General features: G+C 61.7%; 52 protein-coding genes and 1 riboswitch (1 of these 53 running past the window's edge). Of the genes, 19 read left to right on the top strand and 33 right to left on the bottom strand.

Going from position 1 to position 55964, the window contains the following annotated elements:
- From cfa to QQJ96_RS18415, 9 genes are all read right to left on the bottom strand, one after another.
- Window positions 1-996 carry the 5' portion of a cyclopropane fatty acyl phospholipid synthase gene (gene cfa, locus QQJ96_RS18455; protein WP_284333500.1) on the bottom strand. Its footprint begins 123 nt before the window's first position, so 996 of the gene's 1119 nt are visible here — the first part of the coding sequence; its start codon is at window positions 994-996; the stop codon falls past the left edge of the window.
- On the bottom strand, window positions 993-1355 hold the full coding sequence (locus QQJ96_RS18450; protein WP_284333499.1) for a DUF190 domain-containing protein: 363 nt from the start codon (window positions 1353-1355) through the stop codon (window positions 993-995). Before QQJ96_RS18450 ends, cfa begins: the two co-directional genes overlap by 4 nt.
- A gap of 18 nt (window positions 1356-1373) precedes the next feature.
- The gene (gene crcB, locus QQJ96_RS18445; protein WP_284333498.1) at window positions 1374-1760 is read right to left on the bottom strand and encodes a fluoride efflux transporter CrcB; all 387 of its coding nucleotides are present in this window, start codon (window positions 1758-1760) and stop codon (window positions 1374-1376) included.
- 62 nt (window positions 1761-1822) lie between these two features.
- A riboswitch (Fluoride riboswitch) is annotated at window positions 1823-1914 on the bottom strand.
- A 53-nt stretch (window positions 1915-1967) separates the two neighbouring features.
- A complete protein-coding gene (locus QQJ96_RS18440; RefSeq protein WP_284333497.1) occupies window positions 1968-3059 on the bottom strand; it encodes a glycosyltransferase family 9 protein in 1092 nt (363 codons plus the stop codon).
- A 365-nt stretch (window positions 3060-3424) separates the two neighbouring features.
- Window positions 3425-3877 (bottom strand): hypothetical protein, encoded by a 453-nt coding sequence (locus QQJ96_RS18435; protein WP_284333496.1) that lies wholly within the window; start codon window positions 3875-3877, stop codon window positions 3425-3427.
- A gap of 383 nt (window positions 3878-4260) precedes the next feature.
- Window positions 4261-4536, bottom strand: a complete 276-nt coding sequence (gene minE, locus QQJ96_RS18430; RefSeq protein WP_284333495.1) for a cell division topological specificity factor MinE — start codon at window positions 4534-4536, stop codon at window positions 4261-4263.
- 5 nt (window positions 4537-4541) lie between these two features.
- On the bottom strand, window positions 4542-5357 hold the full coding sequence (gene minD / locus QQJ96_RS18425; protein WP_284333494.1) for a septum site-determining protein MinD: 816 nt from the start codon (window positions 5355-5357) through the stop codon (window positions 4542-4544).
- A gap of 74 nt (window positions 5358-5431) precedes the next feature.
- Complete coding sequence (gene minC / locus QQJ96_RS18420; RefSeq protein ID WP_284333493.1) at window positions 5432-6199, bottom strand: septum site-determining protein MinC; 768 nt, start codon at window positions 6197-6199, stop codon at window positions 5432-5434.
- The gene (locus QQJ96_RS18415) at window positions 6196-6819 is read right to left on the bottom strand and encodes a GNAT family N-acetyltransferase (RefSeq protein ID WP_284333492.1); all 624 of its coding nucleotides are present in this window, start codon (window positions 6817-6819) and stop codon (window positions 6196-6198) included. The genes minC and QQJ96_RS18415 overlap by 4 nt, the downstream gene beginning before the upstream one ends.
- Window positions 6820-7134: 315 nt before the next feature.
- On the opposite strand from QQJ96_RS18415, the gene QQJ96_RS18410 reads away from it, so the two are divergent.
- The 7 genes from QQJ96_RS18410 to QQJ96_RS18380 all read left to right on the top strand — a co-directional run bounded on the left by QQJ96_RS18410 (window position 7135) and on the right by QQJ96_RS18380 (window position 15476).
- Window positions 7135-8358, top strand: a complete 1224-nt coding sequence (locus QQJ96_RS18410; protein ID WP_284333491.1) for a sensor histidine kinase — start codon at window positions 7135-7137, stop codon at window positions 8356-8358.
- 55 nt (window positions 8359-8413) lie between these two features.
- Entirely contained in the window at window positions 8414-9055 is a 642-nt protein-coding gene (locus QQJ96_RS18405; protein ID WP_284333490.1) for a response regulator, read from the top strand.
- 222 nt (window positions 9056-9277) lie between these two features.
- Window positions 9278-10648, top strand: coding sequence for an SRPBCC family protein (locus tag QQJ96_RS18400; protein WP_284333489.1), 1371 nt, complete (start codon window positions 9278-9280; stop codon window positions 10646-10648).
- Between the two features lie 250 nt (window positions 10649-10898).
- On the top strand, window positions 10899-11837 hold the full coding sequence (locus QQJ96_RS18395) for an ABC transporter ATP-binding protein (RefSeq protein WP_284333488.1): 939 nt from the start codon (window positions 10899-10901) through the stop codon (window positions 11835-11837).
- The gene (locus QQJ96_RS18390; protein ID WP_284333487.1) at window positions 11834-12568 is read left to right on the top strand and encodes an ABC transporter permease subunit; all 735 of its coding nucleotides are present in this window, start codon (window positions 11834-11836) and stop codon (window positions 12566-12568) included. The genes QQJ96_RS18395 and QQJ96_RS18390 overlap by 4 nt, the downstream gene beginning before the upstream one ends.
- Window position 12569: 1 nt before the next feature.
- The gene (locus QQJ96_RS18385; RefSeq protein WP_284333486.1) at window positions 12570-14492 is read left to right on the top strand and encodes a GldG family protein; all 1923 of its coding nucleotides are present in this window, start codon (window positions 12570-12572) and stop codon (window positions 14490-14492) included.
- A 111-nt stretch (window positions 14493-14603) separates the two neighbouring features.
- Window positions 14604-15476 carry a cytochrome c oxidase assembly protein gene (locus tag QQJ96_RS18380; protein WP_284333485.1) on the top strand — a complete coding sequence of 291 codons (873 nt, stop codon included), beginning with the start codon at window positions 14604-14606 and terminating at the stop codon, window positions 15474-15476.
- Between the two features lies 1 nt (window position 15477).
- Here the strand turns inward: QQJ96_RS18380 and QQJ96_RS18375 are convergent, their stop codons facing one another.
- Genes QQJ96_RS18375 through QQJ96_RS18365 form a run of 3 tightly spaced genes read right to left on the bottom strand, consistent with a single transcriptional unit; the run spans window position 15478 to window position 17293 of the window.
- Entirely contained in the window at window positions 15478-16236 is a 759-nt protein-coding gene (locus QQJ96_RS18375; protein ID WP_284333484.1) for a metallophosphoesterase, read from the bottom strand.
- Between the two features lie 5 nt (window positions 16237-16241).
- Window positions 16242-16685: a copper chaperone PCu(A)C gene (locus QQJ96_RS18370; RefSeq protein ID WP_284333483.1), complete on the bottom strand. Its 444-nt coding sequence runs from the start codon at window positions 16683-16685 to the stop codon at window positions 16242-16244.
- Window positions 16682-17293, bottom strand: a complete 612-nt coding sequence (locus QQJ96_RS18365; RefSeq protein WP_284333482.1) for an SCO family protein — start codon at window positions 17291-17293, stop codon at window positions 16682-16684. Before QQJ96_RS18365 ends, QQJ96_RS18370 begins: the two co-directional genes overlap by 4 nt.
- Window positions 17294-17378: 85 nt before the next feature.
- Between QQJ96_RS18365 and QQJ96_RS18360 the strand changes: the two genes are divergently transcribed.
- Entirely contained in the window at window positions 17379-17753 is a 375-nt protein-coding gene (locus tag QQJ96_RS18360; protein WP_284333481.1) for a DUF423 domain-containing protein, read from the top strand.
- 4 nt (window positions 17754-17757) lie between these two features.
- On the opposite strand, the gene QQJ96_RS18355 is transcribed toward QQJ96_RS18360, so the two are convergent.
- The 3 genes from QQJ96_RS18355 to QQJ96_RS18345 form a co-directional block, all read right to left on the bottom strand.
- Window positions 17758-17949, bottom strand: a complete 192-nt coding sequence (locus QQJ96_RS18355) for a type II toxin-antitoxin system antitoxin (RefSeq protein ID WP_284333480.1) — start codon at window positions 17947-17949, stop codon at window positions 17758-17760.
- A gap of 6 nt (window positions 17950-17955) precedes the next feature.
- Entirely contained in the window at window positions 17956-18825 is an 870-nt protein-coding gene (locus tag QQJ96_RS18350; RefSeq protein WP_284333479.1) for an SPFH domain-containing protein, read from the bottom strand.
- Between the two features lie 290 nt (window positions 18826-19115).
- The gene (locus QQJ96_RS18345) at window positions 19116-20612 is read right to left on the bottom strand and encodes a transglutaminase-like domain-containing protein (RefSeq protein ID WP_284333478.1); all 1497 of its coding nucleotides are present in this window, start codon (window positions 20610-20612) and stop codon (window positions 19116-19118) included.
- Between the two features lie 115 nt (window positions 20613-20727).
- Here QQJ96_RS18345 and purT point away from each other — a divergent pair, with 115 nt between their 5' ends.
- Window positions 20728-21909, top strand: a complete 1182-nt coding sequence (purT, locus tag QQJ96_RS18340) for a formate-dependent phosphoribosylglycinamide formyltransferase (RefSeq protein WP_284333477.1) — start codon at window positions 20728-20730, stop codon at window positions 21907-21909.
- 63 nt (window positions 21910-21972) lie between these two features.
- Entirely contained in the window at window positions 21973-23487 is a 1515-nt protein-coding gene (locus QQJ96_RS18335) for an FMN-binding glutamate synthase family protein (RefSeq protein WP_284333577.1), read from the top strand.
- A 72-nt stretch (window positions 23488-23559) separates the two neighbouring features.
- On the opposite strand, the gene QQJ96_RS18330 is transcribed toward QQJ96_RS18335, so the two are convergent.
- From QQJ96_RS18330 to QQJ96_RS18315, 4 genes are all read right to left on the bottom strand, one after another.
- Window positions 23560-24270, bottom strand: coding sequence for an arginyltransferase (locus QQJ96_RS18330; RefSeq protein WP_284333476.1), 711 nt, complete (start codon window positions 24268-24270; stop codon window positions 23560-23562).
- A gap of 137 nt (window positions 24271-24407) precedes the next feature.
- Window positions 24408-24806 (bottom strand): hypothetical protein, encoded by a 399-nt coding sequence (locus QQJ96_RS18325; protein WP_284333475.1) that lies wholly within the window; start codon window positions 24804-24806, stop codon window positions 24408-24410.
- Between the two features lie 9 nt (window positions 24807-24815).
- Window positions 24816-25682, bottom strand: coding sequence for an acyl-CoA thioesterase (locus QQJ96_RS18320; protein ID WP_284333474.1), 867 nt, complete (start codon window positions 25680-25682; stop codon window positions 24816-24818).
- 57 nt (window positions 25683-25739) lie between these two features.
- The gene (locus tag QQJ96_RS18315) at window positions 25740-26300 is read right to left on the bottom strand and encodes an N-acetylmuramoyl-L-alanine amidase (protein WP_284333473.1); all 561 of its coding nucleotides are present in this window, start codon (window positions 26298-26300) and stop codon (window positions 25740-25742) included.
- Between the two features lie 170 nt (window positions 26301-26470).
- On the opposite strand from QQJ96_RS18315, the gene QQJ96_RS18310 reads away from it, so the two are divergent.
- From QQJ96_RS18310 to QQJ96_RS18300, 3 genes are all read left to right on the top strand, one after another.
- Window positions 26471-26986, top strand: a complete 516-nt coding sequence (locus QQJ96_RS18310) for an alpha/beta hydrolase (protein WP_284333472.1) — start codon at window positions 26471-26473, stop codon at window positions 26984-26986.
- Entirely contained in the window at window positions 26983-29169 is a 2187-nt protein-coding gene (gene rlmKL, locus QQJ96_RS18305; protein ID WP_284333471.1) for a bifunctional 23S rRNA (guanine(2069)-N(7))-methyltransferase RlmK/23S rRNA (guanine(2445)-N(2))-methyltransferase RlmL, read from the top strand. Before QQJ96_RS18310 ends, rlmKL begins: the two co-directional genes overlap by 4 nt.
- Window positions 29170-29301: 132 nt before the next feature.
- Window positions 29302-29736 (top strand): hypothetical protein, encoded by a 435-nt coding sequence (locus QQJ96_RS18300; protein ID WP_284333470.1) that lies wholly within the window; start codon window positions 29302-29304, stop codon window positions 29734-29736.
- 54 nt (window positions 29737-29790) lie between these two features.
- Here the strand turns inward: QQJ96_RS18300 and QQJ96_RS18295 are convergent, their stop codons facing one another.
- Window positions 29791-30231, bottom strand: a complete 441-nt coding sequence (locus tag QQJ96_RS18295; protein ID WP_284333469.1) for a DUF6491 family protein — start codon at window positions 30229-30231, stop codon at window positions 29791-29793.
- Between the two features lie 178 nt (window positions 30232-30409).
- Between QQJ96_RS18295 and egtB the strand changes: the two genes are divergently transcribed.
- Together egtB and egtD are read left to right on the top strand one after the other, a co-directional pair.
- Window positions 30410-31660: an ergothioneine biosynthesis protein EgtB gene (gene egtB / locus QQJ96_RS18290; RefSeq protein WP_284333468.1), complete on the top strand. Its 1251-nt coding sequence runs from the start codon at window positions 30410-30412 to the stop codon at window positions 31658-31660.
- Window positions 31657-32628, top strand: coding sequence for an L-histidine N(alpha)-methyltransferase (gene egtD, locus QQJ96_RS18285; RefSeq protein ID WP_284333467.1), 972 nt, complete (start codon window positions 31657-31659; stop codon window positions 32626-32628). The genes egtB and egtD overlap by 4 nt, the downstream gene beginning before the upstream one ends.
- Before the next feature lie 81 nt (window positions 32629-32709).
- Here the strand turns inward: egtD and mfd are convergent, their stop codons facing one another.
- From mfd to QQJ96_RS18255, 6 genes are all read right to left on the bottom strand, one after another.
- Entirely contained in the window at window positions 32710-36159 is a 3450-nt protein-coding gene (gene mfd, locus QQJ96_RS18280) for a transcription-repair coupling factor (protein ID WP_284333466.1), read from the bottom strand.
- 159 nt (window positions 36160-36318) lie between these two features.
- On the bottom strand, window positions 36319-36930 hold the full coding sequence (locus QQJ96_RS18275; protein WP_284333465.1) for a GNAT family N-acetyltransferase: 612 nt from the start codon (window positions 36928-36930) through the stop codon (window positions 36319-36321).
- A 140-nt stretch (window positions 36931-37070) separates the two neighbouring features.
- Entirely contained in the window at window positions 37071-37979 is a 909-nt protein-coding gene (locus QQJ96_RS18270) for a cation diffusion facilitator family transporter (protein WP_284333464.1), read from the bottom strand.
- A 4-nt stretch (window positions 37980-37983) separates the two neighbouring features.
- Window positions 37984-38490, bottom strand: a complete 507-nt coding sequence (locus QQJ96_RS18265; RefSeq protein WP_284333463.1) for a Slp family lipoprotein — start codon at window positions 38488-38490, stop codon at window positions 37984-37986.
- A gap of 34 nt (window positions 38491-38524) precedes the next feature.
- Window positions 38525-39454, bottom strand: coding sequence for a 23S rRNA (adenine(2030)-N(6))-methyltransferase RlmJ (locus QQJ96_RS18260; protein ID WP_284333462.1), 930 nt, complete (start codon window positions 39452-39454; stop codon window positions 38525-38527).
- 115 nt (window positions 39455-39569) lie between these two features.
- Window positions 39570-40211 (bottom strand): NAD(P)-dependent oxidoreductase, encoded by a 642-nt coding sequence (locus QQJ96_RS18255; protein ID WP_284333461.1) that lies wholly within the window; start codon window positions 40209-40211, stop codon window positions 39570-39572.
- Between the two features lie 113 nt (window positions 40212-40324).
- Here QQJ96_RS18255 and QQJ96_RS18250 point away from each other — a divergent pair, with 113 nt between their 5' ends.
- The gene (locus QQJ96_RS18250) at window positions 40325-41221 is read left to right on the top strand and encodes a LysR family transcriptional regulator (RefSeq protein WP_284333460.1); all 897 of its coding nucleotides are present in this window, start codon (window positions 40325-40327) and stop codon (window positions 41219-41221) included.
- A 17-nt stretch (window positions 41222-41238) separates the two neighbouring features.
- Here the strand turns inward: QQJ96_RS18250 and QQJ96_RS18245 are convergent, their stop codons facing one another.
- The 4 genes from QQJ96_RS18245 to QQJ96_RS18230 all read right to left on the bottom strand — a co-directional run bounded on the left by QQJ96_RS18245 (window position 41239) and on the right by QQJ96_RS18230 (window position 48126).
- Window positions 41239-42165 carry a DMT family transporter gene (locus QQJ96_RS18245; RefSeq protein ID WP_284333459.1) on the bottom strand — a complete coding sequence of 309 codons (927 nt, stop codon included), beginning with the start codon at window positions 42163-42165 and terminating at the stop codon, window positions 41239-41241.
- A gap of 114 nt (window positions 42166-42279) precedes the next feature.
- Window positions 42280-44397, bottom strand: coding sequence for an AsmA family protein (locus QQJ96_RS18240; RefSeq protein ID WP_284333458.1), 2118 nt, complete (start codon window positions 44395-44397; stop codon window positions 42280-42282).
- A 135-nt stretch (window positions 44398-44532) separates the two neighbouring features.
- Window positions 44533-45477 carry a peptidylprolyl isomerase gene (locus QQJ96_RS18235; RefSeq protein ID WP_284333457.1) on the bottom strand — a complete coding sequence of 315 codons (945 nt, stop codon included), beginning with the start codon at window positions 45475-45477 and terminating at the stop codon, window positions 44533-44535.
- 264 nt (window positions 45478-45741) lie between these two features.
- On the bottom strand, window positions 45742-48126 hold the full coding sequence (locus tag QQJ96_RS18230) for a TonB-dependent receptor family protein (protein WP_284333456.1): 2385 nt from the start codon (window positions 48124-48126) through the stop codon (window positions 45742-45744).
- A gap of 463 nt (window positions 48127-48589) precedes the next feature.
- Here QQJ96_RS18230 and QQJ96_RS18225 point away from each other — a divergent pair, with 463 nt between their 5' ends.
- The gene (locus tag QQJ96_RS18225) at window positions 48590-49042 is read left to right on the top strand and encodes a DUF3574 domain-containing protein (protein WP_284333455.1); all 453 of its coding nucleotides are present in this window, start codon (window positions 48590-48592) and stop codon (window positions 49040-49042) included.
- A gap of 114 nt (window positions 49043-49156) precedes the next feature.
- A complete protein-coding gene (locus QQJ96_RS18220; protein WP_284333454.1) occupies window positions 49157-50752 on the top strand; it encodes a hypothetical protein in 1596 nt (531 codons plus the stop codon).
- Window positions 50753-50881: 129 nt separating this feature from the next.
- Here QQJ96_RS18220 and QQJ96_RS18215 read toward each other — a convergent pair whose 3' ends face one another.
- A complete protein-coding gene (locus QQJ96_RS18215; protein ID WP_284333453.1) occupies window positions 50882-51082 on the bottom strand; it encodes a hypothetical protein in 201 nt (66 codons plus the stop codon).
- Window positions 51083-51349: 267 nt separating this feature from the next.
- Here QQJ96_RS18215 and QQJ96_RS18210 point away from each other — a divergent pair, with 267 nt between their 5' ends.
- Window positions 51350-51829 (top strand): hypothetical protein, encoded by a 480-nt coding sequence (locus tag QQJ96_RS18210; RefSeq protein WP_284333452.1) that lies wholly within the window; start codon window positions 51350-51352, stop codon window positions 51827-51829.
- Window positions 51830-51886: 57 nt separating this feature from the next.
- Here the strand turns inward: QQJ96_RS18210 and QQJ96_RS18205 are convergent, their stop codons facing one another.
- A complete protein-coding gene (locus tag QQJ96_RS18205) occupies window positions 51887-54262 on the bottom strand; it encodes a TonB-dependent receptor (RefSeq protein ID WP_284333451.1) in 2376 nt (791 codons plus the stop codon).
- A gap of 286 nt (window positions 54263-54548) precedes the next feature.
- Window positions 54549-55502, bottom strand: coding sequence for a hypothetical protein (locus tag QQJ96_RS18200; RefSeq protein ID WP_284333450.1), 954 nt, complete (start codon window positions 55500-55502; stop codon window positions 54549-54551).
- Between the last annotated feature and the right edge of the window lie 462 nt (window positions 55503-55964).

Here is a 55964-nt window from a genome sequence, read left to right as displayed (position 1 = left end):
AAAGCGTTCGTCGTACTTGCTGGAAAGCGCGGGCCAAGCGGCGTCGAAATTCTGGCGCCAAGCGCTAAGCGTAAGATCGTAATCGGTGCCGAAATTGTGCCAGTCCTCCACCACGAACAAGCCTTCCAGCGCCGCCGCCACCTGGCTGGCGGCGGGGATCATGGAATTGGGGAAAATGTATTTCTCGATCCACGGATCGGGCCGCCCCGGCGCCTGGTTGGTGCCGATGTTGTGCAGCAGGAACAGACCGTCGTCCTTCAGGCAGCGGCGCGCGACCTCGAAGAATTCGCGGTAGTTCTTGCCGCCTACATGCTCGAACATGCCGATCGACATGATCGCATCGAACGGTTCGTTGAGTTCGCGGTAATCCTGCAGGCGGATGTCTACGGCCAGGCCCTGGCAGAGCTCGCGCGCCAGCTCGGCTTGCTCATTGGACACGGTGATGCCCACACCTTCCACGCCGTAGTGTTCGGCGGCAAACTTCAGGGCCTCGCCCCAGCCGCAGCCGATGTCGAGTACGCGCATGCCGGGCTTGAGCTGCAATTTGCGGCAAACCAGGTCGAGCTTGGCTTCTTGCGCTTCGTCTAGGTTGGTGGCATGGGCCCAGTAACCGCATGAATACACCATGCGCTTGCCGAGCATGGCCTTGAACAGGTCGTTGCCGCGGTCGTAATGCAGCTTGCCGATTTCGAACGCGTGCTGGCCTCGTTGCAGATTGACGAAACGCGCCTTCAGGTGTGTGACCAGCGTGTCGAGCGTCTTGAGATGTTCGTCCAGATGGCTGCGCAGTATTCGCGTGAACATGCCGGGAAGATCCTCAGCATCCCACCAGCCATCCATATAGGCCTCACCGAGGCCCAACGAGCCGTGCGCGAACACGCGTGCGTAGAGCAGTTCGTCATGAACGCGGATATCCGTGGGCGCCGCGCCATTGATGTGTACGCCGGCCAGTTCCAGCAGTTCGGTTGCGCGCTGGCGCAGAGAATCCTGACTCATAACTCATCGTCCTTGCCTAGATTTCCAAAGTGTACCGGTGACCACGCGCACACCAGATCAACACCGGCTTCCCGCACCAGGCGCAGCAAGGTCTGGGCATTCGCTTCGCCGAGCAGGAATTCCACTTTGAGCGGCAGGTCGTCGGCAAGTTCAAAAAAGGCCTCGTGGTGCAGCACGCCGTGCCGGCCGAATCCGGCCGTGGCGCGGAACACCGAGCCGCCGCCCAGTTGGTGGCGCTTGGCCAGTTCAAGCAGCCATTCGGAGATCAGTAACCCATCGTGCCTGGCATGCACGTGGGTGTAAAAGCGCAGGAAGATGCCGTTGGCCGGGGAGTTACGAAATGAGACATCGATGCTCATGACGTTGCCTGCTCCGTATCAATGGCGCAGCAGCGCGCGCGTAAGGAAAATGCCCAGGATGGTCATGGCCAGGCTGCCGATCAGATGCACCGCGATATGTATGCAGAACCATAGCATCTGCCCGCGTAGCAGCAAGGTGTCCGCCTCTGCAGCAAAGGTGGAAAAGGTGGTGAGCCCGCCGAGAAAACCGGTCATCGCGAACAGCCTCACTTCTGGCGGGAGAGCCTGGAAGTGTTCGATGATGCCTAACATGCAGCCCATCATTAGGCCCCCACTGAGATTGGCCGCCAAGGTGCCCAGCGGTACAGTGGGGAAAATGGGATTGAACAGGACGCCGAGAATCCAGCGCATCCAGCATCCAAGGGCGCCGCCAATGCCGACGGCAAGAAAACCACTCCAAGTCATACTGTGTCGTCTCCCATGGGTAGAGGTCCGGCAACACAGGCACGCCTGCGCCGCCGGAAACCGGTGGTGCAGGCATCATCAACCTTGCGGTGGTTCGTTCCACGGGTAAGGCCCAACCCGTGGGAACGGGAGGCATGCCATCTCCCTATTGTTCGGCATGCTAGCCGATGCGGATGGTCATGGGTAGGCTGGGATGGTCATTCCAGCCTAGGCGTTCAATTCCGGCATGGCGGCAATGATGCGCGCCACTTCTTCGGGTTCCTTGCCCTGCGCTTGAATCACGTGCCGATTAGGTCCGTACGGTCCCCATTCGGCGGCGTTGGTGACCGTGAAGATGCCCATGGTGGGCACGTCCGAAGCGCATGCAAGATGCATCACGCCGCAGTCGGCACTGATATAGACGTCCAGGCCGGACAGCACGCAGGCCAGCTTACGCAGGTCGCTGGAAAAATAGGCAGGGTAGCGTGAGCCGAGCATCGACTCGCCCGAGTGCGGCAGGATTTCCACGAAGCGATGCCCGGGCTGCGCCGCTTCCAGCACCTGCATGAAGCGCGTCCACCAGGCTTCGCCCAACAGCTTGCTGCCGGTGGCGTTGCCGAAGATGCCGATGATGCCTCGTCCCGTCGATGTGATGCCGCCGGCGGCCAGCGAACGCATCAGGGCTTCCTTGCCTTGCGCGCGTTCGTCGGAGCTGAGGCGGATGTCGGGCACGGGATAGTCGCCCGCGACCTTGCCGCCCATGGCGTGACGCAGCAAATACACCGGGCGCTGCCCTTTGCTTTGCAGTTCATCCGGCAGCGGCACCGCGTGGGTGATCTCGCCGTGCTTCTTGGAACTGCTGAAACCTAGCGTATAGGTGGAATTGGACAGCAAGGTGAGCAGGCGGCCGGTGTAAGACAAGGGGTCTGCATCGATAGCCAGGTCGTAACGGAGCTTGCGCATGCGCCGCAAAGTGCCGAAGAACTGGAACGGATGGCCTACGCCGTGCGCGGGCAGCCTGAAAATCCGTTGCACGTTGAAGAAGTGGCCATAGACGCTTTTGGCGATCGCGCTGCGGGTAAGGATGTTGATTTCCGCCGCGGGATAGACCTTCTCCAGCTCCGACAGCAACGGCGTCAGCAACAGTGTGTTGCCGAGGCTGTGGCTGACGTGACAGACCAGGATGCGATAGATGCCCTTGGCTGGCAGCGGCTCCGATGTCGGCTGTCCGTGGCTGCCGAAGACCATGCGCATGAGCCGGCGCGCGACGCTACGGCGAAGGTCGTTGATGGGGCTGTAGTAGCGCGTTTTCTTCAGCACGGTGGATTTGGTGGCGATAAGGCGACGGCGACTATACCGGTTCGCCGGCTTGAAGGAGCCTCTGATCTATTCCTACGTGCCCGGCATGACGTCCAGAAGGCCCGCAGGGTGTGTCGCGCGGCACAGGGCAGACTGGCCGGCTGTTCAAGCCGCGGGGCACGGCCTGCGGGCCTTCTGGACGTCACCCCGTCATAAAATTCAAAAGGTTGGGGCCGCACTGTATGCGCGTCTGGCGGAGCGTAGGCTGGGATGATAATCCCAGCTTTTCATACTGCATCCCGGTGCTGGGATTGCCATCCCAGCCTACGCTCCGCCAGACGCGCATACAGTGCGGTGACGGGTACGTAGGAATAGATCAGAGGCTCCTACAGCAATCCGCGTGCGATCAGCCAGGTTCTTGCGTTTTCGGCATCCTGCTCGAACCAGGCGCGGGCCGAACCTAGCCGGAACGTGTAGCCCCAGGCATCCATGTCGGCCATGATGCGCTCGCGTCCCACGCCCGGCAGCAGGCCACCCAGCGCGATCTGCAGGTAGCAGACGGCATCCTCCTCCTCGATGGAGTCGGTGGCGTCGGTATGCACCGCGCCACGGCGCTCCGGCGGCAGCACGATCAGGTGGCCGGCTTCGTGCAACACCGAATGCACGGGCGTGTCGCCGCGAGCGTAAACGGTGTGGCCGATGATGCCGGCTTCGTCGTCACCCCAGAAGCTGCCGGGGATCGTCTCGCCCTCGGCCACGAGCGTGAGATTCAGGCCATGCTGGAAGAGCAGGGATTCGACGTCGCTGCGCTTGATGTCTGAAAGTCGAAGGACGGTCATTCGGTTATCGCGAGGATTGCTCCCTCCCCTGCACGCAGGGGAGGGAAACGATCGCGGTGCTTAAGGATGCTCTGATCTATTCCGCGTGCCCGGCATGACGTCCAGAAGGCCCGCAGGGTGTGTCGCGCGGCACAGGGCAGACTGGCCGTCTGTTCAAGCCGCGGGGCACGGCCTGCGGGCCTTCTGGACGTCACCCCGTCTTTAATTTCTAAATGTTGGGGCCGCATTGTATGCGCGCCTCGCAGCGACGTAAGCGTGTAGGCTGGGATGACAATCCCAGCATCGGGATGCCGTGTGGAAAGCTGGGATTAGCATCCCAGCCTACGCGCTGCGAGGCGCGCATACAGTGCGGTGACGGGTACGTGGAATAGATCAGAGCATCCTTAAGTGGCCGGATTCTGCGCCGCCTTGCCCTCGGGCAATGCCACGGAAAGCTCCAGCACCTCATGCCCGCTGTCGCGTTCGACGTTGATGCTGATCGCTTCCAGGTCGACGTTGACGTATTTCTTGATGACTTCCAGCAACTCGCTGCGCAGCACCGGCAGATAATCGGGTGCGCCGCGCGTGGAGCGTTCCTGCGCGACGATGATGCGCAGCCGCTCCTTCGCTACCGCCGCGGTCGGTTCGGGTTTGCGCTTCAGGAAATCGAGAATGCCCATGGCGGTCAGCCTCCGAACACGCGCTGGAAGAAGCCCTTCTTGGGTGCATCGAGAAAGCGCATCGGGCGGCTTTCGCCGAGCAGGCGGGCCACGGTGTCGCGGTAGGCCTGGCCGGCGTGCGAGTTTTCGTCCAGGATCACCGGCACGCCGGAGTTGGAGGCAGCCAGTACGTTTTCCGATTCGGGGATCACGCCGACCACGCTGATACCTAGAATTTCTTCCACGTCTTTTACGCTGAGCATTTCGCCCTGTTCGACACGCGAGGGGTTGTAGCGCGTCAATAGCAGGTGCTGGGTGACGGCGCCGTCACCCTTCTCGGCGCGGCGCGTCTTGCTGGCGAGCAGGCCCAGGATGCGATCCGAATCGCGCACCGAGGAGACCTCCGGATTCACCACCACCATCGCGTGATCGGCGAAATACATCGCCAGGTGCGCACCTTTCTCGATGCCGGCGGGCGAGTCGCAGACGATGTAGTCAAAGCCGTCCTTGCCGAGCTCGTCGAGTACCTTCTCCACGCCTTCCTGCGTGAGCGCATCCTTGTCGCGCGTCTGGCTGGCGGCCAGCACGTAGAGATTCTCGTGGCGCTTGTCCTTGATCAGCGACTGCTTGATGGTGGCTTCGCCCTGGATCACGTTGACGAAGTCGTAGACCACGCGACGCTCGCAACCCATGATCAAGTCGAGGTTGCGCAAGCCGACGTCGAAATCGATCACGGCCACTTTTTTGCCGCTCATCGCCAGGCCCGTGGCAAGCGACGCGCTGGTGGTGGTTTTGCCCACGCCGCCCTTGCCGGACGTCACAACGATAATCTCAGCACTCAAGGCTCATCTCCGAATATGTTTTTCTAATGTGCTTTGCTTTGCTCTGCCACGCGCTGAACGCATCAGAGCATGCTTTATTTCAGCGGTACAATCAGCAGCTTTTCGCCGTCGAGCCAGCATTGCACGGATTGGCCCTCCAGGTCTTTCGGTATCTGCTCGAACACGCGGTAGTGGCCGGCAATCGCCACCAGCTCCGCGCGGAAGTCCGAGATGAAAATACGCGCTTTTGCATCGCCTTGCGCGCCCGCCATCGCGCGGCCCTTCAGGCTGCCGTAAATGTGGATGCTGCCGTCGGAGATCACCTCTGCGCCGTTGGCGATGGTACCGACCACCACCAGGTCGCGATCGCGCGCATATACCTGCTGGCCCGAGCGCACGGTGCCATCGTGGCGTTGCGCGCCGACCGCGCCTTCCGGTTGCGACAGCACCGGTTCGCGTACGGGAAGCGGGGCAGGGGCCGCGACGGGAACAGGCGCCGCGACGTTGCCACCATCGGCCGGCTCGTAGGCGGCGCGGAATTTGGCGATCAGCGGCAGGCCCATGCGCTGAGCCAGTGCTTCAGTGGCCGCGGTACCGTAGGCAAGGCCTACCGGCAGCATGCCGGCGCTGCGCACCGCCTCAAGCAACGCGTCCACGGTGCCGTCGTCCGGCAGGTTGAGCAGATGGCTCAGGTCCAGTACCACGGCGGCGCGCGAAAACAGCTGCGGAGCCGAGCGCACGCGGCGTTCCAGCTCTTCGCACAGGGCTGCCGCGTCGGGCCTTCGCACTCGTACACAGGCAATGCCGACCTGTCCGAAGCGCAGGTCGCAGGCGTCAGAGGTTGTTTCCATTTTCGCATTCATGAACGCCGCTCTCCGGCGAGGCGGCGCGCTTGGGCGTCTTGGTTGGCCAAAGGAAGGCCACGGCCGGCCAACCAGGGAAGCTCGGGCAGGCCGCCGTGTTCGAGGTAGGTGTCCCGCACGTAGGTGTAGCTGGGCAGATCCTTGGCAAGCAGGCTCACCTGTGGGCCGCGTTCGCCCATGCGTTGCTGGCCCACTTCCTGGAAGCCGTAGGTGCCGTGGAACAGGACGACCACGTCGTCGGCCGGTTCCAGGAACACTTCACAGGTCAGCAGCGGCACCCGCACTTCGGCATAGCTGTTCACGTCGCAATAGAAGATGCGTCCCAGGCCATGGCGGCGGTACGCGTTGGCGATCACGATGCGATCGATATAGACGAAGGACGGATAGTGCTCGCCGAACCACAGGTAATTGGGACTGCTGTAGTCGCGGCCATCGCGAAGGGCGATCAGGAAGCCGGCGAGATGGCCATCGATCTCGGCCACCCGGAAGTAATCGGCCTGTTCGTAGAAGTAGCGCAGCCGTTCGGCATCCAGGGCGAGGATGGAGCGACCGGCAGTATTGTTGAGTGCCAGTACGGCATCCAGGTCGTGCTCGCGCACGTCGCGGATGGCAAGGGCCATTCGTTGCTCCGCAATCAAGGTGGTGGCTAGTTAAGACCGACTGACGGCCCAGCTTCCGCGCATTATGGCATGTGCCACTGGGCCGCACATCCCGTATTGCGGCATGTAAAGGGAAAGTAAAAAGCGGGGGCGGAAGGGAGGTGGCGAGCGGGGCCTGGGCAGGCTGGCACTTAAGTGCCCTGTTTCCCATGCGCCTCATCGGGAGCGTGCTGCGGCGCAGCCTTCACTTTACCGGTTTCGTTAGCCCCTGCCCCCTGCCGTTCATGACTTCCCGCGCATGACACCCCGCCCCCGTGCGGGCCTATGATGCGAGCCATGGCGATCACCAACTTCAACCACAAGCGACTGTTGCGCATTACCGGCTTGTTCGCGTACCTCTGCGATGGCCTGCCGCTGTTCACCCGCTGGGCCACCGAGCGCTTGGATTTGCTGCATCGCCCGAATTTCGCCTTGCTGCTATGCCTGCTTTTTTATCTGGTCTTCGGCGTTCTGTACCTGCTGGTCACCAACAACCTCGGCTCGCGCACGCATGTCGGCGCGCGCTTGTGCGGCCTGTTGCTGATGACCGCGGCGGCGGCGCTGGTGGGCTGGTACAGCCACAGCGGCCTGTCGGCCATCCTGCTGGTGGTGGTTTCGGTGATCCTGCCCTGGGTGGTGCCGTTCTGGATCGGCGGGGCATGGATGGTGTTGCAGGCCGTCTGCCTGACCGTCCTGTTCTCCACCTTCCCCGAGCTGAAGTACAGCATCACGCTCGCGTTTCTGCAGGCATGCATCTATACGGCGTTCTCGGGCCTGGTGTTCGTGGTCTCGACGGTGGCCAACCAGCAGGCCGAGGAACGCGAGGTGCAGCGGCGCCTGATTTCCGAGCTGCGCGCCACCCGTGCGTTGTTGGCCGAATCCACCCGCATCGCCGAGCGCATGCGTATTGCGCGCGAGCTGCATGACCTGATCGGCCATCACCTTACCGCGCTCAGCCTCAACCTGGAGGTGGCCAGCCATCTCAGCAACGAGTCGGCCGCCGTACACGTGCGCAAGGCGCAAAGCACGGCGCGCCTGCTGCTGACCGACGTGCGCGAGGCGGTAAGCGAATTGCGCCAGGACGACGCGATCGACCTGACTCAGGCCCTGCAAAGCCTGATCGACGGCGTGCCCAGCCTGCAGGTGCACCTGACGGTCCCACCGCGCTTCAGCGTGGAGGACCCGCGCCGGGCGCAGGTGCTGCTGCGCTGCGTGCAGGAGATCATCACCAATACCGCCAGGCATGCCGGCGCCCGCAACCTGTGGCTCGGCTTTACGTATGAAGATGAGACCCTGCTCAGCCTGTGCGCGCGGGACGATGGCCGCGGCACCAGCGACATCACGCCGGGCAACGGTCTGTCCGGCATGCGTGAGCGGCTGGCCGAATTTGGCGGTAACGTGACGATGGAGAGCGCGACAGGGCAGGGTTTTGCCCTCAGCATCCGTCTTCCATTGGGCGAACCCTCAGTGTTGGCGCATACGCCTTCCCGGTTCGAGCCCCCTGCATTGAGCCTTACCTGATGACTTGCCAGAATTTCATAAGCCCGACAAGCCATCTTAGCTGCGAGGATCCGCGATGATTTCCGTTTGTCTCGTCGACGACCAGAACCTGGTGCGTCAGGGTGTGCGTTCCCTGCTCGATCTGGCCGAAGACATTCGCGTGGTGGCCGAGTGCGCCGACGGCGTGCAGGCCGTGCAGGATATTCCGCGCATCAAGCCCGACGTGGTGTTGCTGGACCTGCGCATGCCTAACATGAGCGGTCTGGAAGTGTTGCAGGCGCTATCGGCACGCAACGACCTGCCGCCCACCATCATCCTTACCACCTTCGATGACGATCAGCTGGTGTTGCAGGGGCTGAAGGCCGGTGCGCGCGGCTACCTGTTGAAGGACGTATCGTTGGAACAGCTGGTGGAAGCGGTACGTACCGTGGCCAGCGGTGGTTCGCTGGTTGCGCCGATGGTCACCCAGCGCCTGCTGGCCGGCGTCGGCCGTATCCATAACCAGTTCACCAGCCTGGAGCAGCCCGATCCGCTGACCGAGCGCGAGACGGAGATCCTGCGCCTGCTGTCCGGCGGCTACAGCAACAAGGAGATCGCCAATTCGCTCAAGGTGGCCGAGGGCACCGTGAAGAACCACGTCTCCAACATCCTTTCCAAGCTTGGCGTACGCGATCGAACCCGCGCTGTGCTCAAGGCTTTGGAACTGGGTATCGTCTGATCCGCCGGGTACTTTAGACCGCTGGAAAATGCTGCTGCGCAACGCGGCTGCGGGTCCTGTGGGCCCGTAGCGTTCCTTCGCGTGAGCAAGTACCATCGGCAGCTTAGGCGCCGGCCGACCCCCGTCCTGACGCGGTTTCCCTCCCTGGAAGACCACCCGTGGCGGTCCGTTCCGACCTGCGCTTTCCATCGCAGCTAGAGAGACGTCTCGGAGAAACCTGGAATGACGCGTGTTCTGGAATTCATCGTTGCCTTCATCATCGTCGTCGTGGCCGGCGTCGTGGTGGGCATCATCATGCCCGGCAGTGGCCACGTTGAACGGTCGCTGGTGGTCAGCAAAGATCTGCGCCAGGTCTACGACATGGTGTCCAATTTCCGTACTTTCCCGGACTACGCCGTGCTGCGCGCCTACGATCCGCGGACCCAGTACAGCCTTTCCGGCAGCTCCTTCGGCCCGGGCTCGGAGATCAGCTGGAGCGGCCAGGATGAGAAAGTGGGCGACGGCAAGCTGACCATCGCCAGCACCAAACCTGACTTCAACAAGATCGACAGCACCGTCAACAGTGGTGAGCTGATCTGGAACGTGGACAACGCCTGGCGCGGTAGCGACAAGCATTTCACCGTGGACCTGCTGCGTCAGGGCAACACCGGCAAGCTGACCAAGATCACCTGGTCGTATGACGTGACTTACGGCTTCAACTTGCTGGACCGCTATTCCAACCTGTACATCCACGGCCAGCCGGACGCGTTCATCCAGTACAGCCTGAACAACCTGCAGAATGCCCTGGCCAGCGTGCCGAACGTCGACTACGGCGACCTGGTTCCCTACATGGTGCAGCCCAAGCCCACGCCGGTGCTGCTGGTGTCCACCCAGATCAACCTCAAGGGTGGCCTGATCGACGCCATGAACGAAGCGGTGCCGGCTGCCGAGAACCAGATCAAGGCCGCAGCGAAGAAGCTGGGCGTGAATGTTACCGGCCCGCGCATCGTCTACACCACCAACTTCGGCGACCAGACCTATTCGTTCGACGTTGCGATGCCGATCGACAATGCCACCCTCAACATCAACGGCCAGAGCTATCAGCTGGCGCCGGAAACGCCGCCGTCGCTGACGGACCAGGCCGCTTCGGCCAGCACCAGTGCAACCCCGGCCACCGCGCCTGCACTGAATCCCGGCGACAAGGATCGCAATGGCCGCCTGGTGATCGACAACAATGTGCGTGGCGAGCTGGCCTTCGGTGGTTCGGCGCTGATGGCGAAGTGGAACGGCACCATCGTCGGCGTGAAGAATACCCGCGAGCAGCTGGAGGCCTATGCGCAAACGCACGGCCTGAACGCCAACGAGATCCTTGCCCGCAGCTACGACATCGAAGTGCAGCCTGAGGTGAAGGACAATTCCGGCAATATCAGCACCTACGCTCAATATGAAGTGTACCTGCCGGTGTTCGATGCCAAGGGCATCACCGGTGGCGCGGTGCCGGCGCAGACGCCGGAGCAGCAGGCCGGCATGAAGCAGCCGGGTGTGCTGAGCAACAACCCGGCGCCGGCTTCCAGCGGCAGCGCGCCGGCTCCGGCGAGCAGCGCGGCGAAGTAAGCAGCCGCTCTGCAAACGGTCCGCGAAAGGCCCTCCCGCAAGGAGGGCCTTTTTGTTTCGGCCGCCCCGCTTTAGGGATGCCCTGATCTATTCCACGTGCCCGGCATGACGTCCAGAAGGCCCGCAGGGCGTGCCGTGCATACATTGCGGTGACGGGTACGTGGAATAGATCAGGGCATCCCTAGGCCAGTCGAAGAACTTTGTCGTGTGCTTGCGGTACATTGCGTTGCGGTTCTTTTCGCGAGCGGACATGATCGAGACCGACAAGCTCACCAAGCGCTATGGGCATTTGACTGCGGTGGATGCGCTCAGCATCTACGCCGAACCCGGTCAGGTGCTCGGTTTGCTAGGCCCCAATGGTGCAGGCAAGACCACGGCGATGCGCATGATCGCCGGCTTCCTTACGCCCAGTTCGGGCACTGCGCGCGTGTGTGGTCACGACGTGATCAAGCAGCCACTGAAGGCCAGGCGCGCCCTTGGCTACCTGCCGGAAGGCGCGCCCAGCTATGGCGAAATGACCGTGCGCGAGTTCCTGGTGTTCATCATGCGCATGCGTGGGCTGCGCTCCGACGTGGGCCGGCGCCGGTTCGATGAAGTGGTCAACTATCTACAGCTTGAGGACGCGCTGGGTGTAAGCGTGGATACCTTGTCCAAGGGCTTGCGCCGCCGTGTCGGGCTGGCGCAGGCGATCTTGCACGATCCGCCGGTGCTGATGCTGGACGAGCCTACCGACGGCCTCGATCCCAATCAGAAACATGCCGTGCGCCGCTTGATCGACGCGATGGCGCGCGAGCGCACGATCCTGATTTCCACCCATCTGCTGGAGGAAGTGCATGCGCTGTGCAATCGCGTGGTGATCATTGCAGGGGGCCAATTGCGTGCCGACGCCACGCCGGCGGAACTGGAAGCGCGGTCGCGCTACCACGGCGCGGTTTCCTTCAGTGCGCAAGGCAGTGGCGTATCGCAGGAAATGCTTGGACGCTTGCCGCAAGTGGCCGGTATCGAGGTGGATCCCTTGGATGGGCGGATCACAGTGTTCCCCAAGCCGGGTGAGCGGATCCTCGAGCCGGTCGAAACGCTGCTGCGCCAGCAGGGGCTGGAGATTTCCGAAATCCAGCTCGAACGCGGACGTCTGGATGAAGTGTTCCGCCAGATCACGCTGGGCAGCGAAAGCGAGGCGCAGGCATGAATCCCGCCATCGCAGTGATGCGCCGCGAACTGCGCAGCTATTTCGTCACGCCGGTTGCGTATGTGTTCCTGGTGATCTTCCTGGTGCTCTCGGGCATCCTCACCTTCTACGTCGGCGACTTCTACGACCGCAACATTGCCGACCTGCAGCCGTTCTTCGTGATGCACCCGTGGCTGTACCTGATCCTAGTGCCGGCGGTGTCGATGCGCCTGTGGGCAGAGGAGGCCAAGTCGGGCACGCTGGAGCTGCTGCTCACCTTGCCGATCAATCTGTGGCAAGCCATGCTGGGCAAGTTCCTCGCCGCGTGGCTGTTCGTCGGCCTTGCCTTGCTGCTGACCTTTCCCATCTGGATTACCGTCAATTACCTAGGCTCGCCGGACAACGGCATCATCATCGCCGGTTATGTCGGCAGCTGGCTGATGGCGGGGGCGTTCCTGGCCATCGGCGCCTGCCTGTCGACGGTGACCAGCAGCCAGGTGGTGGCCTTCATTCTTACCGCCGTGGTGTGCGTATTGCTGATCCTTGCCGGGCAATCGCAGGTGCTGGATTTCTTCCAGGGCACGTTGCCGCGCAAGCTGGTCAATGGCGTTGCGCACCTTTCGATGTTGCGCCATTACGAGGCAATAGCGCGTGGAGTGCTCGACATACGCGACCTGTTGTATTTCATACTTACCATCACGGCCTGGCTGGCCGCAGGCGTGCTGGTGCTCGACATGAAGCGGAGCCGTTGACATGTTCGGGCTTCCTTTGCGTCGACGCACTGTACTCATCAGCGGACTGATCGCGCTGATCATTGCGTATTGCTGCCTCACTCTGATCACCAGCCGCTGGCTGGCGCCGAAGCGATTCGATCTGACCCAGGATCGGCTGTATACGCTCTCGCCGGGGACGCGGCAGATTGTCGACAGTATGCAACGTCCACTGTGGCTCACCTTGTATTTCTCGCAACACGCGACGAAAGACCAACCACAGCTGCGCAGCTACGAACAGCGTGTCGCGGAGATGCTGCAGGAAATCGTGGCCCGTTCACACGGCCGTATCCGCTTGCAGCTCGCCGATCCGGTCCCTTATTCGGACGATGAGGCCAGCGCCGAGGGCAACGGCCTTACGCCGGTCAACGGCGGTAGCAACGGCGAGCGCATTTTCTTTGGCCTGGTCGGCACCACGCGTCCGCCCAGCAGCGGAGCGGCGGCCGATTATCTGGCCGATTACCCACAAGCGAAGCAGGGCAAGCAGGTCGAGCGCACGCTGTCGATTCCCTTCTTCGATTTGAATCGGGAAACCTTTCTTGAGTACGACGTCGCCAAGCTGCTGTATCAGTTGGGCGAGCCGGAAAAGCCGCGCATCGGGGTCATCAGCGGCTTGCCGGTGATGGGCGATGCCACGCAGGGCACGCAGCCGTGGGCGGTGATGCGCCAGCTGCAGCAGTTGTTCGACGTGCAGATGATCAATATCGACAAGCTCAAGCGCATCGACAAGAGCTTCCAGGTGCTGTTGCTGATCCAGCCCAAGAATCTGCCTGCCGAGGTGCAGTACGCGCTCGACCAGTACGTGCTTGGCGGCGGACACCTGGTGGTGTTCGTCGATCCCTTTTCCGAATCCGACCCCACGCCGCTGGTGACCGATGCGACCAGCGCCACCAACAATCACAGTTCCAACCTGCCGCGCCTGTTTGCCGATTGGGGCGTATCGTTCAACCCGGACCAGGTGGTGCTCGATCGGGCGCGTGCGCTACCCATCGAACTGGCCGGGGTGAACCTCGCGCATCCGGCCATGCTTGGCCTTGGCGCGTCGGAACTTAATCATGACGATGTCATCACCGCCAGCCTGCAACGCATAAATGTTTCGACCGCCGGGCATTTCGATCTGTTGCCGGATGCGAACACGCGCCTGATACCGCTGATGCAAAGCAGCTCCGATGCCGAGGTGGTGCCTACGCAGCGGGCGATCGAGGCCATCCGTAATCCATCCAGCCTGCTGGACGGCTATCAGCCACAGAACCAGAACTATGTGATTGCCGCGCGCCTGCGCGGGCCGTTCGTCAGCGCTTTCCCGGAACTGGCCAAGCGTCCGGGACACCTGTCCGCCTCGCCACCCAACGCGGAAGTGATCCTGGTGGCCGATACTGACCTCCTGACCGATCGCCTGTGGGTGGAAACGCAGAACTTCCTCGGCCAGCCGATGTTTAGCTACTTCACCAACAACGGTGACTTCATCAGCAACATGGTGGATAACCTCACCGGTTCTTCCGCGCTGCTGTCCATTCGCGGCCGCTCCACTTCACAGCGTCCGTTCACGCGCGTGCAGGCGCTGCGGCGTGCCGCCGACAGCAAGTTCCTGCAAAAGGAGAAGGAACTGCAAGGCGAGCTGGCCGATACCAAGCGTCGGCTGGAACAATTGCAGCCGGCTAAAGGCACCAGCGATACCTCCAACAGTGCCGAACAGAAACAGGAGATTGCGCAGTTCCTGCAGCGCCAGCTGGCGATCAGCAACGAGCTACGCGAAGTGCAGCATCAGCTCAACGCGGAAATCGACGCCTTGGGGACCCGGCTGAAAGTCATCAATATCGTGATGCTGCCAGCACTGATTACCCTGATAGGCTTGATGTATGGCTGGAAGCGCACGCGACGAAACCGGCGGCAACGCAGTGGATGATGGCGAAATGCCGCAGGCTTGCAGCAAGCGTCCCTCTGCGAGCTGGGAGGGGGGTAGGGTGAAAGGCAATCTTGCAATGAAGCCGCGCATGCAAAACCCATTGGGCTGCCGATGATCACGACCTTGCTCAAATGGATGATCCCGTGGGAGTTCTCTTGGATTTTCCTGGCGAGCTTCCTCGGTGCCTGCGTGCTGTACTGGCGGGGCAGTCGCAAGTTGCCGGTAAGCACGGGACGCAAGCTGGCGTTCTGGACCGGCATGACGATCGTCTATCTGAGCCTGCAAACCTACTTCGATTTCTATGCCGAGCATGAATTCTTCATGCATCGCATCCAGCAGTTGCTGCTGCACCATCTGGCGCCGCTGATGATCGTGGCGTCCTATCCTGGCTCGGTGTTGCGTGCCGGCGTGCCGCTGAATTGGCGGATTCGCGTATTGCGTCCGGCACTGCGAAGCTGGCCGTGGCGACTGGTCAGCACGGTACTGCTCAATCCTGCCGTCGCCACCATCCTGTTCGTGGCCTTCGTCCTGGTTTGGCTGATTCCATCCATGCAGACCCTGGCGATGCTCGATTGGCGCGTCTATCGCTTCATGAACTGGTCGATGATCGTCAGCGGCTTCGTGTACTGGTGGCTGGTGCTGGATCACCGGCCGCGGCCGCCGGGGCGCATGATTCCCGGCATGCGTGTATTGTCGCCCGGCATCACCATGGCGCCACAGATCCTGGCTGGCGCCATCATCACCTTCTCCAGAACCGATCTTTATCCCATCTTCGAAATCTGCGGACGCGCCTTCAACTTCAACGTGTTCACCGGGCAACTGATCGGCGGCATCATCATCTGGGTGCCGGCTGCGACGCTGGAAACCGTCGGTGGTTTGTTGGCGATGCGGCAATGGTTGCGTTTGTCACGCAGTGGACGCCTTCGGCGGCAAGCACGGGAGCAGGCGACCGCCCGAATCGTAGCGAGCGGCGTGGGCCGTTGATTCAATAGACCTGCACCAGTTGGCGCCGGGTGAAGTGCGCCTCCGAGGGGTAACCAAAGGCGTTGTTGACATAGTTGACGCCATCGATCCTCACCTGGCGATTGACGTGGCTGTGTCCGTAGACATGCACGCTGGAGCCAAGCTGTCTAAGCTGCGACTCCAGCACGGTGGTGCCAAGTACGGGATAGATCTTCCGGTGCTTGTCGGGGATGCGATCGGGCATCAGGTCGATGCGCGGCAGGAAATGCGAAAAGCTGATGATCTGGCGTGCGTCCAGCAATGCAGGCGAGGACAACGTTGGGTTTTGCCCGGTGAAGAACTTGGTCACGGCGGCTTCGTCGTAGCCCGGCCATTGGCAGTTGCGGTAGTCGGCCCATGCGGCTTTGAGGTAATCGTCTGCAGCGCCGAAGGAGTAGTCATACCAGCCTTGCAGCGGCACGATCGCGAGTTCGCCTTGGCGGAAGATATCCATGCGCAGCCCAAGCTCTTGCGCGACCGACCGCACTGTCTGAAGCTTTTCGAACGAATCTCGCATGCGATCGCGGTTGATCCATAGATCGTGATTGCCGGGCACGAATAGCACGGTGGAAAAGCGCCTGCTCAGTGCCTTGAACGCCTCTTCGAGGTGGGTGAGGCGATCGGAAACGTCGCCAGCAAGAATCAGCACGTCATCGTTGTACTCGTGTAACGGCAATTGCTGGAGCCATTCGCGATTGGCCGCATAGTCCAGGTGCAAGTCGGAAATCGCGAAAACGCGCATGAGGTTCAGTCGGGTGCGTTAGCCGGACGTACCGAAAAAGGCACGCGCAAATGGCTGCCGTCGGCGAAGTCCAGGGTGATGTCGATGGTTTCGCCGGGTTTGAAGGGGTGTGTCGCTTCCTGCAGCATCAGGTGATAGCCGGCCGGCGCCAGAGAAACCTCGCCATGGGCCGGAACTGTCAGGCGATCGAGCATGCGCATCGAGCTGCTGCCGGTCGTATCCGTTGCGCTCTGATGAAGCATCACCGACGCATAGAAGGCGCTGCGTGCGGAAACCAGCGTGGCTGCTGACGAGCCTTGATTGTCCAGCGTCACATAGCCTGCCGCCGGCAGGTTGGCCGGCAGCAGGCGAATCCACGCGTGGCTGGCCTTGATTTGATCCGCTTGCGTTGCTTGGACTTGCGGCGGAAGCAGCGGCATCAGCCATAGCAACAACATGCCAGGCTTCATGGTGTTCCTCCCGCACTAAGCAGCAAGTACAGATCATGCACCAGCTTGTCTTGGGCGTCGTCAGGCGTGGCGAGCAGACGAGCTTTGCCGCCGGCGTCGAAGATATAGATGCCCGAACTGTGACTGACCTCGTAACTGTCGCTCGCCTTGCCGGGCTCACGACTGAAGGCGGCGCGATAGCGCTTGGTGAGCGCTTCGATCTCGGCAGGCGAACCCGTCAGGCCGACGACGCGGGGATCGAACGCGGTGACATAGGTGTGCAGTGCTTCGGGGGTGTCGCGTTGCGGATCGACGCTCACGAACAGAATCTGCGTACCCTCCGCCAGTTTGCCCAGCTTTTGCATCACGACATGCAGGTGGGCAAGCGTGAGCGGGCAGACATCCGGGCAATGCGTGTAGCCGAAATAGAGCAGGGCCACCTTGCCACGGTAATCGGCCGCAGTGACGGCCTTGCCCTGGTCATTGGTGAGCTGGAAGGCGAGATCCGGCATGTGCCCGGAGATGTCGGTGAGTTGCCACGAGGCCGCCGTTTCATTTCGCTGACATGCGGCAAGCGGCATGCCTAGAACGAGCAGGCAGGCGAGGCGGGCGAGACGCGAGAACTTCATGCAAGAATTCCTTCGCTGAAACTCGCTCAGGATACGCCACGCGTGCCCGTTTCAGCACTTCCTTCGGTCACAGGAAAGCGCGTCGATGCGACAACTTGTCCAATCCCATGCAGGGCTGCTGGTAGGCGCCGCCGGAGCAAGCGCCGTTTTGCTTGGCGCTTTTGGGGCGCACGCGCTTCGGTCGGTGCTCAATCCAATGCAACTCGAACTCTGGCACACGGCGGTGCAGTACCACTTCTGGCATGCCTTGGGGCTAACGGGCGCAGTTCTTGCTCATGCAGGCAAGGCGCGGCGCGCGGCGATATCGGCCTTTGCGCTTGGTATCGTGTTGTTCAGTGGCAGCTTGTATGCGTTGGCGCTCGGCGCGCCGCATTGGGCTGGTATTGTGACGCCGTTTGGCGGCGTGGCGTTCATTGTTGGCTGGATAGCGCTGGGGGCGAGTCTGAAGACCAGGCTTTGAGGATTCAGCGGGTTTCGTCGTCCGCCAGCGGCTTTGCCTTGGCCGGTTTGAGCCGGCCGTTGGCGTGCAATGCACTACGCAAGACGTATTCGATCTGCGCATTGACGCTGCGCAATTCGTCATCGGCCCAGCGCTGCATGGCTTCCAGCACGACGGGACTGATGCGGAGCGGGTAGGCTTTTTTTTCCGCCGGCATGAGCGCTCAGTGATACAAGGTGCCGGTATTGACCACCGGCTGCGTTGCACGTTCTCCGCACAGCACCACCAGCAGGTTGCTGACCATGGCTGCCTTGCGCTCTTCGTCCAGGTCGACGACGCCCTGGCTGCGCAGATTTTCAAGCGCCATGCCTACGATGCCAACGGCGCCTTGTACGATACGCTCACGTGCCGCGACGATTGCGCTTGCCTGTTGCCGCTGCAGCATGGCTTGAGCGATTTCCTGCGCATAGGCGAGGTGGCTGATTCTGGCTTCCGTCACCTGCACGCCGGCGCGATCCAGCCGGGCCTGGATTTCGTCCCGCAGGTGGTTGTTGATGATGTCCCCGTGGCTGCGCAGCGACGGTTTGCCGTCATCATGGGCGTCATAGGGATAGCTTTGCGCCATCTGGCGTAAAGCCGACTCGCTCTGGATGTTTACGAAGTTTTCGTAGTTGTCCACGCAGAAAACGGCCTCCGCCGAGTCCACCACCTGCCACACGACGACGGCCGCGATTTCAATCGGATTGCCGTCGCTGTCGTTGACCTTGAGCTTGCCGCTCTCGAAGTTGCGCACGCGCAGCGATATACGCTGCCTGCTGTAGAACGGGTTGGTCCAGCGCAGGCCTTCATGGCGTACGGTGCCGGCGTATTTGCCGAACAGCTGCATGACCTGCCCTTCGTTGGGCGCGACCTGGAAGAAACCCTTGAGGGAAAAGAGCGTCAGCGCGTGTATGAATATACCCAGGCCGGCGACCCAGACAGGCACGCTGCCATTGGCCGCATTCGCGTAACACGCCACGCCGACCAGCGCGAGCGCCAGGCAGACGAAGACAAACGGAATGCCGGCGACCGAAAACCCTGTGCGTTCGTTCATGGACCGCTACTCCCAAGTTTTCAAAATTAGATATCAAAATGATATCTAATTCAAGCGGTCTGCCTGGGCCGGACGCATCGCTGGGAAAAGCATCGCAGTAGGTGGGCTTTATTCAACGGCTGCGCTGGCTGATGCCGGGCCGAGCCGGCGTCGCCAGAAGGTGGCCTGGGGCCAGCGCGTTTGCATGGCATAGAACTGAGCGAGATGGTGGAGGTAGCTGCGGTGGACTGGATGGCGCAAGGCACGGTGTATGCCAGGCTTTAGAGCATTGACCGGCTCCTTAGCCCTATCTACCACCCCACGGTAATACTGACCGGCGGAGAATTGAGCAGCTCGCTAAACGTCTGCACGGCATCGATCCGAATGCTGCCGAATTCATTGGCTGCCCGGTCGAAATGCCATGGGTTGCCGTCGCTGATGTCCAACGCGATGTGGCCGGTGTCGAAGCGCTCGATGGTGGGGTCGAAGCTACGCCAGCGTCCGTGCACCCAGGCGGTGACCCAGGCGTGGGGTACGAACACGCGTTGCTTGCTGTCGTAGCGTTTGGCGTAGAGCATGCCGACGACGACGCGCGCCGGAATATTTTCCGCGCGTGCCATGGCAGCGAGCAGCACGGCATATTCCGCACAGTCTCCACGACGATCCCGCGCGACTTCCAGTGCGGAGGCGTAACCGATGTCCAGCCCCCCTTGCGAGATGTAGCGGTTCACGAAGGCATTGAGATTGCCCATGATGTGCGATTTGTCATGCCCGCCTCCGGCCGCAAGCGATGCAAGTCGTTTTATTTCCGGGGCATCGGATTGAAGCCATGCATTCGGTTGCGTGTCCGCCGGAGTGGGTGGGCCCTGTGCGTCCAGTTCACCAACGTAAACATTGATTTGCCATTCGCCATGGCCTAGATCGACCACCGACTGCTCGTCAGTGTCGATAAATGGCCTGGTGATCGCCCTGTCAGCGACATGAACACGATAGCTGAGGAAGTCCGAAGACATTTCAGGCGTGATGAGCCGTGGGGAATCCACTAGCGCAGAATCCATCATGTTCAGGCTTTGCGTTGGCGCCTCGGCGCAGGCTTCGCTGCAGGCAACCATATCCAGTGGCTTGCCGAGCAGGGACACCGAGCCTTTGCGGATGTTGCCCCGAGCGTCCAGCCATAGATCGACGCTCTGAATGCCTTGAGGCCCCTTGAGCGTTTCCCGTTGGTGACTCAAGGTCTCCACGTGATCGACAAGTTGCACACGTTCGTTGCCGATCACGGTTACGCTCAGGTCCATCGCTAGTTGACTGGCCTGGTTGTACATCAACAGGCGGTAATCCGTGCCCGGATGGGCGATGGCTGCCCGCATGGCTTGACGCTGGCCTTCCACCAGAACGGCGCCCGCCGGCCAGGCGGTGACCGATTGGCGGGTCTGCCCGCCGGTAGTATTGGCCAGCTCCAGACGGCCATCGGGCAATCGCTTGCCTTCCACCCTGGTTTCGGTGGCGGACAGGGTGCTGCTCATGACAAACCCGATCGGTTCTCCCGCGGCGGTTTCCACGCTGCGGCTGACATTGATGTACGGAACCATCTTGTGATTGCGCTCGATCGACATAACCAGCGTCTGGGTGGTGGTGACGGTGTCGCCGGTCCGTTCGCGCTGAATCTCCTCGTGGCCGATCTTGCGGCCGTTGAGCAGCACGGTCATCCAGGTGGTATCGGGGGGCGCAGCATCCTCGGCGGCCTTTGCCAGGCTGGAGGCAAGGCACAACATCGGCACCAGCAAAAGCGGGGCGATCCGGCTGCGCATAAGTTCAGTCCGCGGGGAAACGGATTGAGATTAGTCAATGCTCTTTTGGGACTGCCGTCAATCTGCGGTGCGGCAAGCCGGGAGCCGTACAATAGGCCTTTATCTGGAGACCACAATGACGTCCATCGGCACGCCCCATTCCGACCATGCCTTGAAAGTGCTGCTGCTTGGCGCAGGCGAGCTAGGCAAGGAAGTGGCGATTGAATTGCAGCGCCTGGCCGTGGAAGTCATTGCAGTGGACCGCTATGCGCATGCGCCGGCGATGCAGGTAGCGCATCGCAGCCATGTCATCGACATGCTGGACGGCAGCGCCTTGCGCGCCGTCATCGCGCAGGAACAGCCGGACCTGGTGGTGCCGGAAATCGAGGCGATCCATACCCCTACTCTGATGGAACTGGAAAAGGAGGGTTTAACGGTCGTTCCGACCGCGCGTGCCGCGTGGCTGACTATGGACCGCGAAGGTATCCGCCGCCTGGCCGCCGAAGAGCTGGGTTTGCCGACCTCGCCCTATCGGTTCTGCGACAGCGAGGCCGAATACCGCGAGGCGGCGGCAGCAATCGGCTACCCATTCGTGGTCAAGCCGGTGATGAGTTCATCCGGCAAGGGCCAGAGCGTCGTGCACTCTGCGGCCGAGCTGCAGCAGGCCTGGGATTACGCCCAGGCAGGCGGCCGCGCCGGCAAGGGGCGGGTAATCGTGGAGGGCTTCGTTTCCTTCGATTACGAAATTACTTTGTTGACCGTGCGGCACAAGGACGGCACCAGTTTTTGCGCGCCCATTGGCCATCGCCAGGAAGATGGCGATTATCGCGAATCCTGGCAGCCGCAGCCGATGAGCCAGCTTGCCTTGGCCCAAGCGCAGCGCCAGGCGCAAGCCATTACCGGCGGGCTGGGTGGTTGGGGCGTGTTCGGCGTGGAATTCTTCGTGCAAGGCGACAGCGTGATCTTCTCCGAGGTCAGTCCCAGGCCGCACGACACCGGGCTGGTCACGCTGATCTCGCAGGACCTTTCGGAATTCGCGCTACATGCGCGGGCGATCCTGGGTTTGCCCATACCGGTCATTCGCCAGCAAGGGCCTTGCGCGTCGTGCGCGGTGCTGCACGAAGGCGAAGGTCGTGCGCCGCGCTATCACGGTATGGCCGAAGCCTTGGCCGAGTCCGACACGCAGCTGCGCATTTTCGGTAAGCCGGAAGTGAAAGGCCGTCGACGCATGGCGGTCACGCTGGCGCGCGATAACGATATCGAGGCGGCCAAGGCCAAGGCGATCCGGGCGGCCAAAGCCGTTCGCATCGAACTGTAGACTCGGCGCGACATCCTCCCTCCCGAAGCGTAGAGGAGGCAGCCCCGTAAATGGAGACAGATGATGGAACCGACAGGCTTTTCGCATTGGCTGGTAGTGCTGGTGGAAACCTTTGCAGTGCTGTTCGTGCTGCTGCTGGTGATCGCCATCCTGGTGGTGGCGGTAACCTGGGTGGTCGACCGCAGCCAGACGCACAACTCCGTGTTGCGCAATTTTCCAGTGATCGGGCACTTCCGCTATTGGTTCCTGCATCTGGGTGAATTTTTTCGCCAATACCTGTATTCCAGCGATCGCCAGGAAATGCCGTTCAACCGCGCCCAGCGCATGTGGGTGTATCGCGCGGCCAAGAATACGGAGAACACCAACGCGTTCGGCTCCACGCGCGACCTGCATCTGGAAGGTGTGCCGTTCTTTGTCAATGCCGCGTTTCCGGCCTTGGGCCAGACGCACGTCAAACCCCAGCCGGTGCGCATTGGACCGTATGCGCGCGAGCCATACGATCACGCGGCGTTCTTCAACATCTCCGCGATGAGCTTTGGTGCGCTGTCCGCACCCGCGGTGCGCGCACTCTCGATCGGGGCGGCCAAGGCAGGCATCTGGATGGACACGGGCGAGGGTGGCCTGGCGCCGTACCATCTGGAAGGCGGTTGCGATGTCGTGTTCGAAATCGGTACCGCCAAATACGGTGTGCGCACGCCGGACGGCAAGCTGGACGACGACAAGCTGCTGGCGATCTGCGCAAACCGGCAGGTGAAGATGGTCAGCATCAAGCTTGGGCAGGGCGCCAAGCCCGGCATGGGCGGCCTGCTGCCGGCGGCCAAGGTCACGCCGGAAATCGCGGCGATCCGCGGCATTCCGGTGGGCCAGGATTCGCAGAGCCCCAACCGCCATCTGGATATCGGCAACGTCCGCGAGTTGATGGATGCGATTGCGCATATCCGCGATCTCACCGGCAAGCCCACCGGCTTCAAGGCGGTGTTCGGCGGCATGGAGTGGATCGAGGAACTTTGTGTTGAAATCAAGCGGCGCGGCGTCGAAAGCGCACCGGATTTCATCATCATCGACGGCTCCGAAGGTGGCACCGGCGCTGCGCCGCAGACGCTGATGGAAGGCGTGGGCCTGCCCTTGCGCGAAGCGCTGCCGGCACTGGTGAACCTGCTGATGGAACGTGGCTTGCGCGAACGCATCAAGGTAATCTGCTCGGGCAAGTGCATCACCGCGTATGACGTGGCATGGGCGATGTCGATGGGCGCGGATTTCGTCAATTCGGCACGCGGCTTCATGTTGGCGCTGGGTTGCATCCAGTCGCTGCAGTGCAACCGCAATACCTGTCCAACCGGCATCACCACCCAGAACACGCGCCTGCAGCGCGGCCTGGTGGTGACGGACAAGAGCGAGCGCGTGGCGAACTACGCGCGCAACGTAATGTATGAAGTCGGCATCATTGCGCACAGCTGCGGTGTGGATGATCCGCGTGACCTGGACCGCACGCATTGCCGCGTGATGGGCGTCGATGGCGTTTCGGTGCCGTTGGTCAAGCTGTTTCCCTATCCGCAGGCGACAACGGAGAACGCGTAGGTTGGGGTGCAAACCCCAACATCGCTCAGCGTATAGATGACCATGTTGGGGTTTGCACCCCAACCTACGGGCTTAATCCCGCTCCAAATCCACCCAGCCTTCCGTCGTGCGTATCTGCAGCGGCTTGAAGCGCCGCTTGTAGTCCATTTTCGGATGAGCTTCGATCCAGAAGCCCAGGTACACCCACGGAATGCTGCGGCGCTTGGCCAACTCGATCTGTTGCAGGATGGCGAAGGTGCCCAGGCCGCGCTCGTGTTCGTCCGGATCGTAGAACGTATAGACGGCTGAAATGCCGGTGATGCAAACGTCCGTAACGGCTACCGCGAGCAATCGCTCGCCCTTGTGCAATTCCAGGAAGATCGTGGGGCTCCAGGGTGCCGTCAGAAAGCGCCGGAAGTCGCTGGCCTCCGCTTCGTCCATGCCGCCGCCAGGGTGCCTGGTGCGCAGATAGCGTGAATACAGCGCATGCCGTTCGCTGTTGTAGCCGGCCATGCATTCGCGCACGATCAGGTCTTCATTGTGCTTCAGGCAACGGCGCTGCGAGCGGTTCGGCTTGAACTTCGCCACGTCGATGCGGCAGGGCGTGCACGCGTGGCAGCTCGGGCAGTGCGGAAAGTACAGGTGCCCGCCCGCGCGGCGAAAGCCATGCTCCAGCGCCGCGCCGTACAGCCGGTCCAACTGCGGGGCGGCAGGATCGATCACCAGGTTCTGCGCCGTACGCCCCGGGTAGTAACCGCAGGCGTGCGGCAGCGTCTGGAACAGGCGGACATGATCGGAGCGCATGGCCTGATTCTATGACCGCTGCCGGCCGTCGTGGCAAGGTTTTTGATGGCGAACGGCTGATTTTAGCTGTGTGTATCCGTAGGCTGGGAAGGCAATCCCAGCGGAAACCGCCAAGTAGCTGGGATTGTCATCCCGGCCTACACAATATGCAGATAATGCAGGGCCAGCACCATGAAGACGCCCAGAATCGCCAGCAGCGCGATCCTTCGCACTCTTGCCACGGTGTGTTCACGGCGACTATACAGGGCGGCCACCGGATCGCGGGAAATCCTCAACTCCTCCGCGTAGCGCACCTGCGGTTCGATGCCCAGCTGGCGCAGCAGTTCGCGCGCCCTGGTGTAGTCGTCAGCCTTGCTAACCCACACCTGGGGCCAGGCGTCCCGGTTCTCATTGCGCTGGGAATAACTGAAACGCTGGTAGCTGGGGCGGTTCCAGTTGGAGCGGTTGGTGATGGTGGTTTCGACGCCGTTTTCGGTCATATAGGCCGACACGCGATCGATGTTTTCCTGCCGGGGAGAGGTGTAAAGCATGCGCATGGCTGGAGTTTACTCGCCTCGCAGCCGGATCAAGCCCTCTTGTGCCGTCGAGGCCACCAGGCGGCCGTCACGGCTGAAAATCTGCCCCCGGGCCAGCCCGCGTGCGCCCTGCGCCGTAGGGCTGTCGAACGAGTACAGCAACCATTCGTCCACCTTGAACGGGCGATGGAACCACAAGGCGTGGTCCAGGCTCGCCATCTGCAGGTTGGGCGTGAGATAGGAAATGCCGTGCGGCAAGGTGCTGGTGCCGATCAGGTGGAAATCCGACGCGTAGGCGAGCAAGGCCCGATGCAGGTCCGGCGACTCCTCCACCGGTGCGGTAAGCCGGAACCAGATGTGCTGGATGGGCGGCCGCTTGGCCGGGTGGAGCTCATCGCGCGGCCAGACCTGGCGGAATTCGAACGGGCCGTCGCTGCCCAGCCAACGCTGCAGTTTCACTGGCAGGCGGGCGAGTTCGTCCGGCGGTACCCGATGCATGGGCTCCACGTCCTCCGGCTCCGGCACCTCGGGCATGCTGGATTGGTGCTCCAGCCCCCGCTCAGGGACCTGGAAGGAAATCGCGCCGTTGAGAATGGGCTGGCCGTGCTGGATCGCCACCACACGGCGAGAAGAGAACGAGCCACCATCGCGCGCACGTTCCACGCTGTAGACGATCGGCGCATCGATATCGCCTGCGCGCAGAAAATAGGCGTGTAGCGAATGCGCCTCGCGCGAAGGATCCACTGTCTGCTGGGCAGCCGACAGCGCCTGGCCGAGCACCTGGCCGCCGAACACGAAGCGCGTGCCGATATCGCGGCTCTGGCCGCGGAAGAGGTTGTCTTCCAGGCGTTCGAGCTGCAGCAGCTCGGCCAGCTCCTTGACGTGTGTATCGCGCATCGCGGCAAATCCCCTAAGCAAATGACCGGCAATTATAGCGGGGCGGCTGCGGCAACCTCAGGGGTGGACGCCGATTCGCCGCAAATCGCTGGTCGCCAGGACTTCCTGCCACGGGAACAACGGGCCGGGATCGAGCTTGCGCGGCACCTCCCGGCCCGGATCGTCGCTGGCCGGTACGCGCGCCGTATCCAGGTCTTCGTGGCCAGCGATTTCCTGCAAGCTCAGATACTCCGTGCGCAAGTGCGCCAGCAGCTCGCGCAGCCCGCCAATTTGCGCCTCGGAGTAAGGCTCGGTCATGGTCTGGTTGCGCGAATCGAACCAGTTCGGGAAGCGTCCCCGGTTCACCAGTTCGATGCCAATGGATTGGGGGTTGTAGCCACGCACATGATGCGCCACCCGCGTGCCCGGTACATAGCGATAGACCGAACCGTCGCGATCGATGTAGTAATGGCCACTGTTGCCGGTGCCGGCTTCGTACAGCACCCGCTCCCCGTATTCGCGTGCCGTCGCGAGGTCAGGCAGCTCGGTGCAGTGGATGACTACCAACGTGACGGTGCTGGCTGGGCGCTCGGGTAGCTTGGCGACGTAAGGCAAGAGCTGGTCGTGAATGGTCAGCATCGGGGTGGCGGCAAGGGGGCGTGGGCTGGAATGATAATCCCAGCTTCGCACACGGCATCCCGATGCCGGGATTGGCATCCCAGCCTACTCACGGTACATGGAGGCTGGGGCCTCTTGCGGATCGGCAAACAGCTATCATGCACGTCCCGCTGAGCAAACACGGAGTCCCCATGCCCGGCCACATCATCCTCTCCCACGGCTCGGACTCAGGCCCCGATGCCACCAAGGTCAGTGTGTTGGCGAAGCTCGCCGAGTCGATGGGCTGGACCACGGAGCGTCCGGATTACCGCGAGGACGATAAGCCGGGCCACGCCGATTCGATCGAGCCGCGCATCGCCCGCTTGCACCAGTGCATTGCCGCTTGCGATGCGCCACCGGTGTTGGTGGGGTCCAGCATGGGCGCTTTCGTTTCCGGCTTGGCTTCGCTGGAAGTGCCCGTGGCCGGCCTGTTCCTGCTGGCCACGCCGGCGCTCATCCCCGGCAGTGACCTGGCCTTCGACGTGCGCCTGGACGTGCCGACGCTGTTGATCCACGGCTGGCGCGACGAAGTCTGCCCGCTCGACGAGATCTATGAATTCGCCGGCCGCCGCCAATTGCCGCTGTTGATCGTGGACGACGACCACCGGCTGACTGAGCATGTCGATTCGATCAGCCGCCAGTTCGGCCTTTTTCTGGAACAACTTTGAAGCAGTTCTTTGCAACCTGCCCCAAGGGGCTTGAATACCTGCTGCGCGATGAGCTGATGTCGCTGGGCGGCGTCGACGTGCATGAAGCGCTTGCTGGCGTGCGCTTTTCCGGCAGCCTGGAAACGGCTTATCGCGCCTGCCTGTGGTCGCGCTTGGCGAGCCGTATCCTGTTGCCGGTGGCGGAATTCGAAGCGGCATCCGACGAGGCTTTGTACGCAGGTGTGCAAACCATCGACTGGTCCGAACATCTCGCGCCGCACGCCACGCTGGCGGTGGATGCCAATACCGCGCAAAGCAAGCTCACGCATAGCCAATATCTGGCGCAGCGGGTGAAAGATGCCGTGGTCGACCAGTTCCGCCAGCGCGGTCAGGCGCGTCCGGACGTGGATACCGAAGAGCCGGATGTGCGTATCAACCTGCGTTTGCGGCGCGATCGCGCGACGGTGTCGATCGATCTTGCCGGCGCGCCCCTGCATCGCCGCGGTTGGCGTGAAACACAGGGCGAGGCTCCGCTCAAGGAAAACCTGGCCGCGGCGATGCTGTTGCGTGCGGGCTGGCCGGCCATCTACGAGCAAGGCGGCGCGTTGCTCGATCCCATGTGCGGCTCCGGCACGATCCTGATCGAAGGTGCCTTGATGGCGGCGGATGTCGCGCCGGGTTTGCGCCGTGACTACTACGGCTTTCTCGGTTGGAAGCAGCACGACATTGCACTGTGGCGCAACCTGCTCGAAGAAGCTGGCCGGCGTGCGGAAATCGGCTTGCCGATGCTACGCAGCGGTTTCTTCGGTTCCGACGCGGATTCGCGCATGGTGCAAATGGCCAAGCGCAATGCACAGGAAGCAGGCGTTGCCGGCTTCTTTACGCTGGATCGCCACGATGCGCAGCACGTGCGTCCGCCAGCCGGCTTTACGCAAGGCCTGGTCATCACCAACCCGCCGTATGGCGAGCGCCTGGGTGAGCGCGAAAGTCTGCCGAAGCTTTATCGTGGCCTGGGCGAGACCCTGCGCGATCATTTCACCGGATGGCGCGCAGCCGTGCTTGCCGGGGACGCGGAACTGGGGCGCGCCACTACTTTGCGCGCAGAGAAGAAATACGCGCTGTACAACGGCGCGCTGGAAACGGTGCTGCTGATCTTCGAACTGCATCCGCGTGACGAAACACCGCGCGAAAAGCCGCCGCTATCGCCTGGCGCGCAGATGCTGAAGAACCGGCTGGAAAAGAACGTCCGGCATTTGCACAAACGGCTGGAGCGCGAAGGTATCCATGCCTGGCGCGCTTACGACCAGGATCTGCCGGAATACGCCGCGGCGATCGACGTTTATGCAGACACATCCGGCAGCAGCCACCTGCATATCCAGGAATACCGCGCACCCGCGGACGTACCTGCCGAACTGGCGCGCACGCGCCTGCGGGAGATCGCGCGCGTGGCTGGTGAAGTGTTCAATGCGCCACGCGCACGCACTGCCATCAAGACACGCGAGCGCGGCAAGGGTGGTTCCAAATACGGCCAGTTCGATCAACGCGGGGAATTCATCGAAGTGGAGGAGGGCGGTTTGACCTTCCTGGTGAACCTCTACGATTACCTCGATACCGGCCTGTTCCTCGATCACCGACTGGTCCGCGCAAAAGTGCGCGAGCTGGCGGCAGGCAAGCGCTTTCTCAATTTGTTCGCCTATACCGCGACGGCCAGTGTCTACGCAGCGGCAGGCGGTGCGCGCGATACCACCAGCGTCGATTTGTCGGGCACGTATCTGGAATGGGCGTCGCGCAATCTTGCGCTGAACGGCTTTGCAGGTGAAGGGCATCGTCTTGTCCAGGCGGATGCAAGCAGTTTTCTCGAGCGCACGCGCGAGCGCTATGGCTTGATCTATGTCGATCCGCCGACCTTTTCCAACTCCAAGCGAGCGGAAGATTTCGACGTCCAGCGCGATCACGTCAAATTGCTTCTGGCCTGTGCGCAGCGACTCACGCACGACGGCGTAATCTTGTTTTCCAACAATTTTCGCCGCTTCTCGCTCGATCGCGAGGCGCTTGAACCACAGCTTGCCATCGAAGCCTGGGGGGCGGGCAGCATTCCGTTCGATTTCTCGCGGCGCGCAAACATTCACGATTGCTGGCTGCTGCGTCCACAGGCCGCTGAAGACGCGGCCAATCCGTGGGCAAATGCTCGTATCAAGAAGTGAAGCGCATGCTACGGCGGTGGTCAAGGAACAGCTAAATTCCTGGCAAAAATGCTTGTGTTAAGAAGTGTAAGCCTTCAGTACGGATTAAGTGCCTCAGGTCCACCATTCACCAAGTACTGACGGAGGCGTGTCATGCTTAAACGGAATGTCGGCAAGTTCGTTGCGGTCAGTCTGGCCCTGGCGGCAGCCGGGGCGGCGCTACCTCTCAGCGCATCGGCGCATCCCTGGGGCGGCTACGGTTGGCACGGTGGCTATCACGGCGGCTATGGTTACTACCATGGCGGTTACGGTTATTACCACGGCGGCTGCTATCACTGTGGTTACTGGAGTGGCGACCGCTGGATTGCCGGTGCCATCGTGGGTGGCGCGGTGGCCGGTCTTGTAGCGGGAGCTGTGGCGGGTCCACCGGTTTACTACGCTCCGCCGGCGTACTACGCGCCGCCGCCTACCGTGGTGTATACGCCCGGCACCGTGGTCTACCAAAGTGCTCCACCGCCGGTGGTGACAACCACCACTGTGATCACGAACGATCCCTACCAGACGCGCTATATCGGTCCGTCCAACTGATAGCCGGATCAATCCTGCAAAAAAAGCCCGGCGCATTGCCGGGCTTTTTTTGCTTCAAGGGCTCTTGGCCGGCTGCTGCGTTCTCACGCTATGGTATTTGGCGCGGTCGCGATAACCATCGTAGGTCGCTTCGTCGATCAGGCCGACCGATTCAATGGCGCAAGGGGGTTGTTCCCGGGAGCGGATTTTTTCTCCAACGCCGCCGCAGATGCGCACGGGCGTGATGGCCTTGTCCGCTTCGCTGGGTATCAACTGAAAACCTCGATTGCCGATGCCCAATTTGTCGCAGCTTCCCTTGATTTTCACCAGGTAACGCTGGTAGGGGCCGGTACGCAAGATCACATTCTGCGCATCTACTACATGCCATTCGTTGATCTGGTCGAGGCGGATGCAGTCCTTGTAAGGCAAGGTATTGGTGCTTGCCGATTGCGCCGAGGCGGATACAGCGGTCGCCACCAGCACAACGCCCAGCACGACAGATAGGACAGTCTTCATGGGGTCACCTCACGGCTATATCAAGCATGGATTGTCCCGGCCAACGCCGGCCATATTCCTGCCATGTGCGCATCACAGAATATGAACAATCGCTGCGGCATGGTGGCTGTATGATCGTCCGCTGTTCCGCGCTCCACAAGGTGTATCGCAGCACGTTCGCCCCTATCGAGCCTGCGTAATGAATGTCCCCACATTCACTGTAGATACCGAAGATGCCGTCGCGCGGTTCATGCGCATACGCCGGCACACGCTGGCGCTGTGCGTGGGATTGAGCGGCGAAGACCTGCAAGTGCAATCGATGCCGGACGCCAGTCCGGGCAAATGGCATCTGGCGCATACCACCTGGTTCTTCGAGCAATTCGTGCTGGGGCACGACCCGGCCTACCGATCGCCGAACCCCGAATGGCGTTACCTGTTCAATTCCTACTACGAGTCGGTCGGGCCGATGCACGCACGTCCGCAGCGCGGCTTGTTGTCGCGACCGGCGCTGGGCGAGATCCGCGACTACCGTGCGTGCGTCGATGAGGCAATGGGCGAGTTGCTGGCCGGTGACGTCAATACTGAACTGGCCGCTCGCATCGAGTTGGGTTTGCAACACGAACAGCAGCACCAGGAGCTGCTGCTTACCGACATCAAGCACATGTTCTCGTGCAACCCGTTGCAGCCGACGTATCGGGATGCAGCCGATCAAAGGGAAAGCCGAAGCTCCCCATTGCGTTTCCTGCCAGGGCGGCAGGGGCCGGTCGACATCGGCCACGAAGGCGACGGTTTCACCTACGACAACGAAACGCCTAGGCACGCCACCTGGCTTTCCGCACATGCATTGGCCAACCGCCTGGTGACCAACGCCGAATACCTGGCGTTCGTGCGTGATGGCGGCTATCAGGAAGCAGGGCTGTGGTTGTCCGATGGCTGGGCGACAGTGCAGCGCGAGGGCTGGCAACGGCCTTTGTACTGGCAGGACGACCTGGCCAGCGAATTTACGCTGGCCGGCGTTCGCCCGCTCGATGCTCATGCCCCGGTCTGCCATATCAGCTACTTCGAAGCGGATGCGTTCGCGCGCTGGGCCGGTGCGCGGCTGCCCACCGAGGCGGAGTGGGAAGATGCCGCGGCACGGCTGCCGGTCCACGGCAACTTCCAGGACGACGCCCATTTTCATCCGATCGCCAGTTCGCCGGGCGATGGTCTGCAGCAGATGTATGGCGACGTGTGGGAGTGGACTGCCTCACCCTATGTCAGCTATCCGGGTTTCAAACCCCTGCCGGGTGCGCTGGGTGAATACAACGGCAAATTCATGAATGGTCAGTGGGTGTTGCGCGGGGGCTCGTGCGCGACGCCGCGCGATCACATCCGCGCCAGCTATCGCAATTTTTTTCCGCCCCATGCCCGCTGGCAATTCGCGGGCATTCGACTGGGACAGGACCGATGAGTGTGCAAGCATATGCAGTACGTGACGAGCAACGTCCACCCGATAACCTGTTGTTGCAGGTGGTGCAGCGCGGTCTGCGCTCGCAACCCAAGCGCCTGCCTTCCTGGCTGTTTTACGACGAACGCGGCTCGGCCTTGTTCGAGCAGATTTGCGAGCAGCCGGAGTATTACCTCACCCGTGCCGAAATCGCGCTGCTGAATCAACATGCCGGCGAAATCGCCGAGCTGCTCGGGCCGGACGTACGCATGGTCGAATACGGCAGCGGTCATGCGATCAAGACGCGCTTGCTGCTGGAACACCTGGTCACCCCGGTGGCATGGGTGCCGATCGAGCTTTCCCCCGAACCTTTGCGGCACAGCATGGAACGCATGGCCGGGTATTTTCCGCAGCTGCCGATCCAGCCGTTGGCGGTGGATTTCACTAGGCCGTTGCGCCTGCCCGTGCCGCCGCGCGCACCGCGCCGCACCGTGGTCTACTTCCCTGGCTCCACCATCGGCAACTTCGAGGAGCGTGATGCGGCGCAGCTGCTGCGCAAAATGCGTAGCGAGATGGGCGACAACGGCGGCATCCTGGTCGGTGCGGATCTGAAGAAAGATCGCGCAACGATCGAGGCGGCCTACAACGATCGCGCCGGTGTCACGGCTCAATTCACGCTGAACATGTTGACGCGCTTGAATCGTGAGCTTGGCTGCAACTTCGATCTGGGCGCGTTCCGGCATCGTGCGCATTACAACGCGATGGCGGGACGAATCGAAACGCATATCCTCAGTGACCGCGAACAACGCGTGCGCGTAGGGCGCTTGCAAGTGCTGTTCCGCGAGGAAGAGGCGATGTTGGTGGAGTACAGCTGCAAGTATTCGCTGCAGGATTTCGCGGCGCTGGCTGCAACGGCAGGCTTGGCCGTGCGACAGGTGTGGTTTGACCCGGAGCGGAAATTCAGCCTGCAATACCTTACACGCGCCGCGTAACTGCTCTTTCCATGTAGGCTGGGATGAAATCCCGGCATCGCCATCTGCACGAAAGCTGGGATTGCATCCCAGCCTACGTCATTAGGCCGCTTTGCGCGCGCCCAGCCTTCCCAGCAGCTCCTGCGCCGCGCGAATGCGCTCGCTCGCCCCAGGCAGCTCCAGGTTGATCTTCAGCTTGTCCTGCCCATCCAGCTTGTATACGCGCGGCTGGCTCTGCACCAGGCGGATAATCGCCATCGGATCGACTTCGGGCTTGTCGCGGAAGCTGATGCGTCCACCGTTCGCGCCGAAGTCCAGTTTGCGGATGCCCAGCGGTGTGGCCATCAGTTTCAGGCCGGCCACGGCAAACAGGTGCTTGACCGGATCCGGTAGCAAGCCGAAGCGGTCGATCATTTCCACCTGCAGCTCACGCAGCGACTCTTCATCGCGTGCGCTGGCGATGCGCTTGTACAGTGTCAGGCGCGCGTGCACGTCTGGCAGGTAGTCGTCGGGAATCAGCGCGGGCAGGTGCAATTCCACTTCCGTTTCATGCTCGCTGCTCAAGTCGAAATCGGGCACCTTGCCCGATTTCAGCGCGCGCACGGCGCGCTCCAGCAACTCCGTATACAGGCCGAAGCCGATTTCCTGGATCTGGCCCGACTGTTCGTCGCCCAGCAGCTCGCCCGCACCACGGATTTCCAGGTCGTGCGTGGCGAGGGTAAAGCCGGCGCCAAGTTCTTCCAGCGAGGCTAGTGCTTCCAGGCGCTTTTCCGCATCGGCGGTGATGGAGCGGCGGTCCGGCACGATCAGGTAAGCATAGGCGCGATGATGCGAGCGCCCCACGCGGCCTCGCAGCTGATGCAACTGCGCAAGGCCGAACCGGTCCGCCCGATCGATGATGATGGTGTTGGCGGTGGGGATATCGATGCCGGTTTCGATGATGGTGGTGCACACCAGCACATTGAAGCGCTGGCGATGGAAGTCCGCCATCACCTGTTCCAGTTCGCGCTCCGGCATCTGGCCATGCGCAATGCCGATGCGCGCATCGGGAACCAGTTCCTGCACCTCGCGCGCGGTTCGTTCGATGCTGTCCACTTCGTTGTGCAGGAAATACACCTGGCCACCGCGCTGCAGTTCGCGCTGGAAGGCCTCGCGAATCAGAGCCGGTTCCCAGGTGGATACAAAGGTGCGCACGGCCATGCGGTGCGCGGGTGGCGTGGTGATCAGCGAGAGATCACGCAATCCGCTCATGGCCATGTTCAGCGTGCGCGGAATCGGTGTGGCGGTCATGGTGAGCAGGTCCACCTCCGCGCGCAGCTTTTTCAGCTGCTCTTTCTGGCGTACGCCAAAACGCTGTTCCTCGTCGACGATCACCAGGCCGAGCTGTTTGAACTTCACGTCCGACTGCAGCAGCTTGTGCGTGCCGATGATGACGTCGATCTGGCCTTCGGCCAGGCGCTTGAGCGCTTCGTTCACTTCCTTGGTGGAGCGGAAGCGTGACAGCACATCCACCTTCACCGGCCAATCCGCAAAACGATCGGCGAAGTTGCGGTAATGCTGCTGCGCCAGCAGGGTGGTGGGCACCAGCAGCGCTACCTGCCTGCCGGCGGTGGCGGCAGCGAACGCGGCACGCAGCGCCACCTCGGTTTTGCCGAAGCCCACGTCGCCACAGATTACGCGATCCATCGCGCGAGGCCGGGCGAGGTCGCCAAGCACGGCGTCGATTGCACTGAGCTGGTCGGGGGTTTCCTCGAACGGAAAGCTGCTGCCGAACTCCTCCGCCATCTGGCGATCGATCGGTAGCGATTCGCCGCCGCGTGCTTCGCGTTGGGCGTAGATGGCCAGTAGCTCGGCGGCCACGTCGCGCACTTTCTCCGCCGCTTTCTTGCGCGCTCGTTCCCAGGCGTCACCGCCCAGCGAATGCAGCGGCGCCAGCTCCGGTGCGGTGCCGGAATAGCGGCTGACCAGGCCCAGCTGTGCCACCGGCACATAGAGCTTGTCGCCCTTGGCATATTCGATGACCAGGAACTCACCCGTCATGCCGCCCAGTTCCATCGATACCAGGCCCTGGTAGCGGCCCACGCCGTGGTCGACGTGTACGATCGGCGCCCCGATGGAGAGCTCGGTCAGGTCGCGGATGATCGTTTCCGGATCGCGTGCCGCGCCACGTCGACGCTTGCGTTCGGTGCGCACGCGCTCGCCGAACAGTTCGCGTTCGGTAAGCACGGTGATTGCCGGCTGCTTCAGCGCAAAACCCTGTTCCAGCGGCGCAATGGTGATGGCGAGCTTGCTTGCATCGGTAAGGAACGTGGCCCAGCCGTCGACATGCGGCGGGCGCAGGCCGGCCGTGGCCAGCTGTTCGAGCAAGGCTTCGCGACGGCCGGCTGAGTCAGCCGCGATCAGCGTGCGCCCCGGATAGGCTTCGATGAAGTGCCGCAGCGAGGTCCCCGGTTCCTCGCCTTTGCGATTGAGCGGCACTTCCGGCGCCGGCTGAGTACCGGCATCGACTGCATGCTCATGGCCGCTATCGACCACTTCCACGCGCAGGCGCTTGTTGAGCTGCTCGCGCAGCTGTTCGGGCGAGAGATACAGCTCGGCCGGCGGCAGCACCGGACGTTCGATGTCGTGCGCGCGCTGGTCGTAGCGTTCGGCGGTTTGCGTGTGAAACTGTTCGGATGCTTCGTGCGTGCCTTCGCCGAGCACGAACAGCGCATTGTCGGCAAGATAATCGAACAGCGTGGCGGTGCTTTCGAAAAACAGCGGCAGGTAATACTCGATGCCGCCGGGAGTGACGCCTTCCTTCATGTCCTGATACAGCGGACAGCGGCGTACGTCGATGGGGAAGCGTTCGCGCAAACGGTTGCGGAAGGCCTTGGCGGCATCATCGGTGACGGGAAATTCGCGCGCTGGCAGCAATTCGACTTTTTCCACTTGCTGCTGCGAGCGCTGGGTTTCCGGATCGAAGCTGCGGATCGATTCCACTTCGTCGTCGAACAGCTCGATGCGATACGGCTCGCCTGCACCCATCGGGTAGATGTCGATCAGCGCGCCACGCACGGCGAAGTCCCCCGGCTCGGCCACCTGCGGCACGTGCCGGTAGCCGCAGGCTTCCAGCCGGCGCTGTTCGTTGGCCAGATCCAGCTTTTGCCCCTTGTGCAGCACCAAGCCGGAGCCGGTGACATGCGCACGTGGCGCGATCCGCTGCATCAGCGTTGCCGCCGGCACCACCAGCACGCCGCGCTTGACGCTGGGCAGCTGATACAGGGTGGCAATGCGCTGGGAGACGATGTCCGGATGCGGACTGAATACGTCGTAGGGCAGGGTTTCCCAATCGGGGAAATGCAGCACCGGCAAGCTGCTGGCAAAAATGCGCAGCTCGTCTTCCAAGGCATGGGCACGCTGGGTGTCGCGCGTTACCGCCACCACCAGGCCGTCGTGCGAGCGGGCAGTTTCGGCCACCAGCAGGGCGCGCGCGGAGCCGTGCGGAGGCGTCCAGAAACGGCGCTGCTTGGGGGTGGTGGGAAGGGGCGGGTGACTGATCGGAGTCGGCATGGGGATCTTGCGTGGGCGGGCGCGGGCGGGATGCCGGAGCCCATCGAGCGCGCAAGTTTAACGCGATGAGTCGTTTGGACCCATCCACGGGACTTCGGGTAGCGGATATTTATGCGTGAGCGGCGCTTCCTCAGCCTGCCTACGCGGCAAGCAACCCGCTCAAAGCTTGAGGCGAATCTGCGCAGTGCTGCCTTCGCCCGGCACCATGGTGGCGACGAAGCCCAGCTCCTTGCATAGCTGCAGCATCGGGCGGTTTTCCATCAGTACATAGCCCCAGATTTCGTCCAGGCCACGGCGGCGGGATTCGTCCACCAGTCGTTGCATCAGCAGCGCTCCAAGGCCGATGCGTGTCCATTCGCGTTCCACCAGCACCGAGAACTCGGCGCTATTGCTGGCGACGTCGATAAAGATACGACCCACACCTCGCAGTTCCGCCGGCTTCACCGTTTCGTCGATCAGCGCGTAGGCCGCTTCCAGTTCCGGATCGATGCGGCACAGCCGCTGCGCCATCGATGCAGGTAGTTCGGACATGGCGTGCATGAAGCGGCGGCGCACATCCTGGGGCGGCAGGCGCTTGAAGCAGCGTTGCACGGCGGCAACGTCGCCAGGCTCGATGCCGCGCAGGACCAATTCGCGTCCGTCGGCGGTATGCACCACTTCGCCCTGGAGTGCGCCTGGGCGTGGCGAGGGTGTGGGAGCGAACCGTTCGCGGGTGCTCGGCGGCAGCTGGGCGTGGCGGGGGTAGGTGCTGTAGTCGCGGGCTGTGTTCATGGCCATGGCCCATACTATAGCGTATTGTTTGCGCCGCAACATGAATGACCACTTGCGTTTTGTGGCTATTTATCGTTGTCAATGCGATGTTGATACGGTCCCTCGCGATGAAAATGATGCATCGCGACAAGTTGCCGCAGTCAGTCCGTCACATCCGGCTCGAAGAAGCTCCAGCGTACTTCCGCGAACCGGGCCTTCATCTCCCTCTCCACGGTGTTGATCGCCTCGATCAGGCTCAGGTCGTCGGGTGTGCGCTGCATCCGCGCTTTCACCGCCACCATTACATCCGGCCCCATCTGCAGCGTGATCAGGTTGAGCACCTCGGCGACCTCCGGGCGGTTGCGCAGAAACGCCAGCAACTCCTCGCGTCTTCGCGGTTCCACACCCTGGCCAATCAACAGGGCTTTCACCTCATTGGCCAGCGCCGTGGCCACCACCACCAGCAGCAGGCCGATGGCGACGGTGCCCAGGGCATCGAACAACCGATTGCCGGTCAGCATGGTGGCGCCTATGGCCAGGGCGGCCAGGCATAAGCCGAGCAGGGCGGCTAGATCCTCGCCGAAGATCACCAGCAGCTCGCTGGAACGTGTTTCGCGAAACCAGCGCCACAGGCTTTGCTCCCCGCGCGCGCGATTCACCTCATGCAGGCAGCCGCGCATGGAAATGCTTTCCATCAGGATGCCGAACAGCAGCACGCCCAGCGCCAGCCACGGCCAACGCAAGGGCTCAGGATGCGCAAGCTTGTGCACGCCTTCGTAGATCGAGAACAGACCGCCCACCGCGAACAGCAGCAGGGCCACCACGAACGACCAGAAGTACAGCGCGCGTCCCCAGCCCAATGGGTATTCGTCGGAGGGCGGCTTGCGCGCCTGCCGCATGCCGAGCAACAGCAGTAATTGGTTGCCGCAATCGGCCAGCGAGTGGATCGACTCGGCCATCATCGCGCCGGAACCGGTGATCACGGCCGCGGCCAGTTTGGACAAGAAGATCGCGAAATTGGCACCCAAGGCCAGCAGGATGGCCTTGAGCGAATTGGCGTGATCGCTCATGCGATCAATGGATTCCTACGCCTACGCCCACCCCGAAGCTGATGTTCGGATGCCCTTGGCGCAGTTCGTCCGACGTCCACAGGTGCGATTGCGCCACAGTCACCAGCGGATAGGTGTAGGGGGCCTGGTCGACCGAGCCTGCGCGCGTGCCGTTGAGCTGTCCGGTAACCGTCACCAGGCGGCCGTTCGGATAGTTGAAGGATTCCAGGTAGCCGGGAAAGACCGCGATGAAACGCCCCGCACCTTGCGCATTCGGCTTTGGCCGCTGCGAGGAATCCAGCGGGTAACCCAGCACCTCCATCTCGGTGTGGTCCGGGAAGTTGCGCACGGCAACGACGCTGCCACCCCAGATCACCGAACCGTTGCCGTACTGTTGCGGGTCATGCGCTACCTGGGCGGGCAGCGCAGCGATCGCACCAGGCGCGGTCTTGTAGATGGGCGCAGGTGCACATGCCACCAACAACAGCAGCGCTAGCGGCGCCAACGGGCGGAAAACAGTGCGGAAGTTCATCGCGATGTCCTTGCAGCACGAGGCGGATTGGAGCTTAGCGGGGACGCCTCGATGGCGATAGCGGTCTAACGTGAGGCACTTGTGACGCCGGTGTTTCCGTTTCCTGCACCAGCCAGTCCAAACGCCAGCTTGCCGCGCGCTCCTGCGATAGCAAACGTGCCATCGCCTGCAAGGGCTCCCGCAGTACCTGATCGAGATTCCACGGCGCATTGAGGATGGCCATGCCCGATCCGTTCAAACGCAGCGACGAATCGTCCGGGTGCACCAGCAGTTCCGCCTGCAAGGCACGACGTACACCACAACGCTGCAGCCAGCGCAGGAACGGCTGCACCTGGCTGCGCAGCTTGATCGGATACCAGATCGCATAGACACCGGTGGGCCAGCGCTGCAGCGCTGTTTTCAACGCCGCTTCGATCAGGCGGAATTCGTCGTCCTGCGCTTCGTAGGGCGGGTCGATCAAGACCAGGCCACGCTTTTCCTTTGGCGGCAGCAATGCCTTCAGCGCTTCGTAGCCGTCACGCTGATGTACGTGCACGCGGTGATCGTGGTGGAACAATTCGCGCAGGCGTGCCGCTTCTTCCGGATGCAGTTCGCAAAGTTGCGCGCTGTCGGTGGCACGCATCGCAAGCGAAGCTTGCAGCGGCGAACCGGGATAGAGCTTCAGGCCATGCTCGTTGCCGGGTAGCGCAATGATGGTGTCGAGCCAATTGCGCAGCAGCGGGGGGAGGCTGCCCTGTCCGTTCCGCTGCAGGTCGGGGAACAGCAGGCGCGCAATCCCCTCGCGGTATTCACCGGTCTTGCCGGCTTCCTCGCTGTCGAGTGCGTAGCAACCGCTTCCGGCGTGCGTGTCGATCAGCGCGAACGGCGTGTCCTTCGCCTTGAATGCTTCGATCAGCGCAAACAGGACGCTGTGCTTGAGGACGTCGGCGAAGTTGCCTGCGTGGTAGGCGTGTCGGTAGTTCATGGCGGTCGGCAGGTGCATAGGGGTAGGGGCGAGCCCCCGTATCGCCGCCTATGCTACCGCGTGACCTTGGCGTTCGCCCGGCATCAAGTCCAGGGCGTATCGTCAAGCCATGGTCTCAATAGGCCACGGCGATGCGCTTCTTCAAGCTGTCCTTGCGGTCAAGCTGGTCGAGCAGCGCGACGGCGTAATCGGCAATGGTAATACGGCTGACGCCCCGCTCATCCACCAGCAGCTGGTCGCCGCCAACGCGATACTTGCCGGTGCGCTCACCGTCTTCGATCAGTGCGGCCGGGCTGATGAAGGTCCAGTCGACATCGGCCTTGCTGGCGCGGAATACGTCCAGCGCGCGTCCCTGGGCCTGTGCTTCGGGCTTCCACGCGGCGGGGAAGTGCGGATCATCGATCACCTTCACGCCCGCGGCGGTTTCCAGGCTGCCCGCGCCGCCGACCCATAGCAGGCGCTTGAGGTCGCTGCCATTGAGCGCTTCAAGCAAGGTCTGCGCAGCATGGGGGAGGGTGTCGCTATTGCCGTTGCGGCGTGCGGACAGACTGGCGACCACCGCATCGGCGTGCTTGGCATAGGCCAGCCAGACGGCCGGCTGTTCGACCGTGCCCACTACTACATGCAGCTTGTCGTGCCGCTGCTTGAGACGGCTGGCATCGCGCACCACGGCGGTAACGTCGTGCCCTCGGGCAAGTGCCTCGTCGAGAATCGAGTGGCCGACATGGCCGGTGGCACCGAACAGAACCAGTTTCATGGGATATCTCCGTGTGGATAGCGATGGTGCGAAAGCATGCCCTTTTCGCAACGGGTCGATAAGCGGTCGAATGAGAAATTGACTGTCAAGCATGGATTGACAATGATCCGGCCATGGGAAATGACGTCAATCTCAACCGGCTGGCTGTTTTCGTGGCGCTGGTGCGCGCCGGCTCGTTCACCGCCGCGGCCGCCCAGCTGGGCATGACCAAGGCCATGGTCAGCCAGCATCTATTGCGCCTGGAGCGTGAACTGGGTGTCACGCTGATCGTGCGCAGCACGCGACGCATGGCTTTGACCGAAGCGGGAGCGGCCTTTCACACCGATTGCGTGTCATTGCTTGCGCAGGCCCAGGCCGCTCTCGAACGGGTAGGCGGCCAGCGCAGCAAACCAAGCGGGACCTTGCGTCTTACCACCTCGACCGACTACGGCATGGCGGTGATAGCTCCGGCGCTCGCCGAGTTTCGCCGCCTGCATCCCTCGTTGCAGGTCGATCTGGTCATCAACGACCAGATCAATGACCTGATTGCCGAGCGTTTCGACCTGGCGGTTCGCATTGGCTGGCTGCGCGACTCCAGCTTGCGTGCGACCAGGCTCGGAGGTTTCCGCCAGTGGGTAATGGCTGCGCCCGCCTATCTCGCCGAGCACGGCATGCCGCGCCGGCCGGAGGATCTGGCGATGCATGGCTGGATTGCGCTGTCAGCCATGGCTACACCCTTGCGTTGGACGTTCACGCACGGCAATGGCAGCCGCCGCATCGTGCGCATGCGCCAGATAATGCAGGCGAACAACGCCGCGGCGATTCGTGCGTTGGTGCTTGCGGGGGGCGGTGTATCGGTATTGCCGGATTATCTGGTGCAAGAGGATATCCAGGCGGGGCGCCTGCAGGTGCTGCTTGCGCAATACCGATTGCAGGAAGGCGGCATTCACGCGGTGTATCCCGATCCGCAGCCACCGGCGAAAGTACGGGCGTTCATCGATTTCATGCGGGAGCGGCTGGCGAAGCGGTAGCTTCGTGCGCGCACGATTCAATCGAGCTGGTGATTCTCTGTCGTTCCCAGCAACTCCGCCTGCACCGGTACCTGCTCCTTCCTGTGCAGCAGCGGATGGGCAAACACCACAGCAAGAATCACTACCACGCCAGCGTAGAACCAGCCATCCAGCTGCCGTTGCTCGCCCAGCAGCAACATCGCCAGCACGATGGCATAGACGGGCTCCAGATTGGTGATCATCTGCATGGCGAACGCGCTGACGTGGCGCAATGCGACCAGAACCAGCGAAAACGGCAGCAGGGTGCAGCCAAACGACAGGATCAGCAGCAGAATCGCGTCATGCAGATCAGGCAACTGGAAAGCTGGCGTCGTGTGTGGCAGCAGTAGTGTCAGCAAAGTCAGGAACAGCGCGCCCGTGCCCAGTTCGATGCAGGTCACCGTCAACGGATCGCCGTGTTCGACCATGCGCTTGTTGAGTGAACTGAACAGCGCCACGAACAGTGCGGACAGCACGCCTACCGCGATGCCGACGCGCATCTGCCCCGGTACGCCGCCAGCCACCATCGCTACACCGGGCACCACCGCAACGGCAATCAACAGCTCGCGCGCATCGAAGCGCCGTTTCGCCACCCAGGGTTCGATAAAGGCAAGAAAGGCAGGTCCCAGCGCTATGCAGGTCGCACCCACGGAAGCATTGGCGAGCTTGATCGCCGCATAGAACGTTAGCCAATGCAGCGCTACCAGCACACCGATGCCTGCGTAAGCCAGGCGCAGCTTCATCGGCATGGCACGCAAGCCGCGCCAGACGCGGGGCATCAGCAGCAAGCTGCCACCCACCAGCAGCATGCGCCAGCACACCAGCGCCATTGCAGGCAACGTGATCAGCTTGCCGAGAATGGCCGTAAAGCCCCACAGCAAGACGCAGAAATGGATTTGCAGGCGGGCCTGGGTGACGGGCTGCATGGATGACCGGGAGTATTAGGAGACGGGCTATTGTAGGCTGGGATGACAATCCCAGCTTTGCCATGCTCGCATATATGGCGATGCTGGGATTGCCTTCCCGGCCTACGCCGGCCGCTATTTCTTGGTTCCGCTCGGCAGCGAGCCGTTGTGCAATTGCGTCAGCACCTGTTGACACTGATTTGGCTGCTCTCCCCGGCTGGGCACGATCACCGCCAGCAAAGCGGCGGCGGGAGCCGCCAGTACGGCCAGTGCAACGGCACCACCACCGCGCAGAATTAGCGGGCCAGGCTTCACCCCGACGTCCGGGTCCTTGAAAGTGCCCTTTACGTAAAGCGGCGAGCGTAGTGAGAACAAGCGCATGCCCTTGGTGTGCGGCACCACGTCCAGATTCAGGCGCTCATCGCTGAAGCCGATGGTTCCGTTCACGTTGATCGTGGCATCGCTGGTATCCAGCACGAACAGGCGGCTGGTGAATACGCCTTGCTGGCCGGTCATGTCCACGGCGGCACAGTTGATCTGCACTGTCTTATCGCCAAACAGCTTCTCGATCACCACATTGGCGACGTTCAAGCCGGCCGCTTCCAGCAGGGTCTTGCTGACCGCGCCGTTGTTCATCAACAGCTTCACTTCGCCATCCGAATCGCCCAGCAGACCCGATACCGAGCTGCCACGGCCGGCCAGGTTCACCGCGCCATTGATTTCGCCGAAGCTGGTCTGCATGGTCTGCACGGTCGGGAACAACTGCTTCAATTGCAAATGGCGGGCGTGCATGTCCAGGCTTGTACGCATCGGTTGGCTAGTGGCATCCATGCTGAGCTTGCCCTCGATGCTGCCACCGGCCACGCTTGCACGCAGCGGATCGAATCTCAGCGCGCCGTTGTCGAGATAGATGTGTGTGCTCAGGGCATTGATGGGCAACGAGCCGGGTCGTTCGATGTGCGCTGCGTCGAAAGTAACGTCAGCATCCATGGTGAGCAGGCGGTTCGTATGGAACTGCTGGACAGGGAGCGCCTTGTTCTGCGGTTGCTGTGCGGTGCCTTCGTGCGTTTGCTTGGTTTCCTTGGTCTGCGCGCCTACCGCCGGCCCCAGATCGACGAAACGCAGCAACTGAGAGTGCACATCGCCGGTCAGCTTGAGGCGTGGTCCGTTGGTGGTTACCTCGACGTTGCCGCCCAGATCGCTCTCGCCCACGCGGCCGCGGAAATCGCGATAGCTGAAATGGCTGCCCTGTGCATGCAGTTCTGCCGACAGATGGCCTTCCGTGGCAAATGGCGGAGTATCCGGCAAGGTGATGCCAAGAATCGGATACAGCTTTGCCATGCTGGTGCCGGCGAACCATACGCGCATATTCAATGCGCCCAGGTGCATGGGGTCGGTCAGCGTGCCGACCAATGCGATCTTGCTGGCGTCGATATGCACGCGTGCCTGTACGGGAAATGGCTCGTCGGCGCGCTGTAGGGCCAGCACCGCACCGGTCTTGCCGCTGCCGTCCACCGGTTCGCCCCGGTAAGTGCCGCTGGCGGTCCAGGCAAATTGGTAGGCCGTACGCTTGGCGTTGGAGGAGCTGTCCGGGCCGGTCTTGGTTTCGTCCACCACGCGGCCCACATCGTGCCCCACGTCGGCGCGCGCGTCGCTGCTGGCTTGCGCCACGATCTGGTCGTAAGGAATCGCCTGCTGCAGGGGGGTGATGGTGACATGCAGGTCAAGGCGAGTCTTGGCATCGTCCACCGCGATATCGCCCCTGTCGAGGCCGATTGTGCCTAGTGTGAGCTTCCAACTGGAAGGCGGTTGGTTGCGCTGCAAGGCTAGCTGCCAGTTGGCTTCACCTTGACTGTTGCGCTCGAGGTCTGTGTGCAGGCCGGAGAGTCGCAGCGTGGGCACGTAGATATGGTGCAGCAGCAGGGGCAACGGCGAGATCCGGAACGTCAGCGCGTCCAGTTGCACAAGCTGCGCTTGCTTGGCCCAGGTTGGATTGTCGATGCGGATGTCGCGGGCGGTGAAAGTCGGCCACGGCATCAGGGAGCGCAAGCCCGGTTCGCTGGGTTCGCGCCGCCAAGCCGCGGTCAGGTCGCCACGAATCACGAAGGGGCGTCCGATGGCCGCACTGACCTTGTCGTCGATCGTGGGCTTGAGCCGGTTCCAGTTAAACAGCGCGACGAGCAGCACCAGTGCGATCACCAGTACGACCAGTATGCCCACGATCCAGGTCAGTATTTTCAGACTGAGCCGCATCACTCCCAAGCCTCTGCCGGTTACCGCGCAGGATACGTTTGGCGCACGTCTCAAATAGAACGAAGCAGGCGAAAATCGCGTGTACTCGGCGTAAACCTGCTTAGGACGGATTCATCTATAGTGCACGTAATCCCTTCAATGGCCGGCGGTTGCCGACGAAGCGGTGCGCACCGGCACGTCGATATTGCAAAGTCCTATCTTGCCGGCCGGCAACGTGTAGAAGGAGTCGCGACGATTGCGCTTGGCTTCGATCAGGGCGGCGAAGGTGCCGCTGTCGGTGCGCAATACTTCCAGTTTTTCACGCTGCGCGGGCGGCAGGTCGGCCGCCAGCTTCACCGACAGGATCGGCACGCGTTGCGAGGCTTGGGTGTAGAAACCTAACGGCCCGGTGCCGCGCGGCAACCCAGAAAGGTACTGCATGCCCTCGATGACACGGCCGGCGATCGCCAGATTCCGATCGATCTGGCGCGGTGCCTCGCCGATTGCTACATACAGGGAGCTGCCGTTGCCGCTATCCGGGTCGGCATCGCGCGCTACGCCGACCATTCCATAGCAGTGCACCAACCATTCGCGTCCGCTGGCCGGATCGCGTGCCGCGGGAAATCCTTCGCTGAAACCCACCTGCGGAGCGTAGACGTCGCCATCGGGCAATGGCGTCCATGCTTGCTTCGGGTCGATGCTGCGGGTGTACTCCGGCGGCAGCGTGTGCTTGGCGCTGCCCAACGGCTTGATCTTGGATTTATCGCCGTTGTCATCGTCATTAGGGTCGCCCCATTGCGTGACGAAGTTGTCCTGCACGCGGATGATCGCCAGCCCGTCGAAATACTTCTCGTGTACCAGCGTGCGGATATTGGCGGCATGCAGCGGCGTGAAATCAGGCGCCAGTTCGATCACCACCCGGCCCTGCGGCAACTGCATGTAGAGCAGGTTTTTGGGGTCGGGCGTGCGCCATTCTGCCGGCTTGGATTTGGCAATCAGTTCCTTCGCGGTGGGCGTGGCTTTGGGCGTATCCGCCAAGGCGGGTAACGCGAGCAGGCCCATTGCGATAAGCAGACCGGCTTGAAGACGGCGCAGGCGCATTTGATTTCCCCATGGTGTTGGCGGCCTGACGGTAGCAGAGGCGGCCGGTGATGCGTAGTCCCGTTCGCACTACGCGAGGATGGTTCGCATACGGGAGAATGGCAGTCTTGCCGGGCCGGGCCGGGGTGGGAGCCTCGAACCACGAAGTGGCGACACGTGTCCTTAAGGAGAATGTGCTTGAAACCGAGTTTTCAGCAACATCGCCTGAGGCTGGGATTTACATCCCAGCCTACGCGAGTCCTGAAAGGAGAAGAGGAGGATGGATCAGAACAACTCCGTACTAAGCGTGATGTACCACTGTCGCGGCGCTCCCACGTAATACGTAGGCGACGACACTCCCGCCGACAGCGTCGGACTGGACGGCAACATCAAATAGCGGCGGTTGAGCAGGTTGAGCGCGTTGATCGCGATCGTCGGCTTATGCAGCACGCTGAAGTCCGGCAGCTCGTAACTGGCGCTGCCGTTCAAGGTGAAGTTCGAAGACACCCGTTCGGTATTCAGGAAGTCACCGTATTCGCTGCCGGTGAATTTGCCATTGAGATTCAGTGTCAGGCCGTTCGCCGAATAGCGTGCCCCAAGGTAAGCCATGTTGCGTGGAGTGCCGGGGAACTGCTTGCCCTTGGTTGCGTAGAACGTGGCCGCGGTATCCGCCGTGGCCGGCAGATTGAGATCCTGCTCGACCTTTGCTTGCGTATAGGTGTAGGAGCTGTACAGCGTGAAGCCGTGTCCCAGGTCCAGATTGCCTTCCGCATTCAGGCCCGCCATGCGCACGCGACCGGCATTGATGTAGTAGTTGATGAAGGTGTTCGGGTCCAGGCCGACGGCCGTGCGGTTGCCCATATTGGCCAGATACGCATCGGTGTGTAGCGTGAGCGGCCCGTGCGTGAAGCGCCAACCGATTTCGTTCGACCACGCGCTTTCAGGCAAGGGTGCGGGCAAGCCGAGCCGCGAATTGCCATAGGTGGCGGCATCCGGCGGAGCGCGGAAGGTGCGGGTGAGGCTGTAGTAGAGCTGATTGTTGTCATCCAGCTTCCAAGATGCGCCGAGCGCGGGCAGGAAGCGGTGATAGCGATTGTCGGAGTTTTGGGAAGACGTCCAATCCGCCGGATCGGGGTTGCCGGGAAACAGCACGAACTGGTTGTTGCGGTCGGTATGCAGATAGGCCACGCCGGCATTGAAAGTCCAGGCTTCGGTGGGCGTCCAGGTGTCCTCCACGAAAACCTTCTTCACCGTGGTGAGGTCGTATTCGGAATAGTTTTTCCAGATCTGCCCATTGGAGTACGCGAGCAGTTTCTTGTCGCCCCAGACCGAGTCGGGTATGCCGGTCTGCGGATCGACGTACGAGGCGTCGATATATTCAAGCTGGCGCGAGCGCTCGTACCAGATGCCCCAGTCGAGCGTGTCGTCCAGTCCCAGTTCCAGCGTGAACTTCGCATTGATGCCCGGACGATAGGTGATCGGCCGGTAGGCTTCCAGGGTCGCGTACTGCCCGTCCGCAAATTGGTTGGCCTGGACTACCGGGCGACCATTCGCGCTGGCTTGCAGCGGCAGGAATCCCCCAAAGCTGCCGTTGCCGTCGCCGAACTGGAAGTAGGGGATGACGGAGAGCGACAGATTGCTGCCGAACTTGAACTCGCCGTCCAGGCTGGTCACCCACGACTTGAACGGATTCTGGAACAGGCGGAAGTAATTGACTTGCGTAAGCGTTGCCGGATCGCTGTAGAGCGAACTGGCAGGAAACCCTCCGGCAGGCGTGGGCGTCCAGGTGGTGCCGTAGTCGTAGGAGTAGCCGTGTTGCGCCGCCTGCGCCTTGGTCAGCGGCATGTAGAAGTAATTGTGTTCGCGGTTGAGGTTGAAATTGGCGGTAATGCTGTCGTTGTCGTTGATCGTCCACACCGATTTGGCCTGGATGCGATCGATGTCGTTGTAGCCACCGCCGCGCCACTTGTCGTCGGAATTGCGCGAGATCGAGAACCAGCTGCGCACTGGGCCGGTCGCTCCGGTATTGACGCGCAGGAACGTACTCAAGGCGTTGTTGCTGCCCACTGTCTGGCCCACGTAAACATTGAAATTTTCCGTCGGCCGGCGGGTGATGAAACTGATGTGGCCGCCGACCGCACCCAGGTCCGGCATGTCCAGATCGGCCGAGCCTTGCGACACGTTGATCGATTCATAGTTGCGCGCCTCACCATATTCCGAGGCATAAGGAACGTAGTTGCCCGCATCGTTGACTGGAACGCCGTCCAGGGTGACGCCGATTTCGCTCGCATTGAAGCCGCGGATGGTATAGCTGCTGGCATCGGTAAGGCCGAACCCGTCGCTGGAAGCGGAATTCACGCCAGGCGCGCTGTTGATCATTTGCGTGTAATCGGCAGTGATCGGCACTTCGGCGATCGCTTGCGCGGTGATCGTCGACACCTGCTTGGGTTGATCCTGGACGGCCATCAAGCCGCCGGCCAATGTCTGCGCATTGACGCTGATCGAGGACAGCGTGGTGCTCTTGTGGGTCTTGTCATGCGCGTCGCTACTGGTGGTATCGGGCGCCTGCGCGTTGTTGCCGGCGTGCGCGATGCTGCAGGTGCCCAGTATCAGGGCCGCGGACATGGCAAGCCAAAGCGGCTTGTGACGACGAACTGCGGATGTATGCATGCGAAGGTTTTCCCCGGAACGATTGTGCCCACAAACAGCGCGCGCCCGGTCTTTACCCGTGCGTGCTTGGCCTGTCATGACAAGTGAAAACAACTAAAAACCACCGCAGAAGCCGATCTATGCGCCGGCTCCCTCCCGATGCTGCGATGTAACAATTTGTTTATCGTAATGACGCGGGCTTGTCTAGCTCGTATGGGCTGTGCAACGCGCGATCTTTCGAGATCTGCAAGGAAAGTCATTGATTTTTTAGCGTTAGCTATTTTGGAAAGTCTTTCCCTCTGGTGGCGTTATGCCATCCATGGGAGATGGCTTACGGTGTGTCAGCGCAACAATTTGCGAATGGCTCGTTTGAAACGCTTGCCGCGGCGAGCCAACGGGGCGGGTTGCTAAGGCGCGTAGCCCTCGTCAATACTCGCGGCAAGACGTATGCGTCTGGACGTCCAAACGATTTGTAGGAGAGTGCATGAGGATCCATCGTTCGCTGCTTGTCGCCGTGCTTGCATGCCAGCTCGCTGCCTGCGCCTCCGGGCCGGCGCCTTCGGTTTCCTCCACCTTGCAGGGGGATGCGGCGCATCCGGCCCAAACGCAGGCCTGGGTGGATACCAGGCTCTATTTTGGCCTGGGTCCGGCGGACCACCCAGAGCAAGGCATCAGTGAGGCGCAATGGCGTGCCTTCCTCGATAAGGAGGTCAGCTCACGCTTTCCCGATGGTCTGAGTGTGATCGATGTCTATGGCCAGTGGCAGGGCAAGCAGGAAACCTCGCCTGAGCGCCTGCATTCGAAAATGCTGGTGATCTACTATCCGGATACGAGCGAGAACCGTAGCAAGATCGAAGCGATTCGCGTGGCATGGAAACAACGCACGGGAGATCAGTCGGTGTTGCGTGTGACGCAGCCGGCGGATGTGTCGTTTTGAACGGTCGCTGCAACTTATTCTTCGATCATCTTTCTATCTAAGCGAACGTCATCCCGGCGCAGGCCGGGACGACGCTGCGGCCATTTCTACCCTTTTCGTCAATCGAGCGACCCAGTGACTTCATCCACCGGCAGATTGCCTCATTTCGTCCGCGCCGACTTCAATGGCTTCCTGGGTTTGCTGGTCGACAACTTGTCGGTGATGGCGTTTCTTGCCACCGCCTTGATTGGCATCTTCGGCTTTCCCGCCGAGCTGGTTTACACGCGCATGTTCCCGGGCACCACGCTGGGCATCCTGCTGGGCAATCTCGCCTACACGGCGATGGCGCGCCGCGTAGCCAAGCGCACTGGCAACCGGAAAACCACGGCCATGCCGCTGGGCGTGGATACTCCCACCACCATCGGCATGGCGCTGCTGGTGCTTGGTCCGGCGTTTCTCAGCTACAAGCAGTCGGGCATGGACGAGCACGCGGCGGCCATCGCCACCTGGCAACTGGGCACGGCATCGCTGGTGGTGATGGGTCTGCTCAAGACCGTGCTTTCGTTTTTTGGGGCGATGGTACAGCGGCATGTGCCGCGTGCGGGCTTGCTTGGCTCCATTGCCGGCATTGCGCTGGTGTTGATGGGGTTCCTGCCGTTGGTGGAGATCATGAAGATGCCGGTGGTCGGTTTTGCCGGTCTCGGCGTGGTGCTGTACGCCTTGGTGGCGCGTGGGCGCATGCCATGGAATATGCCGGGGGTGTTCGTCGCTTTTCTCGTCGGCTTGCTGCTGTATGAAGGGCTGGGACCGCTGGGCTGGTTGGGGCACGGCTATCATCCGATCGGCGCCTGGCAGTGGCGTTTCGCCTTGCCATGGCCGACCTTGCAGTGGGTGCAGGGCTTGCCGCTGACGATTCCCTATCTGTCGCTGATCCTGCCGTTCGGATTGCTGATGGTGGTAGGCGGCATCAACGTCACCGAGAGCGCCCGCGCCGCTGGCGACGACTACAACACGCGCGACATCCTGCTGGTGGAAGCGCTGGCTACGCTGGTCGCCGGCTTCTGCGGTGGCGTGGCGCAAACTACGCCGTATATCGGCCAGCCGGCTTTCCGCGCGATGGGGGCGCGCACCGGCTATACCTTGATCACCGGTATCGTGGTTGGCCTGGGCGGCATCTTCGGTTACCTCTCCAACCTGGTAGAAGTGTTGCCGCTGGCGGTGCTTGCGCCGATCCTGGTGTTTGTCGCCATCAGCATCACCACGCAGGCCTTCGAAGCTACCCCGCTACGCCACGCCGCAGCCGTGGTATTCAGCTTCTTCCCCGCCATTGCGCGCATGGTTGCAATCAAGCTGGGCGATCCAAGTTATGTGGCGCCTGATCACTTTGCAGCGCTGTATAACGATACCTCGCAGGGCATTTCGGAATTGGCGGTGATCAATGTGCTTGGCAATGGCTTCATCATCACCTCGATGATCTGGGCCAGCTTCGTGGTTGCCATGATCGAAGGCAAAACGCGGCAGTCGGCGTGGATCGCCTTGCTGGGTGGCGCGCTGACCTTGTTCGGCGTCATTCACTCGGTGGTGCCGGCAGGTAACCTGTATTTGCCGTGGATGCTGGCGCCGGGATTGCGCTCGATCGCCTTCCAGTTCGCCGGCGCGTACTTGGCGGTGGCTGCTGTGCTATGGCTGTTTTCATTCGGGCGTGGCGGACAAGGCGAGGCTCATGCGTAGGCTGGGATGACAATCCCAGCATCGGCATGCCGTGTGGGAAGCTGGGATCATCATCCCAGCCTAAGCACTGGGTGGTACCCGGAACGCATTCGGCGTTGTAGCATGCCCATGCGTCACGCCCAGGGGGGCTCAATGATCGATCTGGAAATACAGGCGCTCTCGTTTGCACGAGAGGGTCTGCTTGTCGATGTCGGACGATCCGTCATAGCTTGCGGCTTCGCGCTCGTGCGACAACGCCTGGCGGATGACCGCCATGGTGTCTTGCTTACCATGGTCGTGCGCGGCCCCGCAGGCAAACGGCGTGCGTTGGAAGCGGCCTTGGACAAGCATGAGCGCATCATCAGCCACGAAATCTCTCCTTTCGTGGAGGGGCCGCCGAAGCCACATTTCGCAGCGTCGCGTGCGACCGCCTCCAACTATGTCCCGCCACCGCCAGCTGAACCGCCGAGGCGAGTGGAGGCCGTTCCTTCGTCCAAGGCTCCGACAACGGAAGCTTTCGCAAAACCACAGCCTTTGCCGAAGCCCGAGCCGATTCCTGAGCAGGAACCCGAGTTTGTCTTCCTGCGTACACCCACTCCGGCTGCTTCACCTGCACCTATGCCGGTAGAGCCTTTCAAGGAACTGGTCTTGCTGGATGCCGACCAGGCGGCGGTGGAAATATGGCTGCCGAAGCTGACTGGCGATTACCCGCGGATATTTCCGTGGGTGAAACAGTTGGAGCAAGCGGTGGAAGAGGGCGCGCGCGAATCATCGTTGGCGCTGGCCGGCCAACGCGTCGGCGCCTGGCTGCTCGGGCGCCATCACACGCCGGCCGCGGAATTGGGTTTGGACGAAGCCATGCAACGCATCGGCGTTCCAGCGCTCCGCGAGTTGGCGGAAGTGGACTATTCCGGCGGGCAATTGCATATCCGCAACAGCCCCTTGTGCACGGAAGAGGGGCGTTCGAGCTGCCAGTTCTTCTGCGGCTACCTGGAGGGTTTGATCGGACCGGTAGTGGCTTCACTCGGCCTGTCGATTTTCCCGGTTTGCTGTTGTAGCTGCGGTGCGAACGAGTGCGTGCTGACACTGATGGATTGAAGCCAACCAAACGGCCACTCCCCTGCCAAGAGGGGAGTGGCGATTCAAGCGGCCAGCTTAAAAGTCAACGTCAACGCTGCCGGTAATCGTCCGTGGTGGCGCAATGACACCACGCACGAAGTTGTTGCCGAAGTAATCCGTATCGGTAAACGCTGTATTCAAATACTCGCGATCGAGCAGGTTGTCGACATTCACGCCGATGCGCACTTGCTTGCCGAAGCCCGAATCGCGCAAGCGAATCGTGTCGCTAACACCCAGGTTGACCACGGTATACGGCTTGATGGTCGATGCAGTCGGTGTGCCGGCAAAGAGCTGGTCGATGTACTGTTTGTCGACGAAACGCGCATCCAGATTGAAGCGCCAGCCTTCGTACTTCCACACGAAGCCGGCGCTGATCAGATTCTGCGGCACACCAGCTAGCGGTTGGCCGGCTCTGACCTGCCCGGCGTAGTCGGAGCTGAAGCTGGAAGTGAATTTGGCCTGGTTGTGCGCGTAGTTGAAGTAGGCGCTGAGATCGCCCACGCCGACCGAGCCGAAGTTGTTCTGCAATTGCAGTTCCGCACCCTGGTAGCGGGAGCTGCCGCCGTTGGTGAAGGTGCTGAGCTGGGTGACTGGGTCGGTGACGGTGATGAAAGTATTGCGGAAATCTTCGCGATAGCCATTCACCATCGCGGTGAAGCCGTCGACCTGGTAGCGCGCGCCGATCTCGTAATCCTGCACGTATTCCGGTTTGGTATGCGGCGGGGCGATGGTGTTGTTGCCATTGGCGTCGGTTTGGAATGCACCGTAGTAAGCCGATATGTCGGGTAGCTTGAAGTTCTTGCCGTAAGAGGCGTAAACGTTCAGGCCGTCCATAAGCTGGTAGTTGATGCCGAAGGTGGGCGATACGAAGTGTTCGGTATCGTGCACCTCACCGGCGAGCGGATAGTAAATGCCTACGGAGTCGCGGTCTGTCGTACTGGCATAGATATATTTCACCCCAGGCGTGAGGTGCAAGGTGTTGTTGAACAGATCGATGGTGTCCTGCACGAAGAATGAGGTGAGCGTACGGCGATCGTGTTCGTCCCAGGTGTCGTTGTAACCGAGGATCTTTGGTACAGGGGCGGAGCCGTACCAGTACTCTCGCGAGTAAAGCTCGCCGTACGTGGCATTGGCGCCAACGACTATTTCGTTCTGCGGTAGCTTGAGCGTTAGGGTCGGGGTATCGCCGACGCCCTTCGTAGTGTAGCCATAGAAGTGGTAGTCGGTGCCGTTTTGCACCGAGCCGAACACCGAGGAAGGATCGTAGGTAGGCCCATTAGGGTTGCCAAGCCAGAACGCGAACGAACTCGGGTTGTCTTCCAGGTTGTACGGCTGGGTTGCGCTCTGCTGGAACGCCGGATTCGAGAACGAGGTGCGCAAATAGTCATTGCGGCCGAAGAACAGTTTGTTCTGGAACAGGATGTCATCGCTGAACTTCGACTTGAGGTCGATGATGTCCATCCAGTTGGTGTCCTTGATAGGCGAGTTCGTCCAGCTCAAGGGCCATTGATAATTGCGGCCATATTGCTGCTGCAGCGGCGCCGGCATGTTGAACGGCGAGAAGCCCTTGTTGTTGTTGAACAACAGGTAGTTCGCCAGCTGGTTGTTCTCATTGATGTCGTACGTCAGGCCCCAATAGAAATTGTTGTTATGGTCGCCGGTGTTGTCGATCCAGCCGCGGCTGGCCGAATGCTCGAATGAAAATACCTGCTTCACACCGTTCCAGTCGCCAGTGTTGAAGCTGCCATGATAATCCCAGCTCTTGAAACTGCCGTAACTGGCGCCAATCGTTCCGCCCATCGTGTCGTCCGGCTGCCGTGGCAGGAAATTGATGGTGCCTCCCAGCGAGTTATAGGAGTTGACCGCCGGATTATTGATGCCGCGAAAGATTTCCACGGACTGCAGGTTGCCGGGGATCAGCAAGACGTTGTTGCGGTTCTCCGCCTGGTTGGTCACACCGCCGTTGAACAGATCGTTGAGCGCCACGCCATCGAAAGTCTCCGAGAACTGGCTGGAATTGAAGGCGCGCAGATAAATGGTCGTCTCGACGCCGTTCGGGCCATTGGCATATGCGAAGACCGAAGGCTGCTGGCTGAGCATGGTCTGCACGGTTACGGTAGGGCCGGGCGACAGATTGCGCAGCGTGTCCTCGTCGATCAGGCCTTGGCTGTAAGCCGCCGTAAGCGGAACGGTCTGCACTGTGGCGCTGACGGAGACCTGCTTGAGTTGCCTGACGTCGGTTTGGGACGGGGACGTTGCCGATTGCGAATTGCTTTGGACCAATGCAGAGTCCTGCGTCTGCGTAGTAGTGCCATGATCATCGGCGTGTACGGGGGCAATCAAACCGCCGCCCAGCAGGCTAGCGGCGATCCATGCGGCCAGGATGTTACGGCCATGCTTGCGTGTGCTCATTAAAAAACCTCAAGGGCGCTGTGATGATCAGGTGCGGACCGGGTCGTCATGCATGCGGCCTGGATGGCCCGTCTTGTTGCAATACGATGACGCGCGGGCGTTGACCTTTCGTCACGCCCGGCTCTGGTCGCGTCCTTGTCTATATAGAGTGGCAACGCTACCGGCACTAGCTCGCTTTGATTGCAATTCTTAGTAGAGGCTTAGCGCAAGCCACAAAAAAGCCATGACTTGCTGGGAAGTCATGGCTGTGTCAGGTCAGCGCAAGCTAATCGCGCGCGAAACTATTTCAGGAATGTTGCTGCGTTGCCTGTGTGCAGGCGTTGGAGAAATCGTTGAGCACCTTCCTCACGCCGGTTACTTCGAAGGCGAAGCCGTAGCGGATGCCGGTGCGATCGCGTACCCATGCGCCCATGGCTTGCGCAGAGGCCAGCTGCGGCAGTTGGTTCAGCGGATAGATGCGATGAAGCACCACGGATTGATCCACTGCCGTAGCGCCGGCCTGTTGTGGCAGGTTTTCTTGCTGATTGAGTTCAAAGTAGGAGCGCAACTCGCGCGCTACGATCTGTCTTGCGCGCACGGCACCGATGGTGTCGCGGGTAGTGACTTCCGCACCGCCTGGTTTGCACAGGAAGCTGATCTCATGCTCGCCGTTGCGGTCGGCCAGCTTGAGTTCGAGTGACGGCGTGCCTTGCCCGTACTTGTAGGTTGCAATCAGGTTCTGCCGGCCATTGTTGGCAAGACCCTTGGCGAGCATCTGATCGCCATTCGGCCACAGGGTCGGATCCACCGAAGACCCGCCCGTAGGTGTAGATCCGGCGGACGCGGCGGTGAGCATGCCCAGATCGATATCCATGTCCTTGAGGTACGCGGTGACTGGTGCCGGTGTCTGTTGCGCGGGATAAGTCGGAAAGCCGATGCGGTCGCTGCCGCTGACTGCCCAGCGATACAAGCCGCCTAGATAAGCGTAGGCGCAAGCACCTTCACAGCGTGCGGACCTGTTTATGTAAAGGCTTTGCTTGGGCGGCCGCGGCGTGCCCAGGTGCGTCACCATCGAACCCTGCCGGAACAGGCGGCCTAGCGCGAGACCCGCATCGATGCTGCCGCCGGGTGAATTCAGGTAGATGTCCGAGCCGGGTCGGATGCGGCCCGACTTCATCAAGGCTTCGAATCGCTGCGGCGCGTCGGCGTCGATGGGCCCGTAGAGATAGATCTGCGGGAATCGGGCCATGCTCAGCGTCATGCGATCATCGTTTACCTGGATGTTGAGCTGCGACGAGTTTGGCTGGCGTGCCGCATTTTTTTGCGCTGCCGCTGGATGGATCAGGGCCAGGCAGGTTGTCGACACCAGGAGGCTTGCCAGTTTGTGCTGAAGAGGGCGTCGAAAGGTGTTGCGGTACGGCACGAGCAGTTCCCTGTTTTGAGACAAATACATGGGCATTTGAAACCATGCAGTCTCACTGCTTCCCTCTGTCCCCGAGGTGAACGGCGGCAAACTGAACATGCGCTCGGCGCATCCGAGGCAGACGAGCGCCTGCCACGCTGCGCGTCTAGTTGTTCGTAGGCTGGGATGGCAATCCCAGCATCGGGATGTCGTGTTGGTAGCTGGAATTAGCATCCCAGCCTACGCTTCCCCCCTGCGGGCACCTGATTAGCGTCGAGTCTCAGCTGGTGATTTAGACAGGGGAGATCCTGGCGGCGTTCT

Source organism: Dyella flagellata, assembly GCF_030160275.1.
Taxonomy (GTDB): domain Bacteria; phylum Pseudomonadota; class Gammaproteobacteria; order Xanthomonadales; family Rhodanobacteraceae; genus Dyella_B; species Dyella_B flagellata.
The sequence above is the reverse complement of the archived record's forward strand: the minus strand, read 5'-3'. Positions and strand labels throughout refer to the sequence as shown.

Bases quoted from the DNA above. Each gene is read 5' to 3' on its own strand.
- QQJ96_RS18450 (WP_284333499.1), bottom strand. From the start codon at position 1,355: ATGAGCATCGATGTCTCATTTCGTAACTCCCCGGCCAACGGCATCTTC.
- crcB (WP_284333498.1), bottom strand. From the start codon at position 1,760: ATGACTTGGAGTGGTTTTCTTGCCGTCGGCATTGGCGGCGCCCTTGGA.
- QQJ96_RS18435 (WP_284333496.1), bottom strand. From the start codon at position 3,877: ATGACCGTCCTTCGACTTTCAGACATCAAGCGCAGCGACGTCGAATCC.
- minE (WP_284333495.1), bottom strand. From the start codon at position 4,536: ATGGGCATTCTCGATTTCCTGAAGCGCAAACCCGAACCGACCGCGGCG.
- minC (WP_284333493.1), bottom strand. From the start codon at position 6,199: ATGAATGCGAAAATGGAAACAACCTCTGACGCCTGCGACCTGCGCTTC.
- QQJ96_RS18415 (WP_284333492.1), bottom strand. From the start codon at position 6,819: ATGGCCCTTGCCATCCGCGACGTGCGCGAGCACGACCTGGATGCCGTA.
- QQJ96_RS18410 (WP_284333491.1), top strand. From the start codon at position 7,135: ATGGCGATCACCAACTTCAACCACAAGCGACTGTTGCGCATTACCGGC.
- QQJ96_RS18405 (WP_284333490.1), top strand. From the start codon at position 8,414: ATGATTTCCGTTTGTCTCGTCGACGACCAGAACCTGGTGCGTCAGGGT.
- QQJ96_RS18400 (WP_284333489.1), top strand. From the start codon at position 9,278: ATGACGCGTGTTCTGGAATTCATCGTTGCCTTCATCATCGTCGTCGTG.
- QQJ96_RS18395 (WP_284333488.1), top strand. From the start codon at position 10,899: ATGATCGAGACCGACAAGCTCACCAAGCGCTATGGGCATTTGACTGCG.
- QQJ96_RS18390 (WP_284333487.1), top strand. From the start codon at position 11,834: ATGAATCCCGCCATCGCAGTGATGCGCCGCGAACTGCGCAGCTATTTC.
- QQJ96_RS18385 (WP_284333486.1), top strand. From the start codon at position 12,570: ATGTTCGGGCTTCCTTTGCGTCGACGCACTGTACTCATCAGCGGACTG.
- QQJ96_RS18380 (WP_284333485.1), top strand. From the start codon at position 14,604: ATGATCACGACCTTGCTCAAATGGATGATCCCGTGGGAGTTCTCTTGG.
- QQJ96_RS18375 (WP_284333484.1), bottom strand. From the start codon at position 16,236: ATGCGCGTTTTCGCGATTTCCGACTTGCACCTGGACTATGCGGCCAAT.
- QQJ96_RS18370 (WP_284333483.1), bottom strand. From the start codon at position 16,685: ATGAAGCCTGGCATGTTGTTGCTATGGCTGATGCCGCTGCTTCCGCCG.
- QQJ96_RS18365 (WP_284333482.1), bottom strand. From the start codon at position 17,293: ATGAAGTTCTCGCGTCTCGCCCGCCTCGCCTGCCTGCTCGTTCTAGGC.
- QQJ96_RS18360 (WP_284333481.1), top strand. From the start codon at position 17,379: ATGCGACAACTTGTCCAATCCCATGCAGGGCTGCTGGTAGGCGCCGCC.
- QQJ96_RS18355 (WP_284333480.1), bottom strand. From the start codon at position 17,949: ATGCCGGCGGAAAAAAAAGCCTACCCGCTCCGCATCAGTCCCGTCGTG.
- QQJ96_RS18350 (WP_284333479.1), bottom strand. From the start codon at position 18,825: ATGAACGAACGCACAGGGTTTTCGGTCGCCGGCATTCCGTTTGTCTTC.
- QQJ96_RS18345 (WP_284333478.1), bottom strand. From the start codon at position 20,612: ATGCGCAGCCGGATCGCCCCGCTTTTGCTGGTGCCGATGTTGTGCCTT.
- purT (WP_284333477.1), top strand. From the start codon at position 20,728: ATGACGTCCATCGGCACGCCCCATTCCGACCATGCCTTGAAAGTGCTG.
- QQJ96_RS18335 (WP_284333577.1), top strand. From the start codon at position 21,973: ATGGAACCGACAGGCTTTTCGCATTGGCTGGTAGTGCTGGTGGAAACC.
- QQJ96_RS18330 (WP_284333476.1), bottom strand. From the start codon at position 24,270: ATGCGCTCCGATCATGTCCGCCTGTTCCAGACGCTGCCGCACGCCTGC.
- QQJ96_RS18325 (WP_284333475.1), bottom strand. From the start codon at position 24,806: ATGCGCATGCTTTACACCTCTCCCCGGCAGGAAAACATCGATCGCGTG.
- QQJ96_RS18320 (WP_284333474.1), bottom strand. From the start codon at position 25,682: ATGCGCGATACACACGTCAAGGAGCTGGCCGAGCTGCTGCAGCTCGAA.
- QQJ96_RS18315 (WP_284333473.1), bottom strand. From the start codon at position 26,300: ATGCTGACCATTCACGACCAGCTCTTGCCTTACGTCGCCAAGCTACCC.
- QQJ96_RS18310 (WP_284333472.1), top strand. From the start codon at position 26,471: ATGCCCGGCCACATCATCCTCTCCCACGGCTCGGACTCAGGCCCCGAT.
- QQJ96_RS18300 (WP_284333470.1), top strand. From the start codon at position 29,302: ATGCTTAAACGGAATGTCGGCAAGTTCGTTGCGGTCAGTCTGGCCCTG.
- QQJ96_RS18295 (WP_284333469.1), bottom strand. From the start codon at position 30,231: ATGAAGACTGTCCTATCTGTCGTGCTGGGCGTTGTGCTGGTGGCGACC.
- egtB (WP_284333468.1), top strand. From the start codon at position 30,410: ATGAATGTCCCCACATTCACTGTAGATACCGAAGATGCCGTCGCGCGG.
- egtD (WP_284333467.1), top strand. From the start codon at position 31,657: ATGAGTGTGCAAGCATATGCAGTACGTGACGAGCAACGTCCACCCGAT.
- mfd (WP_284333466.1), bottom strand. From the start codon at position 36,159: ATGCCGACTCCGATCAGTCACCCGCCCCTTCCCACCACCCCCAAGCAG.
- QQJ96_RS18275 (WP_284333465.1), bottom strand. From the start codon at position 36,930: ATGAACACAGCCCGCGACTACAGCACCTACCCCCGCCACGCCCAGCTG.
- QQJ96_RS18270 (WP_284333464.1), bottom strand. From the start codon at position 37,979: ATGAGCGATCACGCCAATTCGCTCAAGGCCATCCTGCTGGCCTTGGGT.
- QQJ96_RS18265 (WP_284333463.1), bottom strand. From the start codon at position 38,490: ATGAACTTCCGCACTGTTTTCCGCCCGTTGGCGCCGCTAGCGCTGCTG.
- QQJ96_RS18260 (WP_284333462.1), bottom strand. From the start codon at position 39,454: ATGAACTACCGACACGCCTACCACGCAGGCAACTTCGCCGACGTCCTC.
- QQJ96_RS18255 (WP_284333461.1), bottom strand. From the start codon at position 40,211: ATGAAACTGGTTCTGTTCGGTGCCACCGGCCATGTCGGCCACTCGATT.
- QQJ96_RS18250 (WP_284333460.1), top strand. From the start codon at position 40,325: ATGGGAAATGACGTCAATCTCAACCGGCTGGCTGTTTTCGTGGCGCTG.
- QQJ96_RS18245 (WP_284333459.1), bottom strand. From the start codon at position 42,165: ATGCAGCCCGTCACCCAGGCCCGCCTGCAAATCCATTTCTGCGTCTTG.
- QQJ96_RS18240 (WP_284333458.1), bottom strand. From the start codon at position 44,397: ATGCGGCTCAGTCTGAAAATACTGACCTGGATCGTGGGCATACTGGTC.
- QQJ96_RS18235 (WP_284333457.1), bottom strand. From the start codon at position 45,477: ATGCGCCTGCGCCGTCTTCAAGCCGGTCTGCTTATCGCAATGGGCCTG.
- QQJ96_RS18230 (WP_284333456.1), bottom strand. From the start codon at position 48,126: ATGCATACATCCGCAGTTCGTCGTCACAAGCCGCTTTGGCTTGCCATG.
- QQJ96_RS18225 (WP_284333455.1), top strand. From the start codon at position 48,590: ATGAGGATCCATCGTTCGCTGCTTGTCGCCGTGCTTGCATGCCAGCTC.
- QQJ96_RS18215 (WP_284333453.1), bottom strand. From the start codon at position 51,082: ATGCTTGTCCAAGGCCGCTTCCAACGCACGCCGTTTGCCTGCGGGGCC.
- QQJ96_RS18210 (WP_284333452.1), top strand. From the start codon at position 51,350: ATGCCGGTAGAGCCTTTCAAGGAACTGGTCTTGCTGGATGCCGACCAG.
- QQJ96_RS18205 (WP_284333451.1), bottom strand. From the start codon at position 54,262: ATGAGCACACGCAAGCATGGCCGTAACATCCTGGCCGCATGGATCGCC.
- QQJ96_RS18200 (WP_284333450.1), bottom strand. From the start codon at position 55,502: ATGACGCTGAGCATGGCCCGATTCCCGCAGATCTATCTCTACGGGCCC.